Annotated in this window: 40 protein-coding genes (1 of these 40 running past the window's edge); 12 read left to right on the top strand and 28 right to left on the bottom strand. The window is 41.2% G+C overall.

Translation table 11 applies throughout. The features are described from left to right. The 4 genes from MTBBW1_RS21310 to MTBBW1_RS21295 form a co-directional block, all read right to left on the bottom strand. A partial coding sequence (locus MTBBW1_RS21310; protein WP_186441601.1) for an ATP-binding protein occupies positions 1 to 970 on the bottom strand: 970 nt, incomplete at its 3' end. 166 nt (positions 971 to 1,136) lie between these two features. Continuing rightward, positions 1,137 to 2,780 (bottom strand): AAA family ATPase, encoded by a 1,644-nt coding sequence (locus tag MTBBW1_RS21305; RefSeq protein ID WP_080806930.1) that lies wholly within the window; start codon positions 2,778 to 2,780, stop codon positions 1,137 to 1,139. Positions 2,781 to 2,903: 123 nt separating this feature from the next. Next, entirely contained in the window at positions 2,904 to 3,167 is a 264-nt protein-coding gene (locus MTBBW1_RS21300) for an AAA family ATPase (protein ID WP_080806928.1), read from the bottom strand. 317 nt (positions 3,168 to 3,484) lie between these two features. Beyond that, positions 3,485 to 4,858 (bottom strand): acetyl-CoA hydrolase/transferase family protein, encoded by a 1,374-nt coding sequence (locus MTBBW1_RS21295; protein ID WP_080806926.1) that lies wholly within the window; start codon positions 4,856 to 4,858, stop codon positions 3,485 to 3,487. A gap of 200 nt (positions 4,859 to 5,058) precedes the next feature. Between MTBBW1_RS21295 and MTBBW1_RS21290 the strand changes: the two genes are divergently transcribed. The 3 genes from MTBBW1_RS21290 to MTBBW1_RS21280 all read left to right on the top strand — a co-directional run bounded on the left by MTBBW1_RS21290 (position 5,059) and on the right by MTBBW1_RS21280 (position 6,827). After that, on the top strand, positions 5,059 to 5,907 hold the full coding sequence (locus tag MTBBW1_RS21290) for an EamA family transporter (RefSeq protein ID WP_080806924.1): 849 nt from the start codon (positions 5,059 to 5,061) through the stop codon (positions 5,905 to 5,907). Positions 5,908 to 6,195: 288 nt separating this feature from the next. Then, the gene (locus tag MTBBW1_RS21285; RefSeq protein ID WP_080806922.1) at positions 6,196 to 6,534 is read left to right on the top strand and encodes a type II toxin-antitoxin system RelE/ParE family toxin; all 339 of its coding nucleotides are present in this window, start codon (positions 6,196 to 6,198) and stop codon (positions 6,532 to 6,534) included. A gap of 2 nt (positions 6,535 to 6,536) precedes the next feature. Beyond that, complete coding sequence (locus MTBBW1_RS21280) at positions 6,537 to 6,827, top strand: helix-turn-helix domain-containing protein (protein WP_080806920.1); 291 nt, start codon at positions 6,537 to 6,539, stop codon at positions 6,825 to 6,827. Between the two features lie 199 nt (positions 6,828 to 7,026). Here MTBBW1_RS21280 and MTBBW1_RS21275 read toward each other — a convergent pair whose 3' ends face one another. The 7 genes from MTBBW1_RS21275 to dapA all read right to left on the bottom strand — a co-directional run bounded on the left by MTBBW1_RS21275 (position 7,027) and on the right by dapA (position 13,992). Beyond that, positions 7,027 to 8,937: an ABC transporter ATP-binding protein gene (locus tag MTBBW1_RS21275; RefSeq protein WP_080806918.1), complete on the bottom strand. Its 1,911-nt coding sequence runs from the start codon at positions 8,935 to 8,937 to the stop codon at positions 7,027 to 7,029. A 170-nt stretch (positions 8,938 to 9,107) separates the two neighbouring features. Next, positions 9,108 to 9,884, bottom strand: a complete 777-nt coding sequence (gene cbiQ, locus MTBBW1_RS21270) for a cobalt ECF transporter T component CbiQ (RefSeq protein ID WP_186441599.1) — start codon at positions 9,882 to 9,884, stop codon at positions 9,108 to 9,110. Between the two features lie 144 nt (positions 9,885 to 10,028). Then, the gene (gene cbiM, locus MTBBW1_RS21265) at positions 10,029 to 10,661 is read right to left on the bottom strand and encodes a cobalt transporter CbiM (RefSeq protein WP_080806916.1); all 633 of its coding nucleotides are present in this window, start codon (positions 10,659 to 10,661) and stop codon (positions 10,029 to 10,031) included. A gap of 4 nt (positions 10,662 to 10,665) precedes the next feature. Then, positions 10,666 to 11,043, bottom strand: a complete 378-nt coding sequence (locus MTBBW1_RS21260) for a hypothetical protein (protein ID WP_080806914.1) — start codon at positions 11,041 to 11,043, stop codon at positions 10,666 to 10,668. Next, positions 11,040 to 11,384 (bottom strand): hypothetical protein, encoded by a 345-nt coding sequence (locus tag MTBBW1_RS21255; protein WP_080806913.1) that lies wholly within the window; start codon positions 11,382 to 11,384, stop codon positions 11,040 to 11,042. The genes MTBBW1_RS21260 and MTBBW1_RS21255 overlap by 4 nt, the downstream gene beginning before the upstream one ends. 249 nt (positions 11,385 to 11,633) lie before the next feature. After that, positions 11,634 to 12,488 carry a DUF4198 domain-containing protein gene (locus tag MTBBW1_RS21250; RefSeq protein WP_080806912.1) on the bottom strand — a complete coding sequence of 285 codons (855 nt, stop codon included), beginning with the start codon at positions 12,486 to 12,488 and terminating at the stop codon, positions 11,634 to 11,636. 469 nt (positions 12,489 to 12,957) lie between these two features. Further along, entirely contained in the window at positions 12,958 to 13,992 is a 1,035-nt protein-coding gene (dapA, locus tag MTBBW1_RS21245; protein ID WP_080806910.1) for a 4-hydroxy-tetrahydrodipicolinate synthase, read from the bottom strand. A gap of 445 nt (positions 13,993 to 14,437) precedes the next feature. On the opposite strand from dapA, the gene MTBBW1_RS21240 reads away from it, so the two are divergent. From MTBBW1_RS21240 to MTBBW1_RS21215, 6 genes are all read left to right on the top strand, one after another. Then, complete coding sequence (locus MTBBW1_RS21240; RefSeq protein WP_080806908.1) at positions 14,438 to 15,097, top strand: tetratricopeptide repeat protein; 660 nt, start codon at positions 14,438 to 14,440, stop codon at positions 15,095 to 15,097. Positions 15,098 to 15,102: 5 nt separating this feature from the next. Then, positions 15,103 to 16,701, top strand: a complete 1,599-nt coding sequence (locus tag MTBBW1_RS21235) for a hypothetical protein (RefSeq protein WP_080806905.1) — start codon at positions 15,103 to 15,105, stop codon at positions 16,699 to 16,701. A gap of 172 nt (positions 16,702 to 16,873) precedes the next feature. After that, the gene (gene dsrA, locus MTBBW1_RS21230) at positions 16,874 to 18,199 is read left to right on the top strand and encodes a dissimilatory-type sulfite reductase subunit alpha (RefSeq protein WP_080806903.1); all 1,326 of its coding nucleotides are present in this window, start codon (positions 16,874 to 16,876) and stop codon (positions 18,197 to 18,199) included. Positions 18,200 to 18,215: 16 nt separating this feature from the next. Continuing rightward, the gene (dsrB, locus tag MTBBW1_RS21225) at positions 18,216 to 19,364 is read left to right on the top strand and encodes a dissimilatory-type sulfite reductase subunit beta (RefSeq protein ID WP_080806901.1); all 1,149 of its coding nucleotides are present in this window, start codon (positions 18,216 to 18,218) and stop codon (positions 19,362 to 19,364) included. Between the two features lie 110 nt (positions 19,365 to 19,474). Further along, positions 19,475 to 19,732, top strand: a complete 258-nt coding sequence (locus MTBBW1_RS21220) for a dissimilatory sulfite reductase D family protein (RefSeq protein WP_080806899.1) — start codon at positions 19,475 to 19,477, stop codon at positions 19,730 to 19,732. Between the two features lie 68 nt (positions 19,733 to 19,800). Beyond that, positions 19,801 to 21,357: a cobyrinic acid a,c-diamide synthase CobB gene (locus MTBBW1_RS21215; RefSeq protein WP_245809507.1), complete on the top strand. Its 1,557-nt coding sequence runs from the start codon at positions 19,801 to 19,803 to the stop codon at positions 21,355 to 21,357. A gap of 172 nt (positions 21,358 to 21,529) precedes the next feature. On the opposite strand, the gene MTBBW1_RS21210 is transcribed toward MTBBW1_RS21215, so the two are convergent. The 9 genes from MTBBW1_RS21210 to glnD form a co-directional block, all read right to left on the bottom strand. Then, a complete protein-coding gene (locus tag MTBBW1_RS21210) occupies positions 21,530 to 21,991 on the bottom strand; it encodes a cytochrome c3 family protein (RefSeq protein ID WP_245809506.1) in 462 nt (153 codons plus the stop codon). Positions 21,992 to 22,259: 268 nt separating this feature from the next. Next, positions 22,260 to 23,060 (bottom strand): twin-arginine translocase subunit TatC, encoded by an 801-nt coding sequence (gene tatC, locus MTBBW1_RS21205; RefSeq protein ID WP_080806897.1) that lies wholly within the window; start codon positions 23,058 to 23,060, stop codon positions 22,260 to 22,262. Further along, positions 23,057 to 23,479, bottom strand: coding sequence for a twin-arginine translocase TatA/TatE family subunit (locus tag MTBBW1_RS30080; RefSeq protein WP_080806894.1), 423 nt, complete (start codon positions 23,477 to 23,479; stop codon positions 23,057 to 23,059). The genes tatC and MTBBW1_RS30080 overlap by 4 nt, the downstream gene beginning before the upstream one ends. A 291-nt stretch (positions 23,480 to 23,770) precedes the next feature. Further along, a complete protein-coding gene (locus tag MTBBW1_RS21195) occupies positions 23,771 to 25,693 on the bottom strand; it encodes a DEAD/DEAH box helicase (RefSeq protein WP_245809505.1) in 1,923 nt (640 codons plus the stop codon). Further along, positions 25,690 to 27,021: a glycerol-3-phosphate dehydrogenase subunit GlpB gene (glpB, locus tag MTBBW1_RS21190; protein ID WP_186441597.1), complete on the bottom strand. Its 1,332-nt coding sequence runs from the start codon at positions 27,019 to 27,021 to the stop codon at positions 25,690 to 25,692. The genes MTBBW1_RS21195 and glpB overlap by 4 nt, the downstream gene beginning before the upstream one ends. A gap of 361 nt (positions 27,022 to 27,382) precedes the next feature. After that, positions 27,383 to 28,945: an anaerobic glycerol-3-phosphate dehydrogenase subunit GlpA gene (glpA, locus tag MTBBW1_RS21180; protein ID WP_080806889.1), complete on the bottom strand. Its 1,563-nt coding sequence runs from the start codon at positions 28,943 to 28,945 to the stop codon at positions 27,383 to 27,385. 859 nt (positions 28,946 to 29,804) lie between these two features. Next, positions 29,805 to 31,217, bottom strand: a complete 1,413-nt coding sequence (glnA, locus tag MTBBW1_RS21175) for a type I glutamate--ammonia ligase (RefSeq protein ID WP_080806887.1) — start codon at positions 31,215 to 31,217, stop codon at positions 29,805 to 29,807. 304 nt (positions 31,218 to 31,521) lie between these two features. Continuing rightward, positions 31,522 to 31,860 (bottom strand): P-II family nitrogen regulator, encoded by a 339-nt coding sequence (locus tag MTBBW1_RS21170; RefSeq protein WP_080806885.1) that lies wholly within the window; start codon positions 31,858 to 31,860, stop codon positions 31,522 to 31,524. Positions 31,861 to 31,961: 101 nt separating this feature from the next. Beyond that, positions 31,962 to 34,613 (bottom strand): [protein-PII] uridylyltransferase, encoded by a 2,652-nt coding sequence (gene glnD / locus MTBBW1_RS21165; RefSeq protein ID WP_080806883.1) that lies wholly within the window; start codon positions 34,611 to 34,613, stop codon positions 31,962 to 31,964. 383 nt (positions 34,614 to 34,996) lie between these two features. Here glnD and MTBBW1_RS21160 point away from each other — a divergent pair, with 383 nt between their 5' ends. Further along, on the top strand, positions 34,997 to 35,857 hold the full coding sequence (locus MTBBW1_RS21160; protein ID WP_080806881.1) for a universal stress protein: 861 nt from the start codon (positions 34,997 to 34,999) through the stop codon (positions 35,855 to 35,857). A 77-nt stretch (positions 35,858 to 35,934) separates the two neighbouring features. Here the strand turns inward: MTBBW1_RS21160 and corA are convergent, their stop codons facing one another. Both corA and tatA read right to left on the bottom strand, forming a co-directional pair. Then, the gene (corA, locus tag MTBBW1_RS21155) at positions 35,935 to 37,005 is read right to left on the bottom strand and encodes a magnesium/cobalt transporter CorA (RefSeq protein WP_080806878.1); all 1,071 of its coding nucleotides are present in this window, start codon (positions 37,003 to 37,005) and stop codon (positions 35,935 to 35,937) included. 1 nt (position 37,006) lies between these two features. Continuing rightward, the gene (tatA, locus tag MTBBW1_RS21150) at positions 37,007 to 37,213 is read right to left on the bottom strand and encodes a twin-arginine translocase TatA/TatE family subunit (RefSeq protein WP_080806876.1); all 207 of its coding nucleotides are present in this window, start codon (positions 37,211 to 37,213) and stop codon (positions 37,007 to 37,009) included. Positions 37,214 to 37,629: 416 nt separating this feature from the next. On the opposite strand from tatA, the gene MTBBW1_RS21145 reads away from it, so the two are divergent. Together MTBBW1_RS21145 and MTBBW1_RS21140 are read left to right on the top strand one after the other, a co-directional pair. Further along, positions 37,630 to 38,487 (top strand): AAA family ATPase, encoded by an 858-nt coding sequence (locus MTBBW1_RS21145; protein WP_080806874.1) that lies wholly within the window; start codon positions 37,630 to 37,632, stop codon positions 38,485 to 38,487. 3 nt (positions 38,488 to 38,490) lie between these two features. Beyond that, positions 38,491 to 39,681, top strand: coding sequence for a vWA domain-containing protein (locus tag MTBBW1_RS21140; RefSeq protein ID WP_080806872.1), 1,191 nt, complete (start codon positions 38,491 to 38,493; stop codon positions 39,679 to 39,681). A gap of 392 nt (positions 39,682 to 40,073) precedes the next feature. Here MTBBW1_RS21140 and MTBBW1_RS27960 read toward each other — a convergent pair whose 3' ends face one another. The 6 genes from MTBBW1_RS27960 to grpE all read right to left on the bottom strand — a co-directional run. Further along, a complete protein-coding gene (locus MTBBW1_RS27960) occupies positions 40,074 to 40,265 on the bottom strand; it encodes a hypothetical protein (protein ID WP_139786847.1) in 192 nt (63 codons plus the stop codon). A gap of 33 nt (positions 40,266 to 40,298) precedes the next feature. Continuing rightward, entirely contained in the window at positions 40,299 to 41,654 is a 1,356-nt protein-coding gene (locus MTBBW1_RS21135; RefSeq protein ID WP_080806870.1) for a phosphomannomutase/phosphoglucomutase, read from the bottom strand. Between the two features lie 284 nt (positions 41,655 to 41,938). Next, the gene (locus MTBBW1_RS21130) at positions 41,939 to 42,820 is read right to left on the bottom strand and encodes an undecaprenyl-diphosphate phosphatase (RefSeq protein WP_080806868.1); all 882 of its coding nucleotides are present in this window, start codon (positions 42,818 to 42,820) and stop codon (positions 41,939 to 41,941) included. A gap of 206 nt (positions 42,821 to 43,026) precedes the next feature. Then, the gene (locus tag MTBBW1_RS21125; protein ID WP_080806866.1) at positions 43,027 to 44,616 is read right to left on the bottom strand and encodes a class I adenylate-forming enzyme family protein; all 1,590 of its coding nucleotides are present in this window, start codon (positions 44,614 to 44,616) and stop codon (positions 43,027 to 43,029) included. A gap of 526 nt (positions 44,617 to 45,142) precedes the next feature. Beyond that, a complete protein-coding gene (dnaK, locus tag MTBBW1_RS21115; protein WP_080806862.1) occupies positions 45,143 to 47,038 on the bottom strand; it encodes a molecular chaperone DnaK in 1,896 nt (631 codons plus the stop codon). 41 nt (positions 47,039 to 47,079) lie between these two features. Then, positions 47,080 to 47,396, bottom strand: the 3' end of a protein-coding gene (gene grpE, locus MTBBW1_RS21110) for a nucleotide exchange factor GrpE (RefSeq protein WP_245809504.1). The gene runs 346 nt beyond the window's last position; only the last 317 of its 663 coding nucleotides appear in the window; the start codon falls outside the window, past its right edge — the gene reads right to left on this strand; it ends in the stop codon at positions 47,080 to 47,082.

Raw genomic sequence — 47,396 nt, 5'->3', positions numbered from 1 at the left:
CTATTGTTTCCGTGGTCATCTGCTCCATGGACAAAGATGATATTACAAAGCTGTTCACCTCCATGCCTTCAAGGTCAGGAATATAAAACCGTTTCTGTTTTAAAAGCTTCACAAGGAAACCTGGAGTTGCTGTTTCAAACCAGTAATTGCCAAACTTTCTGTTTTTGAGAAAAAGCAGAATATCAAAGGGGTTATAAACTGTTTCGCTGCCAAGAAAATTATAACCGTTATACCATTCGCGAACAGAATTAATATCAAGGCCATGAAGCATTGATTCAAAGGTTTTAACCAGCTCCGGTTCAGTATATCCGAAAATGTTACCTGCCCAGGGAGCAAGGGATATATCTTCAAGGTTATTAAGACCGCTGAAAATGGTCACTTTGCTGAACTTGCTCACCCCTGTTATAAAGCAGAAGGCTATATGGCTGTCGCTATCCTTTATTACGGAATAAAAGTTTTTAAGGCCGTCACGAACCTCTTCGGCTTTAGAAATGTTTTCAATGTTATCCAGGATAGGCTTGTCATATTCATCCACAAGGATCACAACTTTTTTACCATATTTTTTATAAAGGGCCTGAATCAACTCGGCAAAACGATCTGCAATAAGTTCATGGCTGTATTTTATATCATGTTTGTCTGCCTGCTCCTTAAGAATCGCAGTTATTCTTTTATGAAGCTCTTCTTTACCATTTAAGACTCCCCTTCCAAAGCTTATGGATATAACAGGATATTTATCGTTCCACTCCCAGTTATTTTCAAGGTAAAGCCCCTTGAAAAGCTCCTTTTCACCTTCAAAGGCAGATCTAAGTGTATCCAGAAATAAACTTTTGCCAAAACGCCGGGGACGTGAAAGAAAATAATATTTCCCACCATCCAAAAGCTGGCGGATATGTACCGATTTATCAACATAGCAGTAGTTTTCGGTTATAATATCCTGGAATGTGGATATACCTATGGGTAGTTTTTTCATCTGTCCCCTCCTTTTATCATAAAAAAAACGCATCAACTCCTTAGGCTGTATATTTATCTGGTTTGAACCTTGATTTTCCTGATTAAGGGATTTCCATGATTTAACCCAGACAAGCATAAATGCAGGAATAAAATCATGGTCATCCCTTAATCCTTTTAATCATGGTTCAAATCTCCCCCTCATCACTCATATAGACCATCTCCCAGCCATGGAACACCACAATACCTCTCTTGATCCGTACATTACCATAGGGTGAGGCATTCATCATCTCTTTTAAGGCATCGCTTTTGCTGTATCCTGATAACTGCTCCCTGGACTCCTTCACCTTCTCTGCTATCTTCTCTTCAAGTTTTCTGTTTTTAATTTTATCTTCATTTTTGCTTCTTTCTCCCTTTCCCTCTTTTTCAACTTTACCGGCAGTTGAAGATCTTTTTATGTATTTAAGCTCAAAAAGCCATCCATACCCAATATCCGGATACTTGTGGAAAAAGGGTTTCATGACAATATCAGCATATCCTTTATTGAACTCCTCCTCTGAAAGGGATATGTAAAAATCAAACAGACCTAAATAGGCCATGAAAAAGCCCTGTATCACCTTTTCTCCCTGAATGTAATCCCTTACCTTTGTCTGCCTTTTTATCTCGGAGGAAAGAAACTCAAATAATGGCTCCATCTCGCCGTCATAGGCAAGAAATCTGAATTTCTCCCTTAAGCTGTAAATATCAACAGAAAAAATATCCACATCATCATATGATTCGCAGATATATTCGTACATAAGCTTCTGGATTGTTTCATTGGGAATGGTGAGAACCGGATCTCCTTTGCTGAAAACGCCTTTAAAGGTTAAAAGGCCAAAAAAATATAAAAGGGAGATGAAATTGGATGAATCAGCAAGTTTTTCATAGGGAAAACTCTTGTTTATGGTGGATGTTATGGAGCCTTTTTCTATGATATCTTTTAATCTGCTGAAATTGCCGTTTAATTTTTGATCAAGTACAATAAGGTGCTTAAGCTTGCCGTAATCCATGCGAAGGTTGTCGTCTATAAGATCACGTATAAATTTCTTTCTTCCAAAGGATTTCTTCATAAAATAGAGAATGGCATCTGTATTGAACATAGGGCATTGGCCATCCTTTGCAAAAAAATAGTTGCCGTACCACTTTTCCATGATATTTAGTGATTGCACCTCATCAAGATGAAACAAACCTGCATTTTTATAATAATTTATCATCTTTAGAACATCATCTTTGGTAAATCCAAGTATCCCATTGTACTGATCTTCTATGGAGATGTTATCGCCAATGTTAAAACCGCTTGTAACATCATCCATGGTAACCGGAGAGACCCCTGTAATAAACATCCTTGCGAGACCTGCATCACTGCCAGATGCCATATCTTTTAAATGGGTAAAAAACTGCTTGAAGTAACCGGCCTCCCTTGTCAGTTTTCTATATTCTGAAGGGCCGTATTCTGCAAGCAGGGAGTTGGCAAAGTTGTCATACTCATCTATCAAAAGATATAGTTTGACATCGCTATCCTTTAAACCGCTTGAAAGTATCTGGAGCTTTTCCGATGCTGAAATGTCTTTATCTTTACGCAGTTTCTCAAATACCTTATCAGGAATATACTGTTTATACCTTATTACAAAATCATCAATTTTCACATTGCAGTAAAAATTAAAATTATCCTGAACCTTTTCTCTATCTTTTATAACTGCGGAAAAGTTAAACTCCAGGATCATGTATTTTGCCCGCTCAAGGGTGGGGTTGTTCGCTATCCAGGTATCTTTGTAAACGGTCATGGCCGGCATTCAGCCACCCCCAAATATGGAAATTTGTATCTATTTTCACGGTAAACAGGCATGATTGATTATGTATCAATCACCTCCAAATATAAAAATAATAGTCATTTTCACGGTAAACGGTCATGGCCGTCATTCAGGCACCCCCGAATATAGAAATTTGTATCTATTTCCACGGTAAAAATCCCTGAATCTATCTTTTTTAAGTATATCATAGTAGGAGTGGAGCATGGATAAAAAGAGGGTCTTGCCGAAGCGTCTTGGTCTGATCAAAAAAACATAGGGGGTTCTCTCAAGGGCGGGGATATAGGTAGTTTTATCTACATAGTAGTCATTTTGGGCATTGACTGCCTCAAAATCTCCTTTTCCATAGGGTATTCTTTTAATATCATCCATTTTAATTCCTCAACTATCATGAAAATCAAGCTTGCTGAACCTCGATTTTCATGATTAAAGGATTGCCATGATTTTGCCCCAAAAGCAGCATAAATGCAAAAATACAATCATGGTCATCCCTTAATCCTTTGAATCATGGTTCAAACTAACCCTAAATTAGTTAATAAAAGCAAACCACACCGGAACCTTCGCTCCTGCATCCTGCAAGAAACTACCAGCACTGGCATGGTGTCCTCTATTCCCTTCTCTATTCCCTTCTCTACCAGGATAGGTTTGTCATATTCATCCACAAGGTCACCTGTTTTGAAATGGACAAGTTATTTAAGACTCATTCCTACAAAATTTTCATACGGGAAAAACCCTTTTGGTATCCCGTTTCTCAAATATTGGGATGGATTATGAAACTGCCCGCTGTCATATATATGCCTAAGCAGATTTTCCCGGGCTTCAGGAGCTGCAAGATGTGCAATACCCACAGCATGTTCTGTGATGCTAAGTCCCCTTGGATCAAATGCCCCATATTCAGTCACAATAATTACTGGATCGGCAGCAATGGCAGTTGTGGTAATTCCCTCGGGGCACTTGTCCTGGATTTTGGAAAGACCATTATCAGTAGAAGATTTCATGGCAATAATGGGTACACCTCCTTCGGAAAGATAAGCCCCCCTCAAAAAATCCGCCTGTCCACCTACTCCACTGTATATTTTTCTGGCATCAAGGGAATCAGCCCATATATTACCATGCAAATCCACGCCAATGGCGCTGTTTATGGCAATCATCTTTGGATGGCGGGCAATGTTCAAGATACTGTTGGTCTTGTCAGATGGACGGCTCTGGATGGAGCTATTAAAATCCATCCAGTTGTAGCCGCCACGATTTCCGGAAAGAAAAATGCTTGCTATGGAAAACGGGTTGTTAAGGTAACGGTTGGTTACAATGCCTTTTTCAACAAGTGTCCGCATGGCATCTGCAAAAAGCTCTGTGCGGATACCAAGATCCTTTACCCCTTTGTCGATAATTGCCCGGGTTACAGCTTCCGGAACCTCGCCAATGCCATACTGAATGGTTGAGCCATCTTCAATATAAAGATGGGCTATGAGATTGGCTATACGGTCGGCAAGCTCATCCGGTTTTTTGACAGGACTGACAGGCAGGTCATAATCCACGTCCACTATATAATCAATAACCTCTTCAGGTACAGTGGTGCCAAGAATAAATGGCATTCTGTCATTTCTCTCTGCAATCACAAGGCCATTTTGAGCCTTTGCAGAGTGTATGGCAGCCATAACCCCCTCAACAGTTGTACCAAGGCTGTAGTTGCCGCCGTTATCAGGCCCTGATACAGATACCAGAACAACATCAGGCTTTAAAAATTCCTTCACCTGCCTTGGTATATCAGAAAGATGAATAAGCTGATATTTTGCAAGACCTTTGTTGACAGCACCACGGGAGTGGTGACTGTTAAAAATTACACGATGGGTAATCCTACGGCATACATCTTCATCAAATACAGAACCCACATCACCAAGCAGAAGAACGCTTAAAAGCTCCACATCTGTGATGCTTTGGTCTGATGCCATCTGCCTTAAAAAAGCCTGGGGTGTTGCTGCATTTCCGGAACAGTATATTCTGCGTCCAGGTGACAACAGACTGTTGTTTATAATTTCATTTACCTCTTTAACTGATTTCATGTATAGACACTCCTATTGACAGTTATGTTTCATATCCTTTATATAACCCTCTTTTGACTTGATATAACAACAGGTTTAAGATAAATTTGCAATAATAACTTAATAAACCTCCATGATTGCTGAAGTATCACAACGAACGGCTAAAGTCGTTTTATTTCAGCACATTATGGAGATTTTCTAATAGAATATTTAGGAGAGATATGATAAGTGCAGAAATGCTGGCCGTAACATACGGCCTTGGCAGTGCAGTGGCATGGGGCGCAGGGGACTTCAGCGGTGGCTTTGCCTCCAGAAAAGGAAATGTTGTGGGTGTAATTTTAGCATCTCAGTTTATAGGTGGCATAATTCTGACAGTCATGGCAATGCTATCCTCGGAAATAATTCCTCCTGTTAAATATTTTTGTCATGGAGCACTTGCAGGAATTTTTGGTGCATTTGGCATGATAATGCTCTACAGGGGACTTGCAAAGGGGCGCATGGGAATTGTAGCTCCGATGTCGGCTGTTCTTACAGCCCTTGTTCCCATTGGATATGCTGCTTTTTTTCAGGGGCTTCCAACAGCCACACAATTTTTGGGCTTTCTCTGCGTCATGATAGCAGTATGGCTTCTCTCATCATCTTCTGACAGCAGTTTCAAAATGACATGGGAAGAGTTTTACCTTTCAACTCTTGCAGGTCTTGGTTTTGGCTTTTTCTTCATCTTTATTGACAAAGCAAACGATCTTGCCGTGATCTGGCCCCTTGTCGGAGCAAGGGCGGCTTCTGTATCCCTGCTTTTTTGCCTGGCATATGCAGGCAGGCAGCCCCTTATACCCATAAGGTCACAGTGGATTTTCATTGTCATTACAGGGGTGCTTGATGCTGTTGGAAATGCCCTTTTTTCAATGGCAGCTCACCTTGGGCGCCTTGATGTATCTGCTGTACTTGGAGCACTCTACCCTGCCTCAACAGTTATGCTTGCATGGATAATACTAAAAGAACGACTGGGAAAACAGCAATGGGCAGGGGTTTTGACAGCCTTTGCAGCACTTGTACTGATTTCAGCATAACATATGTGACAGATACCCGATACAATAAAAAAGGTTAAAGTCATTTTAATAACGACCATGTCAAGCCATCTGACACAACAAAGAATGAAAGAACTCAAACCGCGGACTGTGAGTTCTTGCATATAACGTACATGGCGGATTACCGCCACAATCGAAGTGTTGAAAGTCTTTATAAAAACAGCCATTTGCGGGGACTTTCATATAACGTACATGGCGGATACCTGCCACAATCTAAGGAGTGAAAGTCGTTTTTTAAAACAGGCTGTTACAGAGACTTTCATATAAAAGATGAATACAGTGGTTGAACTTCCAGAATTTATTAAACGTGCGAGCAAGTTACTTGATGATACTGAACGAGAAAGACTTATTATGTATCTTGCTACCAATCCATTGGCAGGCGTACTGTTGAGGGGAACGGGTGGAATCCGTAAATTGCGGTGGAAACGTCAGAATGCCGGTAAAAGCAGTGGTGTTCGCGTGATCTATTACTATCATGATTCACGCTATCCTCTGTTTTTGCTTACTCTCTTTGGAAAATCAGAAAAAACGAATATTAGTCCGGCTGAACGTAGTATTTTGGCAAAACTGACGAAGATACTTTTAGAAGAATATCAACAAAGGCAATAATCATGAGTAATGCATTTAAAAGTATAGAGCAGGGATTATATGAAGCAATTAACTATGCTGAAGGCAAACTAAAAGGGACTATAGTTCATGAGCTATCTCCAGTAGATGTAAAGACCATCCGCGAAAATGTGGGCATGACGCAAAATGAATTTGCATTGGCATTTGGAATAAGTATAGGCACACTACGACATTGGGAGCGAGGTGATCGCACTCCACAAGGCCCTGCCCGTGTGTTACTTAATGTAGTAGCCAAAGAACCACAAGCTGTTCTGCGGGCGTTAAACGCTACATAGTGATTTAAGTACCTGAAGAGAAATAATTCCATAAAACGTACATGGCTGATGAGCGCCACAATCGAAGAGATGAAAGTCATTTTCAAAACAGGCTTTTACCGCGACTTTCATATAAAACCTCTAAATTGTTATGGCTGTGATTCAGCCAAACCCAAAGATGAAAATTTGTATCCATTTCCACGGTAAGGAAAATATAGAATTAATCATGCATATGATCATGAGTTTCAGATTCATGATCAGGATGCTGATGATCATGATAACGCCTTGGGGCATGATGGTGGCTTTTTTCCTCTCCTGGATGTGTATGGACAAAACGGTGGGGATGCTCATGGGCATGCTCATGAAAATGTTCATGTACAACATCTCCATGACGATGAATATGGCTGTGCAGATGGTGATGAAGATGGCTGTGTTCATGCTCATGCTGTAGCATCTGTATGGCATGGGTACTCTCTCTTCGATAGGCATAGGCAAGGCCATTCAAATTTCCAAGTCGTTCGTCCTTCATGAATTCATGTGTGGTAAGATTTTCAACTATCTTGCCCCTGTGCATAACAACTGTGCGATTTGTTAGCTCTCCTACAAAAAACATGTCATGGCTCACCAGCAAAAGGGTGGCATCAAGCCTTCTGATTATCTCCAGCATAAGCTCTTCGCCTTGTGGATCAAGACCGGCTGTGGGTTCATCCAGAATTACAATTTCCGGCTCCATTGCAAGTACACATGCCAGAGCCAGCCTTTTTCTCTCTCCACCTGACATATTAAGGGGCACTCTCTTCTCAAAACCTTCAAGATGTACCATGGATAGCACATTCTGCATACGTTGCACTCTTTCAGGCAGCGAGATGTCCAGTTGACGAAGTCCAAAGGTTATCTCTTCATCTACACTTGGACAGAAAAGCTGATCAGCGCAATCCTGAAACACCATCCCAACCCTCTGCCAAAGTTTTTTATAGCTTTTTCTGGTAACACTCATTCCGTCAAAAAAGAATTCACCCTTTCCCTTTTGCAAGCCAAGAATAGATGAGAGTAGAGTTGTTTTGCCTGCCCCATTTTCTCCTACAAGGGCAATTTTTTCACCTTTATCAACCTTGAAATCAATTCCGTTAAGGGCAGCCGTTCCATCAGGATAATAGAAACTGTAGCCTTTCAAATGAAGGAGAGGTGTACGATTACACTCATGGGTATGTAACTTCACTGTCGATTGAATTGCAGTCTGATCTTTATCACATTCCAAAGCTTTACTATGTGACTTCAGGGTGGACTCAACCATCTTTCCTGCCGGTTTAATTATAGTCTGATCTTTATCATATTCTGAACCATTACTGTGTGACTTCAGAGCCGGCAAAACCATCCTGAATGAAAAATCAAGACCATGCCCACGCAATGCGCTTTTTTGGGATACAAGCTCTTTCATGCTGTAATCATGATGAATTTCTCCCTTCTCCATTACAATTGCCCTATGACAAAGATCGTACAGAAAAATCAGATCATGGCTTATACAGACAATTGTTCCTGAGAATGATTTCAGAAGATCCAGAAAAACCTGCTCCTGACTTGGATCAAGATTGGTTGTTGGCTCGTCCAAAAGCAGTACCTCCGGTTTCATTGCCAGAAGGCCTGCAAGCGCTGCCCTTTTTTTCTGCCCAAAACTTAAATTATGAGGTGCTTTATATGCCATATGCTCAAGATGTACCTGCTTAAGTGCACCAAGGGCAGCAGCCTCTGCTGCTTCTTTTGTAAGACCCTGGTGACGAGGCCCGAAAGCTGCATCATCAAGAACAGTATGTCCAAAAAGTTGGTCATCTGGATCTTGAAAAAGAAGAGCGATCTTTAACCTTGCATCGTCAAGATTTTCCCCTTCAAGGAGCCTTTCCTGAAAGAAGACTTTCCCGTGCGATGGCATAAGCAGCCCACAAAGATGTTTCATCAAAGTAGTTTTACCGGAACCGTTATGTCCAACCAGAGCAAGACGATCTCCTTTTGCAATCTCAAGATTGACAGATGCAAGAGCTCTGGTATTGTCTGGATAGGAGTATGAAAGACCACGCACACTAAAAAGTGTTTCTCCTGAAACTGTATGGGAAAAGGGCATATGGGGATCGTGCATTTTAAAAGTCTCACTCCAGCACCAGAACTTTGTCAAAGCTAATAAATCAGTTTTGGATTTTTTTAAAATATGTGCTGACAAAGCACTGTTTTTTTTTAACGTACATGGCGGATTCACGCCACAATCGAAGAGATGAAAGTCGTTTTAAAAACAGCCACTTAATGTGACTTTCATATAAAAAAATTCTTATCCACAGCTATAAGAAGAACACCCATAGCAACACCTATCCCCGAAATAAATATATCCAAAGGATATATCTTCAACACAAGAGGTTCTGGAAAACACCCCTTGTAACCACGGGCTTTCATTGCATCAAAGACGCGCTCGGTTCTATCAAAACTTCGCACAAAAAGCATTCCTGTAAAATTTGCTACAGCCTGAAGTGTTGCAAGGTCACTTCTTTTACGAAAACCCCTTACCTTCATTCCGGAAGAGATGCGACTGGCTTCATGGCGGAAAACGTGCAGATAACGATGGCTCAAAAGAATCATCTGAGCAACCATTTCAGGTACACCAAGGCGTGAAAGTCCATGCAGAGTTACAGGAAGCGGTGCTGTGGAAAAAAGAGGCTCCATCATCATGGTAATGGCAACAGCTTTGGAAGCAACAGTAGCGGCCAGATAGAGGCCGCGCATATTAAACCCCATCCACTGGATACCATTGGGGACAATAATGGTATCCCCAGGCAAAACAGGCACTGAAAAAGGCATAATCAAAAGAAACATCAGCATGAAACCTGAAATTGCAAGAAGACGCCTCAACACCCTCTGAAGGGATACCTGTGCCATGACAATGACAAGCAGGGCAAAAGAAATAGCAATAAGAGCAACAGCAAAATTGCTGATGGATGCAACCATAAAACAGAAACATAGTATGGTGATAATTTTACATCTAACATCCCATTTATGAAAAAAAGATCCCTCAAAGCTGTCTGAAAGGTCAGGCACAGACCAATCCTTCTCTTCTTCAGATGATCTTGATGCATCAGTTTTAATGCGAAAAAATAAAGCCCAGAAAAAAAGAGCATAAAGGGAAAAATAAAAAATGCAAAAATTTGCCACCAGGGAACCAAAAAAGAGATCACCAGAGGTTCATTCACGGGTAACTCCTACGCTGGAACGGACAAAAGAAGGATTGAGAAGAGCGGGCTTAACCCTTGCCAAAAAGCCAATTGTAAATCCACTCACAACACCTTCAATAATTATAACAGGAATATGAGCTGCAAGTGCTATTTTTGCAACACCCATGAAATCCTCACCACCAGTGGCAAGCAACAGAGCAAGGCCAACTGCCGCCAGGGTACACCCCATAGCTCCGGCAATACCGCCTGTTATGGATTGTCTCATTTGATTCTCACCCCTGAATCTCTGGAAAAACCAGCCGCACATAACAGCAGGTATTCCCATCATAAGTGAATTTGCACCAAGTGCTGTAAGCCCTCCAAACTGAAAAAGCAGGCTTTGAAGAAGCAGGCCAAGCGAGATAGAGAGAAAGGCAGAAGATCCCAGTATGGCTCCTGCAAGCCCCGGAATCAAAAGATGAACGCTTGTGGGGCCAAATGGCACATGAATCATGGATGCCACAAAAAAGGCTGCTGTCATAACAGCAAGCCTTGGCAGATCCTCACTTCGGGTAGTGCGGGTACTCCATGTAAGAATGCCAGCAGATGCTACATAACATCCAATTGTAACAGAGACAGGAAGCACCCCGTCTGAAATATGCATTAACCTAACACTCCTTACTCTTTTTCTGATTACGGGCAGCCACAAATGCAGCAACTCCGAAAAACCCTAAAATATAGCCTATGCCAGCAAATATCTCCTTTAATCCCGGCTTGTCAAGCTCTGCTTTTAAAGCAGCTATCTCCCTTTTCACCCTTCTTAGTTCTCCAACTATTTTTGTGTTCTGATTTTCCAGCATATCTTTGAGTTCCTGGCATCCATCAGCATGAAATGATTCCTGAAGCGTTTCAGCAGATTGTACAGACGAAGAAGAAAAAGGTGGTGATGGCTCATCAGAAAAAGCCAACAGAGGAGAAGCAAAGGGAACAAGCAAAAGGCAGAAAGCAAGCCACATCAAAAATTCATCACAAAAAAATTGCCTCACTTTCCTGCCTCCACCTCGGATTTTTTCAATTTAAAGCTGTTTTTGTGTCCCATTGTGGCATCAAGCACAATATCAAGATCGTCCAAAGCTGGTATTTCAAAATCAAATAACCCATCTTTATCCGTATCGCCTTCAACAAGCAGTTTTTTCTCACTGTCATACACCATAACTTTGCCTTTTTCCACTGCTCGACCATCAGGAAAATAACTTTCAGTATAAATTCTGCCCCCCTCAACATAGGCAAAAAGATTTACCTTATGAGCACTTGCACTACCTGCTGTCAGGATAATCGAAAGAAGGGCTGTAAAAAAAAAGAGCTGATAATGAAACTTTGTATTCATATCGTATTTCAATCCTTTTAAGGTTGTAATGTATGCAATATCAACATATTTACTCAAAATCGACATCTTATTGCTTTTTCATAAGTTATTGCCGTTGTCTGAACCAGGATAAGCAGGATGGATAGGATGTTCAGGATAGATAATCCTGGCTTATCTTTGTTAATCCTGGGAATCCTGATTCAGACTTTGTTGACAAGACAAGGCTTACAAGATCATAGGGGGCGACTTTGAGTATTTACAAATTGCGAACTATTTCATATCCCTTGTACGCACCCAGTAAACAGCTCCAATTTCAACACCTTTTTCTTCATCCCCATTTTTGATTTTCCAGTCAGCTTCATTAAGAGCAGCAAAGCCCCACCACCCTGCCCTTGGCATTGCATAACTGAATACTCCATTAACATCAGCCTTTACAACCTGTGTTACATAGGCATCGGCAGGAGCAACTACAATTGATGGATTTTCTGGGCTTTCATTCAGATACTCCACCTCAACTTCGGCAAATGGAACAGGTTTTCCCTTAATTAGAACCTGACCTGTAAAAAGATTATTGGTCCACAGCCCATATGGTCTGGTCATGGGAATAATTTCTGTTTCAAGGCCAACCGGGTCGTCCCATCCCTCTTCAAGACCAAAGGCATTAACACAAACTTTTGTATAATGAACAATAAAAACATCTTCGGCAGGTTCCCAGTAAGGAGCAGGCTCAACAAAAAATGTATAATCACCTGGTCTGCGAATTGAGTACTCTGTTGACCAAAAGGTAAAATTTTCAGTCTGATCAGGGCTTTTCCCTTTAAGTTCATTTAGCGACGAGAGAAGATCAATATTTTTTCCGCCATGCATAACACCAAATTTAACGGGTTTTACCATCTCCATGTAGTGCTGCTCCAGAGGATGAATAAATTTAACCTGAACCTCAAGAGTTTTTGTCTCTTCCTGGGTTACAATATCATCAGAGGGAATAACAGCTCCAAAATGAGCGTGGGCAATCTGCCCATTCAACAGAAGAAGTACTACAGCAACCAGCAAAAGAGTTACAGTTACAATAATGTTACGGGACTTTGACAAAATAGTATCACTATTTCTGAATTTTATGGACATAGTATTGTCCTCCTTTTCTAAAATGCTATGGTGTTAAAAACTATAATTTTCCAGATAATTAAATTTGCAAGCACAACGTAGGGGCAAGCCTATGTAGTTGCCCTTCAAAGTTGAGATGGAAAAATATTTTTCTGGAAGTCTACACAGTAAGAGTTTTTCAACAAAAAAAAGCCATAAAGGAACAGAATATTCAAATTTTCTGTAACCTTCATGGCCATCAGTTATTATTAATACTATTTTAAAACGATTCTTAAGGGAAAAAGCTTAATCCATAAAGCAAAAATGGTTGTCTTCTGACAACAGTTGATAATATCCTTATCCCAAAATAGTGAAAGGTGTCAACAAAACTCTTGAAGATCAATCAATGATGGCCTCACAAAAAGACAAAAATACCAGAACTACTATTAATAATTTCAGTCAGTTGTTGGCCAAAAAAATCTTAAAACCAGAATTTTTACAGGTTCATCAATCAATAATTATACCACAAATTTTTTCTGTACTCGGGGTTATTAAGCCTCTCATCAATATCAACATTAAAAAAATCGGCCAGTGGTGCCAGAAGTTCGGGGTTTTCTGCCTGAACTTTCTTTGCTGCATCAACCACAACAGCAATTCCCTGCTCTGTCATTTTGCCCACAGGTCTTCGACAACCTCCGGAAGGAAGACCAAGTATCTGCATAAGTGTTTTCAAAGCCAGGGGATTTCTTGCACGGCAGTTGACAGAGCCCTTTGGAGTCACCTCTTTGGTGACAACAGTGACAAGACCAAGTAGAGGTTCTAAGGAACGGTTAAGTGCAGCAGCCTCTTCTGTTTTTCCCAGATGGTAGAGCATAACCATTTCTGTCATGGCCTTTGGTACAATATTGGAAAGAACTGAAATACCACCGCAGGCTCTGATTTCTGCATCTGACATAATCTGAAGCAGAATTCCATCATCACCTGAAAAAATCTTAAAGTCATCCCCACAGCAAACCCGGGTTCTTTTCATGTTGTCAATACTGCCGGTTGCTTCTTTTACTGAGGCAACATTGGAATATTTTTCACTCAAAATTGCAAGATCCTCAGGCAAAAGCTGTGCCCCTGTCCTCCCGGGAATAATATAAGGAATGATCTCCATGTTGGGGAAAGTCTCTGCAACAGGCTCGTAATACTCCCGCCTGATCTCAAGGGAGCTTGGGCCGTTATAATATGGATCAACCATCAAAACCGCATGGGCTCCGGCATCCTGGGAATGTCCAACTGCACCAAGGGCTTCTTCTGTGTTATTGCTTCCTGCCCCTGCGATACATATGCAGTGATCTTTTGAGGCAGCAGCCACATCAGAAATAACCTCGAGATGCTCCTCCCACTTAAGCGTTGGGCTCTCACCTGTGGTACCGGCAGCGAGAATACCGGTAATGTTATTTTCAATTTGAAATCGGACAAGCTGCCCAAGGCCATCCTTGTCCAGGGCTCCGTCAGGTGTAAATGGTGTGATCAGTGCAGTATAGCATCCTGTTTTCATAATTGTTCAAACCCTTTGATAAATAATATTAAAGCCTTTGATAAATGATATTTGAGATGGAAAAAATATAAAATATTGAAGATATTACCACTTCTCCATTAAATGGGTCAAGTAATTGCATTCAATAATTTCACAGTTTTTCCCTTGACAGAAGCAAAGATCAAAAATATAGTAATCGTTTTATTTTAAGGAGCATTCAGTCTGTTTCTGCTCCTTGTCAAGGATTAGTCTGGAATAATAACCCTTCTTTCAAACTCATAATACTGACATGTTTCATATTACACCAAAAAGTAGTTTACACTTTTTTTATGAAAACCCCTGAAAATGGGGATGGTGATATGGAAAGTGTAACCTGATAAATGAAATATGCCATAATACTTTATTCCTGAATGGCAGGGTTACAAATAGATTATAACAGTTATATTTTTTCATAGGAATATCAATAATGGCGGAAACACAAAAAGCCCAAAATGCTGATGAATATATTGAAAAGCTTCGTCAGCAACTGAAACATAACACCGAGTGCGGAACCACACACTATAATCTTGCAGTGGCACTTATGGGTAAAAAAGACTACGATGCTGCCGAGCAGTCCCTTCATGACGCTGTTGAGGCAAGCCCCAACCTTGCTGAAGCATACGTTCTTCTTGGTGGTTTATGTCTCCAAAGAAACGACCTTGAAGGTTGCCTCAGATACAATAAACATGCTGTAAAGGCAAGAGCCGGGTTTTCAGAAGGATATGCCAATATTGGTTTTGTTCTACTTCAGCTAATTGACGGAAAAAACAAGGAAGATGACGAAGAGAAACTTGATCTTGCCATAAAGAACCTCAGAAAGGCCATTGTCCATAACCCCAAATTTGTACAGGCGTACACCACCCTTGGAAATGCCTACCTTATGAAAGGGCTTCTGAACGAATCCATAAAAGCAAATCTTGAAGCCGTTAATGTTCAGCCCGAATTTCCCATTGCCCACAATAATCTTGCAGTTGCCTATTTACAAAAGGGAGAATTTGACCTGGCAATTGAACATTGTGACAAATCAGAAAAACTGGGTTTTCCGGTTGCAGATGCCCTTAAAAAAGAGCTGGAGCCATACAGATAACCCCCATGAAAAAAAGCTGCCCTGTATTCAAATATCATATTGCCGGCTTTCCTGGTGAACTGGACTCATCATCTTATTTGTGGAACAAGCCACTGCTGCAGGAGAATCCTGAAGATAGTTTACATCCTGCCCATAAAGAAGATTCATCTAATTCTATTATGATCCATGAATATCTTGAGGCAGCAAAACTTTTTCTCTCACCCATCTTACTTTCACCTGAAACCTGTAAAAAACTTCTGGCTGAACCTTCATGTAAAGCCAAAGCCAACTATGACTATGAAAGCAAAACATGTCAGACCAAAACCACCTATGGCTATGAAAGCAAAACATGTCAGACCAAAGCCACCTATGACTATGAAAACAAAGCATCTCTTCACGGTAAGGTCATAGCATCCCAAACTGAAACACCTGCCGTACCATATTTTCAAACCGTATCTTCTAAAACACCATCTCTACAATCTCCCGACAGCGGAGAAACAGTTAAAAAAGAGATCACAGACGTGGATCTTTTTCTTGAAAAACATGGTGCATTTTACCACCCTGTTCGTGTCAAAATATCACTCAGGGGAGGTTCATGGAGAACTTTTGCTCTAAATGGCGCTCTCTCTTCCCAGGGTCTTTCACTTATTGAGAGAGAATACAATCTCCTTAAAAAACTTGAAGGCAAAACAGATGGGCATTTAATTCCCCATGTTTTTGAGTTTGGCACCCAGGAGTGCAGAGGGATGACAATAGCTTTTTTTCTGGCAGAGTGGTTTGAAGATTACAGAGAGTTCCACCTTACTGACAATTCAGGGAATTTTGCTCACTCTTCAGAGCACAGTAGCAACTCTTCAGGCAGCTTTGCTGACTCTTCAGAGCACATTAGCAACTTTTCAGGCAAAGTTACTGACTCGCCAGACCATCTCAGTGACTCTTCAGAGTTTGACACTCTCAACTTATGGAACAGCGATGGAACAAGAATTGAGTACCACAGGCCCGAATATTTTGAAATATATGAAAAGGCGTCTGAAATCCTTACAACACTTTATGATCTGAACACATTTGAACAGGTGTTTCCCTGGCATCATGCTGCTGGAGATTTTGTTGCAAAACCCCTTGATAACGGGTTTGATGTCAAACTAATTACTGTAAGAAGCTACACATCAATGTTTTTATCCGAAAGTGAGCCAACATTTGACAAAGAAGAGATAAACAAAGGCCTCCTGCTTTTTCTCGTAATGCTTTCAATCAGGATGCGCATTGACAGGATAGATGGAACAGGCAAATATTGCCTTGTTCATCACGACAGCATAAACTATATCCTCAAAGGTTTTTTCAGGGCTCTAAACCTCAAGAGAACTGATACCGTTAATTACCACATAGATTACCAAGAAAAAACCATAACACTGCAATTTGCAGAGTACCTTGAGCTATTTGATCACAAAGCTCTCTTACAGATCCTTGACATGATAACCGATACAGGGAACCCTGAAAATCCCGAATTTATTTTTATTAAACAAAATATCCATTCCCATGCAAAATTTTTATCACAAAAAATTGGGGAGTCAGGAAAAAAATGCTTTTTTATTGACAAGGCTTCACAGAAATCTTATATGACCTAAGATTATCTGCCACTCCGGGCTGAGAAACCGACGGTGGTCTGCCAAAAGATCATCTTTAACATAGACAACTGTGAAGCATGACAATTGAATGAAATCTCTTTTTTGGGGTACGGTATCCTTATTGAGAGTTTCATCAAGAGAATGTAATTTAACTTTTAACGGAGGTAAGTAAATGGCAAAACATGAAACTCCTTTACTGGACCAGTTGGAATCTGGCCCATGGCCGAGTTTTGTTTCTGACCTTAAGCAGCAGGCTGAAGTCAGAGCAAAGAATGAAGCAGGTGTTGAGTTTCAGATTCCTCAGGATGCAGTAGAGGATCTTCTTGGAGTTCTTGAACTTTCTTTCAAACATGGAAGAACACATTGGAAACATGGCGGTATCGTAGGTGTTTTCGGTTATGGTGGTGGTGTTATTGGTCGTTACTGTGATCAGCCTAAACTGTTCCCTGGTGTTGAGCATTTTCACACCATGCGTGTAGCCCAGCCTTGTGGTAAATACTACAAAACAAGCTATCTGAGAGAACTTACAAAACTTTGGGATTTCAGAGGCAGCGGTGTAACCAACATGCATGGAGCAACAGGAGATATCATTTTCCTTGGAACCACAACTCCACAGCTTGAGGAAATTTTCTACACACTGACCCATGATTTGAATCAGGATCTGGGTGGTTCAGGCTCTAACCTTAGAACCCCTGCTGACTGTCTTGGTTCATCCAGATGCCAGTATGCCTGCTACGACTCCAATGCCCTTTGTCACTTCCTGACAAATGAGTACCAGGATGAGCTTCACCGCCCAGCGTTCCCATATAAGTTCAAATTCAAAATGGATGCTTGCCCCAACGGCTGTGTGGCTTCCATCGCCCGTTCAGACATGTCCTTCATCGGAACCTGGAGAGATGCTATCAAAGTTGATCAGGATGCAGTCAACAAATATGTTGAAAATGATCCTGGCTATCCTGCAAATGCAGGTGCTCATAAAGGTAAAGATTGGGGTCCGTTTGATATTGAAAAAGAAGTTCTTGCACTTTGTCCAACAAAATGTATGAAGTTTGAAAATAAAACCCTCTCTATCGACAATGCAAACTGTACCCGTTGCATGCACTGCATCAACACAATGCCAAGAGCATTGAGAATTGGTGATGACAGAGGATGTTCCATCCTTGTAGGTGCAAAGGCTCCTATTCTTGATGGTGCCCAGATGGGCTCTCTGCTGGTTCCCTTTGTTGAGGTTAATCCTGAGAATGATTACGAAGCCATTACAGAGGTCATTGAAAGTATCTGGGATTGGTGGATGGAAGAAGGCAAAAACCGTGAGAGACTTGGTGAGCTTATCATGCGCCAGGGCTTCCAGAAACTGCTGGAAGTTACAGGCATTGATCCACAGCCTCAGCATGTTGCATATCCGAGAACCAACCCATACATATTCTGGAAAGAGGATGAGGTTGACGGTGGCTGGGAACGTGATGTTGTTGAATACAGAAAACACCATCTGAGATAAGGGAAGGAGATATACAATGGCATTTATATCATCTGGTTACAATCCAGAGAAACCGATGGAAAACCGGATCACAGATATTGGTCCGAGACACTTTGAAGAGTTCTATCCTGAAGTTATCAAGAAAAACAAAGGCAAATGGTCTCATCACGAGATTCTTGAGCCAGGTGTTTTGGTACATGTTGCAGAGTCCGGAGACGAGGTATATACCGTAAGAGTTGGTGGCTGCCGTCTCATGAGTACTACACACATCAATGAAATCTGCGAAATTGCAGAAAAACATTGTGACGGACATCTCAGGTTTACCACCCGTAACAACATTGAGTTCATGGTGGATTCCAAAGACAAAGTAGAGCCACTGAAAAATGATCTTAAGAGCCGTAAATTCCCTGGTGGAAGCTATAAGTTTCCCATTGGCGGAACCGGCGCAGGTGTTACCAACATAGTACATACACAGGGTTGGATCCATTGCCACACTCCTGCTACTGATGCTTCTGGTACAGTAAAAGCAACAATGGACGTTCTGTTTGATGATTTCCAGCAGATGAGACTTCCTGCACAGCTTAGAGTATCCATGGCGTGCTGCCTCAATATGTGCGGTGCTGTTCACTGCTCTGATATCGCCATCCTTGGATATCACAGAAAACCCCCAATGATTGACCACGAATATCTTGACAGACTTTGCGAAATCCCGCTTGCTATCTCCGCATGTCCTACTGCTGCAATTAAACCTGCAAAAGTGACTCTTGATGACGGCAAAGAGGTAAAATCAGTTGAGATTAAAAATGAACGCTGCATGTTCTGCGGTAACTGCTACACCATGTGTCCATCACTTCCCCTTGCTGATACAGAGGGTGACGGTATAGTTCTTATGGCTGGCGGTAAGGTTTCCAACAGAATCAGCGATCCTAAATTCTCCAAGGTTGTTGTGGCCTTCCTTCCCAATGAGATGCCAAGATGGCCATCCATGACAGACGCCATCACAAAAATGGTAAATGCTTACTCCAACGGTGCAAACAAATATGAGCGTCTTGGTGACTGGGCAGAGAGAATTGGATGGGAAAAATTCTTTGAGGTATGCGAGCTTGACTTTACTCATCATCTTATTGATGATTTCCGTCAGCAGGCATACATGTCATGGCGACAGTCAACACAGTTCAAGTTCTAAATTGTTGTTTCTACAATAATTAAAACCTGACGTGATTTTCAGCCGAAGTGCCATTATCCATAATGGAGGCACTTCGGCTATTATGTTAAAAAAGTAGAGAGGGAAACAATATGAGTGATCTTCTTGACAATAAAGAAGCAGCAACCCAGGCAGTTGTTGATTTTTTGACAAAAAAAGCCAAAAACAAATCAAAATTCTACATTAAGGATTTTTACGCTATTTTTCCTGATGACAAACCCAGAGCCATTAAAAATGTTGTGAATAAAATGGTGCAAGAAGGAGTACTGGAATTCTGGTCCAGCGGAAGTACTACAATGTATGGCCTTAAAGGCGGCGGAAAACAGCACGCTTCAGAGGGTGAAGAGTAATCGCAACAGGCATTGATTCTTTATTTTGAACCAAGCCTGTCATTGTGCGATGCCTTCCAGGAAGCCCCATGACTTCAAATTCCATGCATGTTTCTGATAAAAATATTCCCGGTATAGTAATTGCTGGTCTCAAGGGAGGTACCGGCAAAACAGTGATCTCCCTCGGCATTACAGCTGCATGGCGAACACTTGATATTAATGTGGCACCCTTCAAAAAAGGCCCCGATTATATCGATGCCGGCTGGCTTGCCCAGGCAGCCGGTCGGCCATGCTATAATCTGGACACTTTCCTCTGCTCCACAGAACAGACACTTCATACATTTCACAACCACACCCAAAATTCAGATATAGCACTAATAGAAGGCAATCGTGGACTTTATGACGGCATTGACACAGATGGCCGTACCAGCACTGCGGAAATTGCCAAACTCCTTAATCTGCCTGTTCTCATAGTTCTGGACTGCACAAAAAGCACCAGAACCATGGCTGCACTTCTTATGGGATGCCTTCATTTTGATCCCCACGTCAACATAATGGGGGTTATTCTTAATCAGGTTGCCGGAAAACGACACGAAGGCAAAGTCAGAGATAATATAAAACAGTTCTGCAACATCCCTGTATTTGGTTCTGTGCCCAAACTGACCTCTGATGATTTTCCGGAACGCCACATGGGCCTTGTGCCATCAGCCGAACACGAACTTGCCATTGAGTCACTTGAAGCTGCTTCCAAGGTTGCCAGTCAATACATTGACCTTGATACCCTTTATAAATCGTGCATAAGGATATCAGAAGAGATATTTCCAGAATCGGCTAATCTTGCAGTTTCAAACGTTGTGCCAACTTGTGAAAAAACACAACCGATTCTTTTTAACAAACAATTAGATAAAAAATGCCAGCCCCCCCAATCAGATCCTGATTTTAAGCCCCCAAAAGGCGCAGACCTCAATTCACAAGAGAAAAATACCTCACCACATAATAAAACGCCTGTTATAGGAATCATAAAAGACTCTGCATTCCAGTTCTACTACCCTGACAACCTTGAAGCACTGGAAGCAAGAGGTGCTCAACTGGAATATATCTCTCCTTTGTCCCAGCAAACCATACCTGACGTGGATGCAATATATATGGGAGGAGGATTCCCTGAAACCCATGCTGCACAACTTGCGGAAAACGAATCTTTCAGAAAAGCCATGAAAGCGCTTGCCATTAAAGGGCTGCCAATATACGCCGAATGCGGAGGGCTGATTTTTCTTGGCAAAAACCTTACACTTAATGGCCGCACATACCCTATGACCGATATTCTTCCTCTCAATTTTGGTCTGTCAAAACGTCCGGTAGGACATGGTTATACAACGGTTGAGGTGGTAAATCCAAACCCTTTTTACGAGGTTGGACAGATCCTCAGAGGCCATGAATTCAGGTACTCATCAGTGATTGATATTGACTACAAGGATAGTGATATGGCTTTTGTCATGCAGAGGGGAAAAGGCATAATCCACAAAAAAGATGGTTTTTTCAAAGAGAATGTATTTGGGACATATACTCATATCTTAGCAGCAAGCACTCCTGAGTGGGCAGATGCAATTGTCAGAAATGCTCTTAAATATATGAAAAACAAATCATAACAAAATTTTGCCTCCTTCAATTTCCTAAATTTGAAAAGCCATAATTCAAAAAGTAAAAAAGGATTTTTCCCTGTAATTAAAGAGAAAAATCCTTTTCTATTTGTTAGAACTTCATGGGTTGTGACTGCGATCACCCTACATGAAAATCAAAAAATTTGACGGCAAATGATTTCTATTTTTTGGGATGACATGATGCACAGCTCTGGGGAGCGGCTTTTGGATCTTTGCCTTTGTAGCCTTTCTCTTTATTAAAATCTTTGTGACAATCAATACAGTTGGCATGAAGGGCTTCTTTGTGATATTTTGCTATCTTTTCGTTTTTCTTCAATTTTTCACCCTTTGGTGCTTTTTCTGTCTCTTTATGGCACTCTACGCATCTTTGAACATTGTCACCTGCTTTAAGATCAAGGGCTTTTCCCTTGTCATCATGATGACAATCTCCACATTTTATACCATAGTCTTCTACATGTTTCTTGTGGGTGAACTCAACAAGACCCTTTGTACGTGTTGCGTACTCTTTTGTTTCCATTTTAAAGACATCTGCTACTTCTGTTCCAGCGTAAATTCCTGTGGCTGCAAATACAACTGCAAAAACAAGGGAAAACATAAAGCATACCAATTTTTTACTCATCATTCATTACTCCTTTAAGCTGTTAATAATAATCACACCTATACATATCAGATGGTGCCTCACCACCTGAAAAAAATTTTATACCGTCGAAATATCACTGATGACATTAATGGTAAGGCTTTGACCGTTAAATAAACTCTGCCATGAAGGTTTAAATTCATTTTTGGATGCTGATGCTACAGCATGATGGTTGACTCTGTCAATAATAAAAAAATGGTGCTGTTATCTCTTAAACAGGACTATATCCAAAATTGTAAAAACATGACATTACTCACTTTTCATCATCTTCAACTCCATTCTGAGCTGCCTCTCCCTCTTCAATTTCATCATCGTCATCATCAATATCATCTTTTTTTCCAAAAATTTTGGCTCCCAGAATACTTATCTCGTACAGAATCATAAGAGGTATGGCCATCATTATCTGGGTAACCACATCCGGTGGGGTTATCAATGCAGATCCTGTGAAAAAAATCAGGACAGCATATTTTCGATTCTTTTTTAAGAAAGGAACAGTTACAAGCCCCATGCGTGCCATGAATGTTATAATAAGTGGAAGTTCAAAGACAAATCCAAAGGCAAGAAGCATTTTTGACGAAAAACCTAAATACTCCTTCATAGATGGCATTGCCTGTATGGTATCAGATGCAAAGCCTAAGAAAAACTGAAACCCATAAGGAAATACAATGAAATAACCAAAACTTGAACCAACAATAAAGAAAAAGATGGAAAGAATCACAACAGGCACAAGAAATTTCTTCTCCTGGCGATAAAGCCCTGGTGAGATGAACATCCAAAATTCGTAAAAAAGAACAGGAACTGCAATTATAATCCCTGCCAGTAAAGAGACCTTCAGGTAGGTAAAAAAAGCTTCAGGTAACCCCGTAAAAATCATCTTCTGACCTTCCCCCATGGCCATCACAAGGGGGGCAATTAATATATCAAAAAGTTTTTCTTTGAAAAAGTAGGCAATTACAAAGCCTACCCCCACTGCAATAAAACATCTGACCATCCTGTCTCTAAGCTCTGTCAGATGTTCAAGAAAAGGGGCTTTATCCTCATCCTGGATGGTCATTTTTCCACCTTGTCACTCTTTTTTTTATAATCAGCTTCTGCCAAACTATCATTTCCAATATGAGAATATTCCATATTCTCATTTTTGCCGTAAGGGTCATCAATCTTTGTCTTTTTTTTATCAGAACTTTTAATGTTATCTGGTGTGCCACCAGTGTCAACGCTGTTTTTATTCTCTTTCTGATCAGCAAGAGGGTTTATTGAATTTTTAATATCGGTTTTGATATTTTTTACAGGCTCTGTAAATTCCCTGGTTGAGCTTTCCAGATCAATACTTCTCTTAAAATCCTGGGCTGCATTCTTGAACTCACCCAGAGCACGGCCAAGGGTCTTGGCAAGCTCCGGAAGTTTCTTAGGGCCGATAACCATAAGGGCAATGGCAAGGATAAGGAGAATTTCAGGCATTCCCAAACCAAACATAATCAAACTCCTTTAATTAAGGACTCATAAAGCATAAGTTCCCGCTCCACATTATATAGTTTTCCAGAAAAATATTTTATTTTTTTGTAAACGGGCATGATTGATTGCGTATCAATCACCCCCAAATATAAAAATGATAGTCATTTTCACGGTAAAAAATTAATCCAGATAACAGATAGTGAGACTTTTACATTATCAATTTAATTATCTGGAATACTATAGTAATTGTGGTTCAACGGCATCAATATCATGAGCAACTGTTTTATACCGGAGAGTCACAGCCTGTCAAGGTCATGACGATTTCTTTTCATTAACATCCGAATCTTTTGAATGCTCCTTCTGTTTTTGAGATTCTCTTTTACGAGGCAAATTTTTGCCGGTGACACGCCTTCTGTTTCCATGATGAATATTACTCTTTTTATATGCGGAACTCTTTCTGGGTTGCCTCTGGCTTTTTTTATCTATAGGCTCTTCTATTTTAAGTGGAGGGGGAAGGGGTTTTAAGAGAGACTCTTCCGGGTATTCACAATCCATTTTCTCTCCCAAGACCGCTTCAATATCAGGAATATGAAAGGAGCTCATTTCATCTGCAAAACTTACTGAAATGCCTTTGGCCCCTGCCCTGCCAGTCCGCCCAATTCGATGAACATAATGTTCTGCCTCCTGGGGCAGATCATAATTAATGACATGGCTGACCCCTTCAATATGAAGTCCCCTTGCCGCCACATCCGTTGCCACAAGTATTTTAAGCCTACCCTTTTTAAAACCTTCAAGGGTCTTCATTCTCTGATTCTGGGAAACCTCACCAGAGAGAACTCCGTTTTCAAGGCCATACTGCCTAAGTTTCCTTGCAACCCTTCTTGTTGTATCTCTTCTGTTAACAAACAGAATGACCCTGTCAAGTTTTTTATCTGTAATCAGGTTATAAAGGAGGGTGATTTTTTGATTTTCAGTAACAATATAAACTTTTTGTTTAATATTGTCCGAAGCTGCATGATCAGGATCAATCTCAATCTGCACAGCATCGTTTGTCCACTGGGAGGCAAGTCTTAAAATTTCCGGGGAAAGAGTTGCACTGAAAAACATTGTCTGACGTTTATCTTTATGTGGCGTTGCATAGATGATTTTTCTTATATCCGGCAAAAAACCCATATCAAGCATACGATCGGCCTCATCCAGTACAAGCATTTCAACCTTATTAAGATTGATAACCTTCTGCCCCATAAAATCTATTAATCGCCCAGGGGTTGCAGCCACAATATCAACATAGCGATTTTCAAGGATATCATGCTGCTGCTTATAAGCTGTGCCCCCGAAAACAGCAAAGGTTTTTAACTGATTGTATTTTGTCAATGCCCTTGCATCCTTTTCAATCTGGATGACAAGCTCCCTTGTGGGTGCAAGGATTAATGCCCTGGGTGCCCCTTTTTGCCGTTTTCCATGCAATGGGCGCCTCATAAGTCCTGCAATCAGGGAAATCAAAAATGCTGCACTTTTGCCTGTGCCAGTCTGTGCTTTTGCTGTTGCATCTTTTCCGGCAAGGGTATGGGGTAGTACCTGTGCCTGAACCGGCGTACAGTACTTAAATCCAAGATCACAGACAGCATGCATGATATTAATAGGAATGTTCAGATCATGGAATCTTGTCTCATTTTCCAAAACAGGCACGTCAAACTGATCAATACTCCATTTTGGCTTTTTTCTATCAGAATGCCTGTTCTTTTCTTGATCAACTGAGCGGGGATGAGTGTTTGAAGCGGATATAGATGGTGATAACGTGGATTTTGAAGAACCTCTTCTGCTCTTATCGACAAAATCCTTCAGTTCTGAGGCTGCTGATATAAGATCATAAAAAGATAGGTGATCATCTCCCTTGCCTGTAAAAAAGAGGGATTTATTCAAATGCATCCAGTTTCTACTTCTGCGCGATGAAAACAGCAGAAGAGGTAACTGTCCGGCAGAGGCGCATACAATTTTCCCGTTCAAGAGAGAAACATTTATTTTTATTCTCTCTTGTTTATTATCAAAAGGTCTGCTACGGCTTTTTATGTCATAGGCAGCTTTACATTGATCGGGCTTATGTTTTTCGTGCTCAGGTTGCCCATATTTACACTGTTCATGTTCTAAGGAAGAGGTACTATCTCCGTGCTCCTCCCTGTCTATATCTTGTTTTTTAAAAAATCTACCAAATAACGAGTTTAAAAATCGTTTCAATCCTTTATACCTTTTTGAGAAAAAGCTTTAACCGCTGCAAAAGCCGTTGCAATGGCAACTCCTGAACCGCATTTCATGCGTGTCCAGTCACTGTGTGCAAGTATAGAACCGGCAGCGTACATATTTTCTGCAAAGGGGGTAGCAGGAGAAGCAAGAGGACGAAGTAGTTCATCTGTTTCAATACCGGCACTGTTAACAGGGTGCCCCTCTGGATGAAAAAGCTCCTTATGGTGCCAAAGTTCCCGTTTTTCTGGCTGGGTCACAGGAAGGTCAAGCAAAGATTCACGAATACCCGTTCTTTCTGCTTTAAGACCTCTGCCCATGAATCGGCCTGTAGCAAGAATCACTCCCTTTGAGATAATGATCTGTCGCATATCCTCATGCCCAACTGTCAGCCTGAAGCGACCAGGACCAGTGGGCAGAAGTTCAACCCTTTGTACCATTTCCGGAAGGGATTGCAAAGCCCCAATTTTTTCAATTCCCCTGGTCATTGTATCATAGAGACGAATCCCGGGAACAGATACAGGTGGAGTGGGGATCTCAAAAACAGGTTTTCCAAGAGCTTTTTCAAGACTTGCTATGGTCTCATTCACCCTGTGCATTCCAAGGAGTGCCGGAAAACCTATGTACTCAACATTTTTATCTTCTCCTGTCAAAAGAATTTTCACAAGCTCTGCAAGCTTAAGCCTGTTCTCTTCAACATCCAAAGCACGTGCAATATGTTCAGGATAGACCTCTTCAAGTCTCTCCATGCCAGGAAAATCAATGCGTGCTGACCTTAAACCAGGCCAGACATTGCCGAGTGTTGAGACGATCTGCCTTGCACTGTAAATTTTCATGCCTGCAAAATCAACAACAAGGGTCGAAGCTTTCTTATCAAGGGCAGTAACCCCTTTCCACATGGGTTCAGGAATCATATAACTTTTTTTTATGGTTCCAAGGGATGTAATTACATTGACATTTTTACCGTTACCCATACGATATGAAAGTCCCATGGCATTAAGAAAACCCATAAGCTCCTGGAGACTGTCCCTGATATTTTCCCTTTTAATTCTTGCATATGGATGAGAGGGGATTTCTTTTACAAGGGCATCAATTGCATCCCAGGGAGATTCCCACTCACTGCCTGCAGGGTAAACCCCCATAAGATCCATAAGACCTGTTGCAAAATTCATGGAGCTGCTTTTACCGGTCAGCACCACCTTCATGCCTCTGTTAAGTGCAAAAAGGGCAGCAGAAAGCCCAGCCATTCCTGATCCTATAATGGTCAGGTCAGATTGAATTTCAGGATTCCTGATCTCTTTTTCCATTTCAGTAGTATCACACATATTACCCATCCTTTTACCGCAAATATTCGGTGAGCACTGAATATTTACCTCTTATCTACTCAAATTATCTACTCAAAGTTGACACATATAATCTCTTGAGACTTGTCAATATTGTCTAAATCAGAATACCAGGGAGCAACAGTATCAAGCAGGACTATCTATCCTGAACATCCTTTTTATTCTGATTATTCTGATTCAGACAAATTCAGTAACTGCAAAAAGCGGCATCCTTCATTTGAACCCAAAAATACTTTACACTTTTTTGTGAGAGATTCCCGCCACACAGAGTTTTTCTCTCCGGAAAGTGTAAACTGGGAAATGAAGCATGCTCAAAAAGCAATAAAATGTCGATTTTGAGTATCTATGTAAGCTCAAGATCAAAAAAACCACTGTGCATGGCTTCTGTCAGCTCTGCCTGAATAAGCTGCTCCCCCCAGAAAATGGGACGCTGCCCTTTCCATCTTTCATTTAAAAATGCCTTGATATCTCCAACTCCGTGCTCACCTGTAAGTGCACCTTTATCATACATATGAGCAAGCACCCTTACACTGCAAAATGCTCCCTGGCACGGGCCTTTGCCCAGACGACTTCGTTTGCCAATATTAAGAAGATCCGGAAGTTCACCATTTTTCTTAAGCTCTCCTGCAATGTCATCAATGGTCTTTTCTGAAATCATCTCGCATTCGCACAAAATCTTGTCTCTAACATCCGGTGCTTTCTGCACCCAGCGCTTGGGAGCAACGCCTGGTTCCGTCCACTTTCCCTCCATGGTGGAAGGAAGTGGACGAATACGGGTAAGACATAAAGCCTTCTCAAAACCATTGCCCAGTTTGCGACAGACAAGATCCGCAGTTTTTTCTGCCATAAGGCGATAGGTTGTAAGCTTCCCTCCTGTAATGGTGACAAAATTATCAACTCCGCTGGACTCGTGATCCAAAAGGGTAAAATTCCGGCTTACATTTCTGTCATCTGCGCCATCTCCCCCCATGCTCACAAGGGGACGCACACCTGAATATGCACGGATGTAGCGAACCCGCTCAAGAGAAGGAACCATCTGTGCCCCTACCCTGACAATCTCGTCGGTCTCTTTTACTGTGGGGATAATATCATCTGGATCATCTACCCGCACTGAGGTTGTGCCAATAATGGAGACCGTTCCGCCAGGAACAAGAATATCTGCATTTGCAGGGGGTCTGAGCCTGTTGATAACGCCGTTTGAAATTCTGGACTGTGTCACAAGAAGAGTTCCCATGGAGCAAAGGATTGTAAAAGGAGACGCTCCTGCTAAAGCTGCAACCTGTCCAGCCCATGCACCAGAAGCATTGACAACCATCTTTGGCTCAACGTGAAAATCTTCTCCTGTAAGGGTGTTGTGTAGTTTCACCCTGACAATCTTGTGATTTTCAATTTCAAATCGAACTGCCCTTGTATGGCACATAAGTTTTGAGCCATGTGCCTTTGCATCTGCAATATTTTCAAGGGATAACATAAAAGGGTCAATGGCTGCATCCTCAACTTCATATACAGCAATGGTTTTATCTGAAACACCTGGCTCCATCTCAAGGGCTTCTGCGGGAGTTACTGATCGGCAGGATATACCACTTTTTTCGCAGTGACCAGGAAAGTCAGCAATATAGTTATCATCATCACCCTCCACTGCCACAAAAAGGCCACCACAGTCATCAATGCAGTGTGGTGCGAGTTTTTTGAGAAGTTTGCCCTCTTCCATGCACTCCACTGCACTCTCCATATCGTTGGAAACATAGCGCGCTCCACTATGAAGAAGGCCGTGATTACCTCCTGAAGCACCGGCATTGATATCGCTTTTTTCCACCAGAAGAGATTTAAGCCCTCTTAATGCCAGATCCCTTGCAAGACCGGTTCCGGTTGCACCGCCACCGATGATTAATACATCAGGTTCCATCTATATCCTCCCGTACACAATAGACCACAGATTTCTGAAATGTTCATTTTCTGCCATTACTGAAACATAATTTTTCAGCATTGAACGGTTTTTTCAACCCATTTCCGCCAAGTAGCAAAGAGAGTCATAAGTATTATACCAGCACAACACTACAGAGGCATATCTCCCTTAAAACAAATAGTTATAAAACAATAATCATAAAAACAGACTCAACAGCAAACACTGAAAAGAGATTGATTTTGAATAGCATCCGACATAATAAATATCAATATATTTTTTCAGTTATCAACATTGATGTTCGTTTGGGAATAGAAAACTTCAGTTCTTCAATGTAGTGGGATGCTGTATGACAGAGACAAAAGGGCAATGCTGTTGCCTTAAGTTTTTTACGGCAAGAGAGAGATTGAAATCATTGAAGATTCTCATCTCGTTTGCGTTGACCGATGGCTTAAGTCCTCAAAATCGACACCTATAACCTCTTGAGCCTTGTCAATACTGTCTGAATCAGGATTTCCAAGATTAACAGGATAAGGCAGGATTACCTATCCTGAACATCTTGTTTATCCTGGTTATCCTGATTCAGACAAATTCAGTAAATGGAAAAAAGCAATAAGATGTCGATTTTGAGTAAGTCAACAGCATTTAGACAACAGGGGGAGGGAGGCAATTAAGGAGTGATTCTTAAATCGGGGGATGGCGAAGTAGAGACAAGGCATGCCTTGTCTCTACTGCCATGATGGTTTAATGGATAACACTATAGTATTCCAGATAATTAAATTGATAATGGAAAAGTCTAAATATCTGTTATCTGGATTAATTTTTTTGACCAAAAAACAAAATATTTTTCTGGAAAGCTATATCAAATATCATAATAGAGGAAGAACTCATGTGGATGTGGCCGACTGTTAACTGGAGTCACCTCATTTTCTCTCTTGTAAGATATCCATTTTTCAATAACATCCTTTGTGAAAACATCTCCCTTGAGAAGGAACTCATGATCTTGCTCAAGTGCATCAAGCGCCTCTCCAAGTGATGCAGGAGCTGAACCCATCTCAGCAAGTTCCTCTGGTGGAAGATCATAAATATTCTTGTCCATAGGATCGCCCGGGTCAATCTTGTTCTGGATTCCATCAAGCATTGCCATTGTCATGGCAGAGAAGGCAAGATAACCATTACATGAAGGATCCGGAGTTCTGAACTCAATACGTTTTGCAGCAGGAGAGCTGGAGTACATGGGGATACGTATTGAAGCACTTCTGTTACGACTTGAATATGCAAGGTTGATGGGAGCTTCAAATCCTGGCACAAGACGCTTATAAGAGTTTGTGGTTGGATTTGTAATTGCACAAAGAGCCTTGCAGTTTTTCATGATACCGCCAATTGCGTAGAGTGCCTCCTGGGAAAGCCCTGCATATTTATTTCCGGCATAAAGGGGCTTTCCATCTTTCCAGAGACTCAAATGGGTATGCATTCCGGTTCCATTATCACTGTAAAGTGGCTTTGGCATAAAAGTAACAGTTTGATTGTACTTTGCTGCAACATTTTTAAGGACATACTTAAACCATGCCAGACGATCACCCATCTCAAGAAGTGATGCAAATCGAAGATCAATCTCACACTGACCGGCTGTTGCAACTTCATGGTGCTGACACTCCATCTCAATGCCCATATCTTCGAGTGTGAGCATCATCTCTGTTCTCATATCCTGATATGTATCTGCCGGTGGAAGGGGAAAGTATCCGTGTTTATGGCGAATTTTGTAGCCTGTGTTTGGCATCTCATCCCTACCGCTGTTCCAAATTCCCTCATCTGAATCAAGTTCGTAGAACGCTGCGTGGTTTTCTGAAGCATACCTGACATTATTGAAAATAAAGAACTCTGGCTCAGGGCCTACATAAATAGTGTCTGCAATACCTGAGCTTTTGACATATCGCTCAACTTTTTTTGCAATATTTCGGGGATCACGGCTGTAGGACTCACCTGTAATCGGGTCATGTATATCACCTATAACTGCAAGTGTTGGAACCTCAAAGAAAGGATCCATTTTCACTGTGGAGGGATCAGGAACAACAATCATATCACTGTTGTCAATGTTCTGCCATGCCCGCATGCTTGAGCCGTCAAATCCAAAGCCATCCTCAAACGAACTCTCTTTGAATTCACAGGCAGGGACTGTAAAATGCTGCCATGTTCCTGGGAAGTCCATGTATCTGATATCAATAACGCGAATATTCTCTTCCTTGATTTTTGCAATAATTTCCTGAGGTGTCATCTGAAAATTCCTTTTTTTGATTGAGTACTTCATTTTTGTAATTAAACACTGAATATAAAGGCCATGGCGGACTCCCGCCAAAATCAAAGTGTTGAATTTTTTATAAAAACAGTCCCTTGGGGAGACTTGCTAATAAACCTCTATGTTTGCTGACTCATCACAACGATGGATGAAAGTCTTGATATATCAGTATGTTATGGATACTTTCTAATAAATCACCATGTTTGTTGACACATTACAACCAAGCATGAAAATCGTTGTATATCAGCATGTTATGGAGACTTTCTAATAAAACATTGTATTTCTACAAGGCATCACTGCCACGTTCTCCGGTTCTTACCCTTACAACGTCATCAACCGGAAGAACAAAAATTTTACCATCGCCGATTTTACCGGTATTGGAGGCATTACATATGGTTTTTACCACTTCTTCCGCCCGATCATCATCCACAATAATATCAATTTTTATCTTTGGAACAAAATCAACTACATATTCTGCCCCCCTGTAAATCTCCTTATGTCCTTTCTGTCGGCCATAACCTTTGACTTCCGTTATGGTCATTCCCTGGATGCCGATATCATTGAGAGATTCCTTGACATCATCAAGTTTGAAAGGTTTAATAATTGCTTCAATTTTTTTCATGTAAAACCTCCTCGAACAATTGAACTCATTTTCACCATGAAAATATAAACTCCCACTTTCATGATCCGGAGTGGCCAGATACGGCCAAGCCATAATAATTATTACACAGGCAAAGGCTCTCTGACAGGCGGCAATGCTGCAAGGATTGACTTTTGAAGATGATTCTCATCTTCAGGGTCATCTATTTTTCCATTATCAACTGACCTCACATAAAAGACATCCACAACCTGATCTATTTTTGTTGCCACCATGGCCACCCTGACATCAAGTCCGAGCCTGTAAAGTATATTTGTAATAACAAACAGAAGCCCTGGAAAATCATAGGTGAAGACTTCAACAATGGTAAAAAAGCTGGAGCTTTCATTATCTACCTTAACCCTGTTGGGCATCACCGCACGGCCGGAAACAGGAGCAAGAGAGACCGGCAGTTTTCCCTTTAGCTTCTCAAGAAATGAATCATCAGCAAGGGCTTGATGAAGTTCATTTTCTGCCTTTTTCCACTTTTCGTTTTCAAAAATCCTATCCCTTGGGGGCATAACCTTGAAAATATCAAGAGCACAGTTATCCATGAATGCATAAGCCTGGGAACCCACAATATTCAGCCCATTCAGAAAAAAGACACCTGCGAGTTTGGAGTAAAAACCCGGCCTGTCTTTTCCACATATTGTGACAGTACGGATATCTGATTTTTTTTCAGTTGTTATTTTCCAGATAAAATCATTATCTTTAAGTTTAAAATCCCGATAAAGCTTCAGGTGTTCAACCATATCCCCGGGAGATATATAAAGAAGGTAACGATGATTTAGTGAATTCACCATTTTAAGCAAATTACTCTCTTCAAAACCTTCATTACGGCTCAACGTAACAAGATCATCTCTTTTTTTATGTATAACCTGAGATGCCTTTCGGGTGGCAAGCTCCCTGTTTTTTATGATTCCTGCGGTTTTAAGAAAAAGGTCACGAAGCAGGGTCTCTGTCCATTCATTCCATGCCTTTGGCCCTGTTGCCATTGAGTCTGCCACTGTAAGAAGATAAAGCTTTCTCAAAACTCCTATCTTCTGAATCTTGGTTGCGCAGAATATTGAAGTCTCCTCATCACTTATATCCCGTCTTGTTGCAATCTTGACCAGAAAAAGATGATTCCGAACCAAAAACTCAACTTCATCAACATCAGCATTGCAATATCCTGAACGATTCATTATCTTTCGGGCAATCTCAGCACCCCGCAAAGAGTGTTCACTTCCCGGGTCACCCTTGCCTATGTCATGAAGCAGCGCAGCCAAAAGAAGTGTCCTGCGATTTTTCAGCTCCCTGTAAACAGTTGAGTAAAATTCATGAGCCGGATCAACTTTCTTACCCTTAAAACCGTTGATAACCTGCACGCACCTTATGGAGTGTTTATCAACAGGGAAGAGGTGATACTGATTATACTGAATCTTGTTCAATATTGACCCGAATTCAGGCATGAAACGAACCAGAAGCCCTGTGGACAGCATCACATTTAAAACATTAAATTCCCAGAACGAGGATGCAACAATCTTTTCAAATGCTTCAACATTGGATGTTTTCCTTCTGAATGCATCATCCACAAGATAGGCAAACTCTCCTACAATTCGTCTTGCCTCAACAGAAAGAGGTATCTGAAGACGACCGCTCTCAACAAAAATTTGCAGCAGAAGCTCAGGGGTTGAAGGCACCATCTCCATGGATTCAAATTCCAGCCTTCTCTGACGTACAACAATACCGTTGTAGTTTGTTGACTTCTGCATACCGGTGAAGAACCTTGCCTTTCGGGTCAGTTGAATATCTTCGGTAATCATGAGGTTGATCTGTTTTATATAATCCATCTTTGAATGAAGCTCACCCATAAAACGTTCCACTGCCTGGTGTGTATCCCTGCCTCTGAATCCAAGGCGAGATGAGGCTTCTTTCTGATGCTCAAAGTGGAGTTGATCACATTTTCTGCCTGTTAAATGGTGCAAAACATTTCTAATATACCATATAAATTCAAGGGAATGTTCAAGGGTTGTGAATTCATCGTGGGACAAAAAACCGTAACGCTCAAGATCACGCCTGCACTTGATATCAGACATGATTCGGGCATACCACACAATTGTATGATAATCTCTCAATCCGCCATGACCGGATTTAAGGTTAGGTTCCAGAAGATAGGTTGAGTCCCCATAATCCTGATAACGTTTCCTGCTCTCCTCAATCAAACGGCTCAGGCTCTTTTGAACATATTTCCTTGAAAGACGATTTCTGAACTTCTCCATAAGCTGGAAAAATACAGGAGAACTGCCACAGATAAACCTTGCATCAAGCATGGTTGTTAGGATATCAAACTCTTCCCATGCCATAACAAGGCACTCTTTAACAGTTCGTACAGCATACCCTGTTTCAAGGCGGGCATCCCACAGAGGATATAAAAGCTCTTTTACAAGTTCATCTGTTGTTACAGGAACTTTTTTTTCAAACAAAATCAAAAGGTCAACATCTGAATGTACGCACTGTTCACCCCTGCCATAACCACCAAGCGCCACAATAGCAACAGGGGTTCCGGCTGCTGTCATCTTCCGCGCAGTATCGCTTTCTGCAACAACATCATGAAAATATTCATCAAGCAGCCGTGTATAGGATTCAAGGAAATTAAAGGATTTTGTCTCAAAAAAATGCTTTACAAGCTCTTCTTTTTTATGAAACAGTTGCCCTGATATTCCTGATTTTTGATTTTCTATTTTATAATCATACATTTAATGTTTTCCCGCTCTTCCAGTCAGCTTTCAGATGGCTGGTGATAAACCAGGTGCCCTTTTAATAGGCTTGTTCATAGAAGACGCAAATTAATAAAAGCAAATTCAATGCCAATAACAAAAAAATATTATCAAACATATGCAAAGCAATATTTATCAGCCTTAAAAAAGATCAATCCCAGAAACAACAAAAAGATAATATACTTAAATTATTGATATTAGCACCACATATTTGAACTTCTCATAAGGCCATCGATATTGCACCCTTAAATATAGCATGAAAGGAATACAATATAAGCATTATTCGATAAAATAACATTTTTGAAATTAATACCCCAAAATAAAATACATAATTGTTCTTAAAAATTCAAAGGAGTTATTCCATGGAAAAACACATTCTGATAACAATTTCTGAAGATAAAAGCTCTCTTTTGGGAGTGCGGTTTGCTGGATATTTTTTTGCAGACAAACAAGATATAAAAATAACACTTTTTAACACAGCTCCAAAACCTCCGGCCATATGGGACAACGAACGCAGCCTGGAATCAGATATCAGGCAGCAGGCAGAGCTTGATAAAATACACACCAGAACCCAAAAAACCCTTGAAAATGCTGAGAAAGAGCTTCTCAACCTTGATTTTATGCCTGATAATATAACTCAAAAATTCCAGGACAGGCTCTTTTCAAAGATCGGTGACATCATTCATGAAGGAGAAAAGGGTCTTTATGATGCTGTTATTCTTGGCAGAAGGGGATTGTCCATACTTGAAAAGATGTTTGACGAAAGTGTAAGTGAGGAGATATTTCAACAACCATTTACTTTTCCCCTGTGGCTGTGCAGATCTGTTGACCCATCAAGAAAAAACGTCCTTCTGTACGTTGATGGATCAGATACATCATTCAGAATGGCAGACCATGTTGGATTCATACTAAACAAACAAAAGCAACATAGAATAACAATCCTTGTCATGGACGAACAGGAAAAGGGTGCTCAAATTACCCTTAATACGATTAAAATACTTATCGGCAATGGCTTTCCAGAAGATTTGATTGACAGCCATGTTGTTAAAAAAGGAAGTCTTGCAAAATATATCATGGATGAAGCTGAACAGAAAAAATATGCTGCTGTCGCTCTGGGCAGATCAGGAGGAGAAAAGAGCCTTTTTACAAGAATTTTTAAAGGAGAGGTGTGCCATGCTCTTTTCAGGGAACTTGAAGGTGCTTCCCTATGGGTATGTAATTAACACATTTGTGTCCTTTGGGGACAGATTTTTAACTCTGTCCCCATTCTTGAAAAGAGAAAGGTATTTCGTAACCATTCCTAAAACCACCCTTTGCGCTTAAAAAACATTACAAGCAAACCTGCAATAACAAGCATCACCCCCCAGAGAATAAAATAGCTGTATTTATAATGCAGCTCAGGCAGGTAGTCAAAATTGGTGCCGTAAATACCTGCAATAAAGGTCAGGGGTATGAAAATAGCTGAAAATACTGTGAGTACCTTCATGATATCATTGAGGCGGTTGCCAACAACTGAATTGTATATATTGAGTTGATCCGTCAAAAGGTCCTGATAGGTATCAATGGCCTCAGTTACATGTGTGACGAGGTCAGTCAAATCCTTAAAAAACGGAATTGACTGTTCATGGATAAGGTCATTATCCAGTCTTGAAATCTGGGCAATAGCCTCTCTGGCAGGACGGATGGATTTTCTTAGGTAATTAAGCTCTCTTTTGAAAATATTTATCTTTTCCATGACTCCGCTATTTGGGCCTGCCAAAATCTCCTCTTCAAGATCCTCTATTTTTTCACCAAGGCGCTCCACAATGTAAATGTAATTATCCACCACACTGTCCATCATAGCATATGAGAGATAGTCAGAGCCTGAGTTTCTTATCCTGCCTTTATGCTTTCTGATTCTCTCCCTCACAGGCTCAAAGACATCGCCGGGTCGCTCCTGAAAAGAGAGGAGAAATCCGCCACCTACAATCATGCTCAACTGCTCATTGACAATCATCTGCTTCTCCTTGTCAAAACGAACCATCTTCATGACAATGAAAAAAAAATTGTCAAACTCCTCAAGTTTTGGACGCTGGCCTGTATTAAGTATATCTTCAAGCACAAGAGGGTGAATATCAAACAGATGACCAATATCCCTGATAATATCAATATCATGAAGGCCATTTACATTAAGCCATGTTATTTGCTCAGAGCCACATTGCTGCACTTCCATCTTAATGGATGCGGGATTTAATGGTATCTCTTTTAAATCCAGATTGTTGTAACTGATAAGATGGCACTGAACAGTCTCAACCTTTTGTTCACCAATAAAAATCAATGCCCCGGGAGACTGGCCTCTGTTTGCTTCCCGCTTTTTGAAGAACCTTGCCATATCAGGAGTTCAGCTTTTCTTCAATTTTTTCAGGTTCTTTTTTTACAGTTTCCTTATCTTCCTGATCAATCTCTTTTGTGGCCTTTTTGAAATTTTTAATTCCTTTTCCTATACCTGAGCCGATCTCAGGAAGTTTGCCTGCTCCAAAAATTATCAGAATTATTACAAGTATAATAATGAGTTCAGGCATTCCAATTCCACCAATCATAGTGCACTCCTAAGTAGTTATTAATAAAAGTATCTGCGTTATTTGACATCCTTCATGCTATCCCACAAACAGATTACACTTTTGGGATGAAAATTCACGACAAATGGGCATGGCATCCCAAAAAGTAAAAAATGGAAAATAAAAGGATATCCATCACTTCATAAATTTAAAAAGAATTTGAACTGTAAGGGTGTAAAATTAAATATAAATCATTAACACCCTGCTTGAAAAGAGTCAATCTTTTGCCACACTTTCCTGTTATGAAGAGGAAACAAGATAAGAAGAATTGTGGAGCCATACAAATCAAATAGCTTGAAATCACTATGTGTTTATGGTTTATATTTCTGTTTTAATCAATGCCGAAATGTTCAGATAAAAAGTCCAAAAAAAATGTAATGCACCAAGGAGCTTTTCTAATGCATCAGAAACAAGATCAAAATGTGCACTTTTCCGGTGCCAGAAAATATGTACTTGACAGCGAACTTGCAGGTATCGTCAACATCTCAATGGCTCTTGAAATGCCTCTTCTTCTCAAGGGAGAACCTGGTACCGGCAAGACCATGCTTGCACACGCAATTGCTGAAACCCTTGACATGCCGCTTATAATACTCAATGTAAAATCCAGCATGAAACTTGTGGAGGCACTGTACCAATACGACACACTCACGCGCCTAAATGACAGCAGATTCGGGGATTCAAGCCGGGATGTCAGCAATATCAACGAGTATATCAAAATGGGAAAAATCGGTCAGGCATTCACATCCGAGAAAAGGACTGTCCTTCTGATTGATGAAATTGACAAGGCTGATACCGATTTTCAGGATGACATGCTGGATGTACTGGATCAGATGCAGTTTGACATCATTGAGACAGACCAGACCATAAAAGCAAAACACAGACCTGTTATTATAATAACATCCAACGCAAAAAAGGATCTTTCAGACCCCTTCCTTGGGCGCTGCAACTTCCATCACATCGCCTTTCCGGATCCTAAAATGATGCGCAAGATCATACAGGTTCACTTTCCTGACATTGACCAGAAACTTGCTGAAAACGCCATCAATGCTTTCTACAGCATGCGGGAAATTGAAGGGATTGAGAAAAAACCTGCCACAAGGGAGCTTATAAACTGGATACGTGCCCTTGCTCTTGACCCTGATTTTCATGCAAAGGATCTTGTAAAAGGAGAGATGCCTTTCTTGGGAGTTCTGTTTAAAAAAAGCCCTGATTATGAAAGAACAAAGGGTGTCACTGCCAGGCGGAGATTTTTTTAAGCCATGTTTATCAACTTTTTTTATAAATTGAAGGAGGTCGGCATTCCTGTTACCCCGACTTCCTTTCTGACCCTTCAAAAGGCTCTTGGAATTGGACTTATCAATTCCATTGACGACTTTTATACATGTGCAAGGGCAATTCTGGTAAAAAGCGAGCGCTATTTTGACCTTTATGATCAGGTATTTGCCTTCTCATTTGAGGGAGTCCCGCTTCCTGAAACAGACGGCTTTGAAGTGGATGAGATAGTAAAAGCCATGCTTGATGAGTGGCTTAAAAATCCCAAACAGCTTGCAGATGCTCTGGGTATTGACGAATCAGCACTGAAAAAACTTACCCCTGATGAACTTATTGAATATTTCAAGGAGAGGCTAAAAGACCAGAAAGAGCGGCATGAAGGCGGCAACAAATGGATAGGAACCGGAGGAACATCTCCTGTTGGCCATTCAGGGTATCATCCGGGTGGTATGCGCGTTGGCGGAGAATCCAGAAACAAGTCTGCTGTCAAGGTTGCAGGAGAAAGAAGATACAAGGATTATTCAGCAAGGGGGCCTCTTACCCAGGCAATGATGGGTGAAGCCCTTAAACGCCTCAGAAATATGGTGCCAACAGGCCCTAAAGATCAGATTAATGTGGATGAGACCATCTACAAAACCATGAAAAACGCCGGAGAGATAGAGCTTATATTTGACAGATCAATGAGGGATCGGCTCAAGGTCATCCTTGCCATAGACAATGGGGGATGGTCAATGGATCCATACATTTCTGTTGTTCAGACCCTTTTTGATTATGCCCGCTCACAGTTCAAGGAGGTTAGAACCTGCTTTTTTCATAACACAATATATGATTGCGTATGGGAAGACCCTGCCCGCTACAGAAAGCCATTAAGGGTTGACGACTTTGTAAAACTTGATCCTGAAACCCGCTTTATTCTGGTTGGGGATGCAAGCATGGCCCCTTACGAACTCATGGCCACAGACGGCTCAATACACATAAGGGAAAGAAGCGGAAAGCCAAGTATTGAACGGCTTGGCTTTATTGCCGATACCTTTCCCCATTGTGTATGGCTGAACCCCGTTCAGAAAGAGATGTGGAATTATACAAGAAGCATCATTGCCATTGCCAATATATTTCCCATGTTTGAACTGTCTCTGGATGGACTTGAAAAGGCAGTAAGCCACCTTATGAGCAGATGATACCCGTAAACTATAACTTTTTAAGCTCAGTGTTCTTTAAAGGTTTGATTGTCGGGTAAAAGATATCTCTAACTTCTCAAAATCGACATCTTGTTGGCTTTCTCGGCATTTTTATATGAAAGTCTCTGTAACAGGCTGTTTTAAAACGATTTTCACCTCTTCGATTGTGGCGGTGATCAGCCATGTACGTTTATATGAAAGTCTCCGTAACAGCCTGTTTTAAAAACGACTTTCATCCCTTCGATTGTGGCGGTAATCCGCCATGTACGTTATAAGAAAGTCCCCGTATTTCAAGGTTTTTTTCAGGGCTTTCATGCTTCGTTGTGGCAAGATGGTTTTGCCATGGCCGTTTATATGAAAGTCCCCGCAAATGGCTGTTTTTATATAGACTTTCAACACTTCGATTGTGACGGTGAACCGCCATGTTGGTTATTGAGTTTGTCTGAATCAGGATAACCAGGATTTACAGGATGCTCAGGATTTTTATCCTGTAAATCATTATCATCCTGGACATCCTGATCCAGACAGTAGTGACAAGGCTCAAAAGAGCATAGGTGTCGGCTTTGAAAACTTGTATTAGGCAAAAATCATCCGACAGTTTAAACTTGAAGTAGCACTCAGGAAACTGAGCTGATAATCTCCTTCAGGGCAGTTTCAACTTCGCTTCTGATTTCATTCAGCCGATCTTCTGTTGCAGCTTCAAAACGCAGCACCAGAGCAGGCTGGGTATTTGATGCCCTTACAAGACCCCATCCACCATCAAACAAGGCTCTCATGCCGTCAATATCAATAACCTCATTGGTCTCCTTAAAACGCCGGACAATCCTTTTTACCACATCAAACTTAATGCTATCAGAACACTCAACCCTGATCTCCGGCGTTGTAAAGGTTTTTGGCAGATCCTCAATTAGCTCCGAGACCTTTTTTCCTGTGTTAGCCATAATCTCAAGCAGGCGGCATGTGGCGTAAAGAGCATCATCATAGCCAAGATAACGGTCACTGAAAAAGATATGGCCGCTCATCTCCCCTGCAAGGGCAGCATTTTCCTCCTTCATCTTCTTTTTGATAAGAGAGTGGCCTGTTTTCCACATTATGGCTCTACCACCATGGGCTTCAATATCATTGTACATGGTCATGGAGCATTTGACCTCGGATATAAAGGTGGCTCCTGGCTTTCTGGATAGGATCTCCCTTGCATATATGATCATCAACTGATCACCGTATATCACGTTACCGTTTTCATCAACAACGCCAATACGGTCCCCATCCCCGTCATAACCCACTCCAAGCTCAAGCCTCTTTTCCTTAACAAGGGCTATCAGCTCCTCAAGATTGGCTTTAACCGTTGGGTCTGCCTCATGGTTGGGAAATGTGCCGTCAAGGTCGCAATAAAGATCATGAACTTCACATCCAAGTGCTTTGAGAAGCGGCAGAGCTGTTATTCCTCCGGTGCCGTTACCGGCATCAATTCCGATTCTTACAGGTTTTGTTAAACTAATATTTTCCTCTAAATATGCCTTGTATGGTGTCAGAACATCAACAGAGGAAAGAGTCCCGTCTCCTGATACATATTCTCCCCTGTCAATTATTTTTCTAATCTCCTGCAAACCTGTGCTGTGGATTGAGTCATACCCGCTCATAAGTTTAAAACCATTATATTCAGGCGGATTATGACTTGCTGTAACCATGGCACCGCCATCGCTTTTGCAGTGATGAATTGAAAAATATAGCACAGGGGTTGGGCAAACCCCGATATCAATAACATCACACCCTGTTGACAAAATGCCATCAATAAATGCTTTTGAATACTCATCGGAAGTGACACGGCAGTCCCTTCCCACTGTAACCTTTGTTTTTCCCTGCTGTGCAAGCATGGTGCCATAGGATTTGCCAATTGAAACTACATCATCAAGTACAAGATCCTTACCTGCCACGCCTCTTATGTCATACTCCCTGAATATTCCGGGATTCATTGATATTTCCTCCTTTTCAGTTTCTTATTTCCAATACTTCCAATTCATTTTTTTACCTTTTACTACTGTGAATCTAAGCCATCAATGTTCTGAAAAATAACATAACTACTGAAAGTCGCAACCTATAACCTCTTGAGCCTTGTCAATATTGTCTGAATCAGGATGTCCAGGATTAACAGGATAAGGCAGGATTATTTATCCTGAACATCCTCTTTATCCTGGTTATACTGATTCAGACAAATTCAACAACTGCAAAAAAGCAATAAGATGTCGGTTTTGAGTAACTACATAACACCACAAACAACCGCAACCGCCCCCAAAATCCAACAGTATGGCGCAAAAAGATATAATTTACCCTGTCTGACAATTCTTAAAAGAACAATCAGTGCCAGATATCCAACAACAAAGGATATCAGAGTGCCATAAAGAATTGAGATATCAAAAGAGATACCCTTATCAAAAAAGTCCTTAAGGCTTAACAACTCCGCTCCCACAATGGCTGGAATAGAGAGAATAAAGGAAAATCTGCCTGCTGTTTCCCTGTTAATTCCCATAAAAAGAGAGGCAGATATGGTGGAGCCGGATCGTGAAATACCAGGCAAAACTGCAACTCCCTGGCAGATACCAATTATGATGGCCTGTTTGAAGGTCATCTCCATAATACCGGATTCTGATTGCTGTAAATTTCGGGTCAGCCACAAAAATGTCCCTGTTACAAGAAGCATGCATCCCACAAAATTGATTGAAGTAAAAAGAATATCTACATATTGCTTGAAAAAAAGTCCCAAAATTGCTGTCGGGATTGACCCAACGATTATCAGCATAACAAGTTTTATATCAGCCTGTTTGATGATATCCTGTTTGATGATATCCTCTCTGATACTCTTATTAGTATTTTTGGTTGTATCTTCCATAATACCTTTGTTGAATTTCAATATCTTTCCCAAAAGAGCAAAAAGAGATTGCAACATTGATCGGATCTCATCAAAAAAAACAACCACAACTGCCATAAGTGTCCCTATATGAAGACTCACATCAAAAAAAAGAGTCGGCTCTGTAATGCCGAAAGTCTGCTGCCCCAATGCCAGATGGCCGGAGCTGCTAACCGGAAGAAATTCCGTCAACCCCTGAAGTATGCCAAGAATTATTGCCTGATATGTTTCCATTTCGTATATTTTACCTTATGAGCTAATGCTCCTTGAAAGTTTGGTCTGGTGAAACTTCATCCTACTGCTTCTTCAAATTTAAATTGTCGAGTGACTTTTAAGGCTTTTCAAAGGTTCAAGGCATTTTCTACCCGACTATCAAACCTTGAAAGAAAACTACTACCTCTTCAAGTTTAAACTGATTGGATATTTTGGCATTTTTCATATCAACTCAAAAGCTTGTCAATATCTTTTCGGGTATCCTTTGCATACAAACGTCTTAACTTGGGTTTCTCAATCTTGCCTGTGGCATTTCTTGGAACATCTGCAAAAATAATTTTTCTTAAACGCTTATATCTAGGCAGCCCATAACCAAACTCCTTTATATCCTTTTTGGTCAGCTCAACTCCTGGCTTTGCACTTATGATCCCTGCCGGAATTTCACCAAGGCGCTCATCAGGAATACCTATAACTGCAATATCCAGTATTTTGCCGTGTTGCATGAAAAAATGCTCAATCTCAACGGGAAATATATTTTCCCCCCCACATATGATCACATCTTTTTTACGGTCAACAAGCCAGATAAAACCATCCTTATCATACCTTGCAATATCACCTGTATGAAGCCAACCATTGACAATGGTCTCACGGGTTGCCTCACAATTTTTATAGTACTCTTTCATAACTCCAGGGCCACGTACCAGCAACTCACCACTCTCTCCTGGAGGAAGGATATTGCCAACTCCATCCACAATTCTGCACTCCCAGTCAAACCCTGGAACACCAATGGCACCAACCTTATGGCTGTTTTCAATGCCAAGATGAACACAGCCAGGCCCTGTACACTCTGTAAGTCCATAATTGGTATCATACTGATGCTCAGGAAAATACTCCTTCCACTCACGGATAAGACTTGGCGGAACCGGCTGGGCACCAATGTGCAAAAGGCGCCACTGATCCAGCTTGTAATCTGCAAGAGCCAGCTTGTTGCTCTCAATGGCTATCAGGATATCGTGTGCCCATGGCACAAGAAGCCATACAATAGTTACCTGTTCCTCTGAAATTGCCTCAAAAATCCATTGAGGCTGAACCCCCTTTAAAATAACGCATTTTCCACCAACTATGAAACTGCCCATCCAGTGCATTTTTGCACCAGTATGGTAAAGTGGCGGAATGCAAAGGAAAACATCCTCCCTCTTCTGGAAATGGTGACTGTTTTCCACATAACAGGCATGCTCAAGATTTCTGTGGGTCAAAAGGACAGCTTTAGGTGTTCCTGTGGTGCCGGAAGTAAAGTAAAGAGCTGCATCATCTTCAATATTAATCTCAATATCAGGAGGATATTCGTCATAACTGTTTTTTATAAATATTTCATATGGTATTGCATAGTCAGGGCACATCTCCCGTGGGCCTGTAAAAATCCAGGTATGTACTGTTGCTTCCAAAATTGATCTTACCCCTTCAAGTCTTTCAATAAACTCTTCACCAAAAACAAAAACTTCTGCTTCAGAAACTTCTGTACAAAGAGTTATCTTATCTGCCTCAAAACGAAAATTCAAAGGAACTGCCCAGGCACCTGTAGAAAGAATTCCAAAATATATGGGCAACCACTCAAGAGAGTTTGTCATAAGCTGTACAACACGGGATTGTTTGCCAATACCAATGGCAGCCAATGCGTTTGCAAAACTGTTGGATTGTCGGTAAAATTGTGCCCATGTTATCTCCCTTCTGAGAGATTCAGCAGGGCAGCGTTCAACCAGGGCAACGTCGTGTGGGTAAACACGACTGTTTCTTGCCAATATTTCAGTTATAATCATAATGAGAATATCCTAACCTTAACAAAAGATAATTGTCTGCATCTCTGCCTGAATGAGATGATAATTAGAGAGAAGGTTCCAAATAAGGGGCATTAGGGAGAGCCCATCCATAAAAAAATGGGCATCCTTCATATCATGCAGAAAGTACTTTACACTTTCCGGAACAGACTACCAGAAAAACTGGCATTGTGTTCAGGAAAGTGTAACCTGGCAAATGAAAGATGCCAAAAAATGGAAATAGCTTTTTTTCCAAAAAAAAATCCCGCTGTGCAGTATAGAACACAGCGGGATAACTTTTCAAGACAGTTTTAAAAGAACCATCAATAATTAAAACCACTTTTGAAAAAAGTATTTAAAGATATTGGCACCCTTCATATCGCATCAAAATTATGGCATCCTTCATATCATCCCAAAAGTAGTTTACACTTTTTTTGAGGAAAGCCCCCGAAAACCGGAGATTCGCTTCAGAAAATGTAAAGCAGCAAATGAAACATGCCAAAATTTGACAGCTATTTTCAGAAGATCATTATTTTTTCACTTCTTCAAAATCAGCATCAACAACATCATCATCAGATGGGGCAGAGGAAGCACCTCCTGCCTGATCAGATCCATCCTGTGCTGCCTGCTGGTACATGGCCTCAGCAAGCTTATGGGAAACCTGGGTCAATGCCTCAATCTTCTGTTTTATTGCATCTCCATCGTCTCCATCCTTGACACGTTTCAACTCTGCAAGTGCATCCTGAATGCTGTTTTTAGTGGCATCATCAACCTTGTCGCCATGCTCCTTAAGAGTCTTTTCTGTCTGGTCAATAATGGATTCAGCAGAATTCCTTGCATCCACAAGCTCGCGTTTTTTACGATCTTCCTCCGCATGCATCTCTGCATCTTTAACCATTTTGTCGATTTCATCCTTGCTCAGACCGCTTGCAGCAGTGATCCTTATGGACTGCTCCTTGCCTGTTGCCTTATCCTTTGCAGATACAGAGACAATACCATTTGCATCAATATCAAAGGTTACCTCTATCTGTGGAACTCCACGGGGAGCTGCCGGAATATCTGACAGCTCAAACTGTCCAAGGGTCTTGTTACCTGCTGCCATCTCCCTTTCCCCCTGGAGAACATGTATGGAAACAGCCGGTTGATTATCGGCAGCCGTTGAGAAGACCTGACTCTTCTTGGTTGGAATAGTGGTATTTTTCTCAATAAGTTTTGTCATAACACCACCAAGGGTCTCAATGCCAAGCGACAGAGGTGTAACATCAAGAAGAAGTACATCATTAACATCACCCTGCAGAACACCTGCCTGGATTGCAGCACCCATGGCAACAACTTCATCAGGGTTAACTCCTTTATGGGGTTTTTTGCCAAAGATTTTCTCAACTCTCTGCTGAACCGCCGGCATACGTGTCATTCCACCAACCAGCACAACCTCATCAACGTCTCCGGGGCTTAATCCTGCATCCTTTAATGCTGTGAGACATGGCTTTGCAAGGTTATCAAGGAGATCTGCAACAAGGGCTTCAAGTTTTGCACGGGTAAGTTTAACATCAAGATGTTTTGGGCCACTTGCATCTGCTGTAATAAAGGGCAGATTGACACTTGTTTCAACAGCAGTTGAAAGCTCCATCTTTGCCTTTTCAGCAGCCTCTTTCATACGCTGAAGAGCCATTTTATCCTTACGAATATCAATTCCCTGATCTTTCTTGAACTCATCTGCAATATAATCAATGATTCTCAAGTCAAAATCCTCACCACCAAGGTGAGTATCACCATTTGTGGATTTTACCTCAAAAACACCATCACCGATCTCAAGTATGGATACATCAAAGGTTCCACCGCCAAGGTCAAAAACAGCAATTTTTTCATCACCTTTTTTATCCAGACCATAGGCAAGGGAGGCAGCAGTTGGCTCATTTATAATACGCTTCACATCAAGACCTGCAATTTTACCTGCATCCTTGGTGGCCTGGCGCTGGCTGTCATTAAAATAGGCAGGCACAGTTATAACCGCTTCTGTGACAGGCTCTCCAAGATAATCCTCGGCAGTCTTTTTTATATTGGCCAGAATAAAGGATGAAACCTCTGCCGGACTGTGCTGTTTTCCACGAAGATTGATGCGGGTATCTCCATTGGCAGCAGGTTCAATCTTGTAGGGAAGCACACTTATATCTCCCTGAATCTCTTTGGAGTTGTACTTTCTTCCAACAAGCCTTTTTACACCAAACACTGTATTTTCAGGGTTGGTTATTGCCTGCCTTTTTGCAGTCTGCCCAACAAGACGGTCTCCGCTTTCAGTTATGGCCACAACAGAAGGGGTGGTACGCCCGCCATCAGAGTTTGTGATTACCTTTGGTTCTCCTCCATCCATTACAGCCACACAAGAGTTGGTAGTTCCCAGATCAATTCCGATTATCTTGCCCATGATATTTTCCTCCAAAATGTTTTAACGTATTTTATGACTATTCATTCATTTTTTGATGTTGCCTTTGAAACCACAACCATGGATGGTCGAATCAGCCTGTCATGCAGAAGATATCCTTTCTGAAATTCTGTAATGACGGTATTATCAGGATATTCATCTGACTCCTGTTGGGTTATTGCCTGATGAAATGCAGGGTCAAACTGTTTTCCCTGTGCTTCAAGCGGCTTTACACTGAAAGACTCAAGGAGCTTTAAAATATCCCTGTGGGTCATCTCAACCCCTTCAACAATTGAACTTTTATCTGCATTCTGATCATCGGCAGTGGCTGATGCAATTGCTCTTTCAAGATTATCAACAA

Origin of the sequence: Desulfamplus magnetovallimortis, from assembly GCF_900170035.1 — a bacterium.
In the GTDB taxonomy this organism is placed as follows: Bacteria; Desulfobacterota; Desulfobacteria; order Desulfobacterales; family Desulfobacteraceae; genus Desulfamplus; species Desulfamplus magnetovallimortis.
This window is presented reverse-complemented; position numbering and strand designations above follow the sequence as displayed.

Excerpts from the sequence above, each read along its gene's own strand:
- MTBBW1_RS21305 (WP_080806930.1), bottom strand. The coding sequence starts at position 2,780 with ATGCCGGCCATGACCGTTTACAAAGATACCTGGATAGCGAACAACCCC.
- MTBBW1_RS21300 (WP_080806928.1), bottom strand. The coding sequence starts at position 3,167 with ATGGATGATATTAAAAGAATACCCTATGGAAAAGGAGATTTTGAGGCA.
- MTBBW1_RS21295 (WP_080806926.1), bottom strand. The coding sequence starts at position 4,858 with ATGAAATCAGTTAAAGAGGTAAATGAAATTATAAACAACAGTCTGTTG.
- MTBBW1_RS21290 (WP_080806924.1), top strand. The coding sequence starts at position 5,059 with ATGATAAGTGCAGAAATGCTGGCCGTAACATACGGCCTTGGCAGTGCA.
- MTBBW1_RS21285 (WP_080806922.1), top strand. The coding sequence starts at position 6,196 with ATGAATACAGTGGTTGAACTTCCAGAATTTATTAAACGTGCGAGCAAG.
- MTBBW1_RS21280 (WP_080806920.1), top strand. The coding sequence starts at position 6,537 with ATGAGTAATGCATTTAAAAGTATAGAGCAGGGATTATATGAAGCAATT.
- MTBBW1_RS21275 (WP_080806918.1), bottom strand. The coding sequence starts at position 8,937 with ATGCACGATCCCCATATGCCCTTTTCCCATACAGTTTCAGGAGAAACA.
- cbiM (WP_080806916.1), bottom strand. The coding sequence starts at position 10,661 with ATGCATATTTCAGACGGGGTGCTTCCTGTCTCTGTTACAATTGGATGT.
- MTBBW1_RS21255 (WP_080806913.1), bottom strand. The coding sequence starts at position 11,384 with ATGAATACAAAGTTTCATTATCAGCTCTTTTTTTTTACAGCCCTTCTT.
- MTBBW1_RS21250 (WP_080806912.1), bottom strand. The coding sequence starts at position 12,488 with ATGTCCATAAAATTCAGAAATAGTGATACTATTTTGTCAAAGTCCCGT.
- dapA (WP_080806910.1), bottom strand. The coding sequence starts at position 13,992 with ATGAAAACAGGATGCTATACTGCACTGATCACACCATTTACACCTGAC.
- MTBBW1_RS21240 (WP_080806908.1), top strand. The coding sequence starts at position 14,438 with ATGGCGGAAACACAAAAAGCCCAAAATGCTGATGAATATATTGAAAAG.
- MTBBW1_RS21235 (WP_080806905.1), top strand. The coding sequence starts at position 15,103 with ATGAAAAAAAGCTGCCCTGTATTCAAATATCATATTGCCGGCTTTCCT.
- dsrA (WP_080806903.1), top strand. The coding sequence starts at position 16,874 with ATGGCAAAACATGAAACTCCTTTACTGGACCAGTTGGAATCTGGCCCA.
- dsrB (WP_080806901.1), top strand. The coding sequence starts at position 18,216 with ATGGCATTTATATCATCTGGTTACAATCCAGAGAAACCGATGGAAAAC.
- MTBBW1_RS21220 (WP_080806899.1), top strand. The coding sequence starts at position 19,475 with ATGAGTGATCTTCTTGACAATAAAGAAGCAGCAACCCAGGCAGTTGTT.
- MTBBW1_RS21215 (WP_245809507.1), top strand. The coding sequence starts at position 19,801 with ATGACTTCAAATTCCATGCATGTTTCTGATAAAAATATTCCCGGTATA.
- MTBBW1_RS21210 (WP_245809506.1), bottom strand. The coding sequence starts at position 21,991 with ATGATGAGTAAAAAATTGGTATGCTTTATGTTTTCCCTTGTTTTTGCA.
- tatC (WP_080806897.1), bottom strand. The coding sequence starts at position 23,060 with ATGACCATCCAGGATGAGGATAAAGCCCCTTTTCTTGAACATCTGACA.
- MTBBW1_RS30080 (WP_080806894.1), bottom strand. The coding sequence starts at position 23,479 with ATGTTTGGTTTGGGAATGCCTGAAATTCTCCTTATCCTTGCCATTGCC.
- glpB (WP_186441597.1), bottom strand. The coding sequence starts at position 27,021 with ATGTGTGATACTACTGAAATGGAAAAAGAGATCAGGAATCCTGAAATT.
- glpA (WP_080806889.1), bottom strand. The coding sequence starts at position 28,945 with ATGGAACCTGATGTATTAATCATCGGTGGCGGTGCAACCGGAACCGGT.
- glnA (WP_080806887.1), bottom strand. The coding sequence starts at position 31,217 with ATGACACCTCAGGAAATTATTGCAAAAATCAAGGAAGAGAATATTCGC.
- MTBBW1_RS21170 (WP_080806885.1), bottom strand. The coding sequence starts at position 31,860 with ATGAAAAAAATTGAAGCAATTATTAAACCTTTCAAACTTGATGATGTC.
- glnD (WP_080806883.1), bottom strand. The coding sequence starts at position 34,613 with ATGTATGATTATAAAATAGAAAATCAAAAATCAGGAATATCAGGGCAA.
- MTBBW1_RS21160 (WP_080806881.1), top strand. The coding sequence starts at position 34,997 with ATGGAAAAACACATTCTGATAACAATTTCTGAAGATAAAAGCTCTCTT.
- corA (WP_080806878.1), bottom strand. The coding sequence starts at position 37,005 with ATGGCAAGGTTCTTCAAAAAGCGGGAAGCAAACAGAGGCCAGTCTCCC.
- tatA (WP_080806876.1), bottom strand. The coding sequence starts at position 37,213 with ATGATTGGTGGAATTGGAATGCCTGAACTCATTATTATACTTGTAATA.
- MTBBW1_RS21145 (WP_080806874.1), top strand. The coding sequence starts at position 37,630 with ATGCATCAGAAACAAGATCAAAATGTGCACTTTTCCGGTGCCAGAAAA.
- MTBBW1_RS21140 (WP_080806872.1), top strand. The coding sequence starts at position 38,491 with ATGTTTATCAACTTTTTTTATAAATTGAAGGAGGTCGGCATTCCTGTT.
- MTBBW1_RS21135 (WP_080806870.1), bottom strand. The coding sequence starts at position 41,654 with ATGAATCCCGGAATATTCAGGGAGTATGACATAAGAGGCGTGGCAGGT.
- MTBBW1_RS21130 (WP_080806868.1), bottom strand. The coding sequence starts at position 42,820 with ATGGAAACATATCAGGCAATAATTCTTGGCATACTTCAGGGGTTGACG.
- MTBBW1_RS21125 (WP_080806866.1), bottom strand. The coding sequence starts at position 44,616 with ATGATTATAACTGAAATATTGGCAAGAAACAGTCGTGTTTACCCACAC.
- dnaK (WP_080806862.1), bottom strand. The coding sequence starts at position 47,038 with ATGGGCAAGATAATCGGAATTGATCTGGGAACTACCAACTCTTGTGTG.